Origin of the sequence: Xenorhabdus stockiae, from assembly GCF_002632825.1 — a bacterium.
Classification (GTDB): Bacteria; Pseudomonadota; Gammaproteobacteria; order Enterobacterales; family Enterobacteriaceae; genus Xenorhabdus; species Xenorhabdus stockiae.
This window is the reverse complement of the sequence record NZ_NJAJ01000008.1, coordinates 1-57,671: the sequence shown is the minus strand read 5'-3', so window position 1 is coordinate 57,671 and position 57,671 is coordinate 1. Positions and strand designations below refer to the sequence as shown.

At 44.0% G+C, this 57,671-nt stretch carries 52 protein-coding genes, 2 pseudogenes and 1 riboswitch (1 of these 55 running past the window's edge); of the genes and pseudogenes, 21 read left to right on the top strand and 33 right to left on the bottom strand.

Going from position 1 to position 57,671, the window contains the following annotated elements; translation table 11 throughout:
- The 4 genes from xni to Xsto_RS05345 all read right to left on the bottom strand — a co-directional run.
- Positions 1-651 carry the 5' portion of a flap endonuclease Xni gene (gene xni, locus Xsto_RS05360; protein WP_099108927.1) on the bottom strand. It extends 108 nt beyond the left edge of the window, so only the first 651 of its 759 coding nucleotides appear in the window; the start codon lies at positions 649-651; its stop codon lies off the left edge, out of view.
- Between the two features lie 76 nt (positions 652-727).
- Positions 728-2,095, bottom strand: a complete 1,368-nt coding sequence (gene ppnN / locus Xsto_RS05355) for a nucleotide 5'-monophosphate nucleosidase PpnN (RefSeq protein WP_099124314.1) — start codon at positions 2,093-2,095, stop codon at positions 728-730.
- 272 nt (positions 2,096-2,367) lie between these two features.
- Positions 2,368-3,213 (bottom strand): NADPH-dependent 7-cyano-7-deazaguanine reductase QueF, encoded by an 846-nt coding sequence (gene queF / locus Xsto_RS05350; RefSeq protein ID WP_099108925.1) that lies wholly within the window; start codon positions 3,211-3,213, stop codon positions 2,368-2,370.
- Between the two features lie 229 nt (positions 3,214-3,442).
- Entirely contained in the window at positions 3,443-5,131 is a 1,689-nt protein-coding gene (locus tag Xsto_RS05345; protein ID WP_099124313.1) for a cholesterol oxidase substrate-binding domain-containing protein, read from the bottom strand.
- A gap of 467 nt (positions 5,132-5,598) precedes the next feature.
- Between Xsto_RS05345 and syd the strand changes: the two genes are divergently transcribed.
- From syd to Xsto_RS05325, 4 genes are all read left to right on the top strand, one after another.
- Positions 5,599-6,150 (top strand): SecY-interacting protein, encoded by a 552-nt coding sequence (gene syd / locus Xsto_RS05340; RefSeq protein WP_099124312.1) that lies wholly within the window; start codon positions 5,599-5,601, stop codon positions 6,148-6,150.
- A gap of 563 nt (positions 6,151-6,713) precedes the next feature.
- Complete coding sequence (locus tag Xsto_RS05335; protein WP_099124311.1) at positions 6,714-7,055, top strand: YqcC family protein; 342 nt, start codon at positions 6,714-6,716, stop codon at positions 7,053-7,055.
- Between the two features lie 2 nt (positions 7,056-7,057).
- A complete protein-coding gene (truC, locus tag Xsto_RS05330) occupies positions 7,058-7,831 on the top strand; it encodes a tRNA pseudouridine(65) synthase TruC (protein WP_099124310.1) in 774 nt (257 codons plus the stop codon).
- 64 nt (positions 7,832-7,895) lie between these two features.
- A complete protein-coding gene (locus Xsto_RS05325) occupies positions 7,896-8,342 on the top strand; it encodes a flavodoxin (protein WP_099108920.1) in 447 nt (148 codons plus the stop codon).
- A gap of 94 nt (positions 8,343-8,436) precedes the next feature.
- Here Xsto_RS05325 and Xsto_RS05320 read toward each other — a convergent pair whose 3' ends face one another.
- The 9 genes and pseudogenes from Xsto_RS05320 to nudF form a co-directional block, all read right to left on the bottom strand.
- On the bottom strand, positions 8,437-8,823 hold the full coding sequence (locus tag Xsto_RS05320; protein ID WP_099108919.1) for a DUF3461 family protein: 387 nt from the start codon (positions 8,821-8,823) through the stop codon (positions 8,437-8,439).
- A 234-nt stretch (positions 8,824-9,057) separates the two neighbouring features.
- A pseudogene (locus Xsto_RS05315) lies at positions 9,058-9,565 on the bottom strand (IS1 family transposase); the annotation flags it as partial.
- A 239-nt stretch (positions 9,566-9,804) separates the two neighbouring features.
- Positions 9,805-11,229 carry a cell division protein FtsP gene (gene ftsP, locus Xsto_RS05310; protein ID WP_099124309.1) on the bottom strand — a complete coding sequence of 475 codons (1,425 nt, stop codon included), beginning with the start codon at positions 11,227-11,229 and terminating at the stop codon, positions 9,805-9,807.
- Positions 11,230-11,559: 330 nt separating this feature from the next.
- Positions 11,560-12,291 carry a 1-acylglycerol-3-phosphate O-acyltransferase gene (locus Xsto_RS05305; protein WP_099124308.1) on the bottom strand — a complete coding sequence of 244 codons (732 nt, stop codon included), beginning with the start codon at positions 12,289-12,291 and terminating at the stop codon, positions 11,560-11,562.
- Between the two features lie 79 nt (positions 12,292-12,370).
- Positions 12,371-14,623 (bottom strand): DNA topoisomerase IV subunit A, encoded by a 2,253-nt coding sequence (gene parC, locus Xsto_RS05300; RefSeq protein ID WP_099124307.1) that lies wholly within the window; start codon positions 14,621-14,623, stop codon positions 12,371-12,373.
- Positions 14,624-14,721: 98 nt separating this feature from the next.
- The gene (parE, locus tag Xsto_RS05295) at positions 14,722-16,617 is read right to left on the bottom strand and encodes a DNA topoisomerase IV subunit B (protein ID WP_099108977.1); all 1,896 of its coding nucleotides are present in this window, start codon (positions 16,615-16,617) and stop codon (positions 14,722-14,724) included.
- A 131-nt stretch (positions 16,618-16,748) separates the two neighbouring features.
- Positions 16,749-17,357 (bottom strand): esterase YqiA, encoded by a 609-nt coding sequence (yqiA, locus tag Xsto_RS05290; protein WP_099108978.1) that lies wholly within the window; start codon positions 17,355-17,357, stop codon positions 16,749-16,751.
- Positions 17,357-18,196, bottom strand: coding sequence for a 3',5'-cyclic-AMP phosphodiesterase (gene cpdA, locus Xsto_RS05285; RefSeq protein ID WP_099108979.1), 840 nt, complete (start codon positions 18,194-18,196; stop codon positions 17,357-17,359). The genes yqiA and cpdA overlap by 1 nt, the downstream gene beginning before the upstream one ends.
- 106 nt (positions 18,197-18,302) lie before the next feature.
- Entirely contained in the window at positions 18,303-18,974 is a 672-nt protein-coding gene (gene nudF, locus Xsto_RS05280; RefSeq protein WP_099124306.1) for an ADP-ribose diphosphatase, read from the bottom strand.
- Positions 18,975-19,192: 218 nt separating this feature from the next.
- Here nudF and tolC point away from each other — a divergent pair, with 218 nt between their 5' ends.
- From tolC to Xsto_RS05265, 3 genes are all read left to right on the top strand, one after another.
- A complete protein-coding gene (tolC, locus tag Xsto_RS05275; RefSeq protein ID WP_099124305.1) occupies positions 19,193-20,566 on the top strand; it encodes an outer membrane channel protein TolC in 1,374 nt (457 codons plus the stop codon).
- A 181-nt stretch (positions 20,567-20,747) separates the two neighbouring features.
- The gene (locus Xsto_RS05270) at positions 20,748-21,422 is read left to right on the top strand and encodes a DUF1190 family protein (RefSeq protein ID WP_193756882.1); all 675 of its coding nucleotides are present in this window, start codon (positions 20,748-20,750) and stop codon (positions 21,420-21,422) included.
- 23 nt (positions 21,423-21,445) lie between these two features.
- Positions 21,446-22,606 carry a glutathionylspermidine synthase family protein gene (locus Xsto_RS05265; RefSeq protein ID WP_099124304.1) on the top strand — a complete coding sequence of 387 codons (1,161 nt, stop codon included), beginning with the start codon at positions 21,446-21,448 and terminating at the stop codon, positions 22,604-22,606.
- A 133-nt stretch (positions 22,607-22,739) separates the two neighbouring features.
- On the opposite strand, the gene ygiD is transcribed toward Xsto_RS05265, so the two are convergent.
- Together ygiD and ribB are read right to left on the bottom strand one after the other, a co-directional pair.
- Positions 22,740-23,516, bottom strand: a complete 777-nt coding sequence (ygiD, locus tag Xsto_RS05260; RefSeq protein WP_099108984.1) for a 4,5-DOPA-extradiol-dioxygenase — start codon at positions 23,514-23,516, stop codon at positions 22,740-22,742.
- A 331-nt stretch (positions 23,517-23,847) separates the two neighbouring features.
- On the bottom strand, positions 23,848-24,501 hold the full coding sequence (ribB, locus tag Xsto_RS05255; RefSeq protein ID WP_099108985.1) for a 3,4-dihydroxy-2-butanone-4-phosphate synthase: 654 nt from the start codon (positions 24,499-24,501) through the stop codon (positions 23,848-23,850).
- 119 nt (positions 24,502-24,620) lie between these two features.
- Positions 24,621-24,822, bottom strand: a riboswitch (FMN riboswitch).
- Positions 24,823-25,117: 295 nt separating this feature from the next.
- On the opposite strand from ribB, the gene ubiK reads away from it, so the two are divergent.
- The gene (gene ubiK / locus Xsto_RS05250) at positions 25,118-25,417 is read left to right on the top strand and encodes a ubiquinone biosynthesis accessory factor UbiK (RefSeq protein ID WP_099108986.1); all 300 of its coding nucleotides are present in this window, start codon (positions 25,118-25,120) and stop codon (positions 25,415-25,417) included.
- Between the two features lie 112 nt (positions 25,418-25,529).
- On the opposite strand, the gene hldE is transcribed toward ubiK, so the two are convergent.
- From hldE to Xsto_RS05235, 3 genes are all read right to left on the bottom strand, one after another.
- Positions 25,530-26,954 carry a bifunctional D-glycero-beta-D-manno-heptose-7-phosphate kinase/D-glycero-beta-D-manno-heptose 1-phosphate adenylyltransferase HldE gene (gene hldE / locus Xsto_RS05245; RefSeq protein ID WP_099108987.1) on the bottom strand — a complete coding sequence of 475 codons (1,425 nt, stop codon included), beginning with the start codon at positions 26,952-26,954 and terminating at the stop codon, positions 25,530-25,532.
- An 87-nt stretch (positions 26,955-27,041) separates the two neighbouring features.
- The gene (gene glnE / locus Xsto_RS05240) at positions 27,042-29,915 is read right to left on the bottom strand and encodes a bifunctional [glutamate--ammonia ligase]-adenylyl-L-tyrosine phosphorylase/[glutamate--ammonia-ligase] adenylyltransferase (protein ID WP_099124303.1); all 2,874 of its coding nucleotides are present in this window, start codon (positions 29,913-29,915) and stop codon (positions 27,042-27,044) included.
- A gap of 16 nt (positions 29,916-29,931) precedes the next feature.
- The gene (locus tag Xsto_RS05235) at positions 29,932-30,891 is read right to left on the bottom strand and encodes a CYTH domain-containing protein (protein WP_211284289.1); all 960 of its coding nucleotides are present in this window, start codon (positions 30,889-30,891) and stop codon (positions 29,932-29,934) included.
- 311 nt (positions 30,892-31,202) lie between these two features.
- Between Xsto_RS05235 and Xsto_RS05230 the strand changes: the two genes are divergently transcribed.
- Both Xsto_RS05230 and Xsto_RS05225 read left to right on the top strand, forming a co-directional pair.
- Entirely contained in the window at positions 31,203-31,823 is a 621-nt protein-coding gene (locus tag Xsto_RS05230; RefSeq protein ID WP_099108990.1) for a TIGR04211 family SH3 domain-containing protein, read from the top strand.
- Between the two features lie 88 nt (positions 31,824-31,911).
- The gene (locus Xsto_RS05225) at positions 31,912-33,078 is read left to right on the top strand and encodes a multifunctional CCA addition/repair protein (protein WP_099124301.1); all 1,167 of its coding nucleotides are present in this window, start codon (positions 31,912-31,914) and stop codon (positions 33,076-33,078) included.
- Here Xsto_RS05225 and folB read toward each other — a convergent pair.
- Positions 33,075-33,428, bottom strand: a complete 354-nt coding sequence (folB, locus tag Xsto_RS05220; RefSeq protein WP_099108992.1) for a bifunctional dihydroneopterin aldolase/7,8-dihydroneopterin epimerase — start codon at positions 33,426-33,428, stop codon at positions 33,075-33,077. The two genes, Xsto_RS05225 and folB, sit on opposite strands and share 4 nt — an antisense overlap.
- Positions 33,429-33,543: 115 nt before the next feature.
- Between folB and plsY the strand changes: the two genes are divergently transcribed.
- The 3 genes from plsY to Xsto_RS05205 are packed head-to-tail and all read left to right on the top strand — an operon-like array spanning position 33,544 to position 35,923.
- The gene (gene plsY, locus Xsto_RS05215) at positions 33,544-34,203 is read left to right on the top strand and encodes a glycerol-3-phosphate 1-O-acyltransferase PlsY (RefSeq protein ID WP_099108993.1); all 660 of its coding nucleotides are present in this window, start codon (positions 33,544-33,546) and stop codon (positions 34,201-34,203) included.
- A gap of 58 nt (positions 34,204-34,261) precedes the next feature.
- Positions 34,262-34,849, top strand: coding sequence for a GrpB family protein (locus tag Xsto_RS05210; RefSeq protein WP_099124300.1), 588 nt, complete (start codon positions 34,262-34,264; stop codon positions 34,847-34,849).
- Between the two features lie 36 nt (positions 34,850-34,885).
- Positions 34,886-35,923, top strand: coding sequence for a zinc-dependent alcohol dehydrogenase family protein (locus Xsto_RS05205; protein ID WP_099108995.1), 1,038 nt, complete (start codon positions 34,886-34,888; stop codon positions 35,921-35,923).
- A gap of 105 nt (positions 35,924-36,028) precedes the next feature.
- Here Xsto_RS05205 and Xsto_RS05200 read toward each other — a convergent pair whose 3' ends face one another.
- From Xsto_RS05200 to Xsto_RS05185, 4 genes are all read right to left on the bottom strand, one after another.
- A complete protein-coding gene (locus tag Xsto_RS05200) occupies positions 36,029-37,171 on the bottom strand; it encodes a DUF4056 domain-containing protein (RefSeq protein ID WP_244590343.1) in 1,143 nt (380 codons plus the stop codon).
- Complete coding sequence (locus tag Xsto_RS05195) at positions 37,165-38,316, bottom strand: BamA/TamA family outer membrane protein (protein ID WP_099124299.1); 1,152 nt, start codon at positions 38,314-38,316, stop codon at positions 37,165-37,167. The genes Xsto_RS05200 and Xsto_RS05195 overlap by 7 nt, the downstream gene beginning before the upstream one ends.
- The gene (locus tag Xsto_RS05190) at positions 38,316-39,320 is read right to left on the bottom strand and encodes a hypothetical protein (RefSeq protein WP_099124298.1); all 1,005 of its coding nucleotides are present in this window, start codon (positions 39,318-39,320) and stop codon (positions 38,316-38,318) included. Before Xsto_RS05190 ends, Xsto_RS05195 begins: the two co-directional genes overlap by 1 nt.
- 138 nt (positions 39,321-39,458) lie before the next feature.
- Positions 39,459-39,887: a bleomycin resistance protein gene (locus tag Xsto_RS05185; RefSeq protein ID WP_099124297.1), complete on the bottom strand. Its 429-nt coding sequence runs from the start codon at positions 39,885-39,887 to the stop codon at positions 39,459-39,461.
- 188 nt (positions 39,888-40,075) lie between these two features.
- Between Xsto_RS05185 and gntR the strand changes: the two genes are divergently transcribed.
- The 3 genes from gntR to gntU all read left to right on the top strand — a co-directional run bounded on the left by gntR (position 40,076) and on the right by gntU (position 43,166).
- Positions 40,076-41,071, top strand: a complete 996-nt coding sequence (gene gntR, locus Xsto_RS05180; RefSeq protein ID WP_099124296.1) for a gluconate operon transcriptional repressor GntR — start codon at positions 40,076-40,078, stop codon at positions 41,069-41,071.
- Positions 41,072-41,292: 221 nt separating this feature from the next.
- The gene (gntK, locus tag Xsto_RS05175; RefSeq protein ID WP_099124295.1) at positions 41,293-41,832 is read left to right on the top strand and encodes a gluconokinase; all 540 of its coding nucleotides are present in this window, start codon (positions 41,293-41,295) and stop codon (positions 41,830-41,832) included.
- Positions 41,829-43,166: a gluconate transporter gene (gene gntU / locus Xsto_RS05170; protein WP_099124294.1), complete on the top strand. Its 1,338-nt coding sequence runs from the start codon at positions 41,829-41,831 to the stop codon at positions 43,164-43,166. Before gntK ends, gntU begins: the two co-directional genes overlap by 4 nt.
- A 55-nt stretch (positions 43,167-43,221) precedes the next feature.
- Here the strand turns inward: gntU and Xsto_RS22120 are convergent, their stop codons facing one another.
- From Xsto_RS22120 to Xsto_RS05130, 7 genes are all read right to left on the bottom strand, one after another.
- Positions 43,222-43,695 (bottom strand): helix-turn-helix domain-containing protein, encoded by a 474-nt coding sequence (locus Xsto_RS22120; RefSeq protein ID WP_141554492.1) that lies wholly within the window; start codon positions 43,693-43,695, stop codon positions 43,222-43,224.
- Positions 43,696-44,058 (bottom strand): type II toxin-antitoxin system HigB family toxin, encoded by a 363-nt coding sequence (locus Xsto_RS05160; RefSeq protein WP_211284288.1) that lies wholly within the window; start codon positions 44,056-44,058, stop codon positions 43,696-43,698.
- 195 nt (positions 44,059-44,253) lie between these two features.
- Complete coding sequence (locus tag Xsto_RS05155; protein WP_099124292.1) at positions 44,254-45,471, bottom strand: SGNH/GDSL hydrolase family protein; 1,218 nt, start codon at positions 45,469-45,471, stop codon at positions 44,254-44,256.
- On the bottom strand, positions 45,446-46,594 hold the full coding sequence (locus tag Xsto_RS05150) for an SGNH/GDSL hydrolase family protein (RefSeq protein ID WP_099124358.1): 1,149 nt from the start codon (positions 46,592-46,594) through the stop codon (positions 45,446-45,448). The genes Xsto_RS05155 and Xsto_RS05150 overlap by 26 nt, the downstream gene beginning before the upstream one ends.
- The gene (locus Xsto_RS05145) at positions 46,581-48,002 is read right to left on the bottom strand and encodes an MBOAT family O-acyltransferase (protein ID WP_099124291.1); all 1,422 of its coding nucleotides are present in this window, start codon (positions 48,000-48,002) and stop codon (positions 46,581-46,583) included. The genes Xsto_RS05150 and Xsto_RS05145 overlap by 14 nt, the downstream gene beginning before the upstream one ends.
- Before the next feature lie 237 nt (positions 48,003-48,239).
- The gene (locus Xsto_RS05135) at positions 48,240-49,019 is read right to left on the bottom strand and encodes a protein bax (RefSeq protein ID WP_099109008.1); all 780 of its coding nucleotides are present in this window, start codon (positions 49,017-49,019) and stop codon (positions 48,240-48,242) included.
- A 666-nt stretch (positions 49,020-49,685) separates the two neighbouring features.
- Positions 49,686-50,000: a DUF3761 domain-containing protein gene (locus Xsto_RS05130; RefSeq protein WP_099109009.1), complete on the bottom strand. Its 315-nt coding sequence runs from the start codon at positions 49,998-50,000 to the stop codon at positions 49,686-49,688.
- Positions 50,001-50,522: 522 nt separating this feature from the next.
- Here Xsto_RS05130 and Xsto_RS05125 point away from each other — a divergent pair.
- On the top strand, positions 50,523-51,626 hold the full coding sequence (locus Xsto_RS05125) for a toxic anion resistance protein (protein ID WP_099124290.1): 1,104 nt from the start codon (positions 50,523-50,525) through the stop codon (positions 51,624-51,626).
- 89 nt (positions 51,627-51,715) lie between these two features.
- Positions 51,716-52,702: a hypothetical protein gene (locus tag Xsto_RS05120; protein ID WP_141554491.1), complete on the top strand. Its 987-nt coding sequence runs from the start codon at positions 51,716-51,718 to the stop codon at positions 52,700-52,702.
- Between the two features lie 60 nt (positions 52,703-52,762).
- Here the strand turns inward: Xsto_RS05120 and Xsto_RS05115 are convergent, their stop codons facing one another.
- Complete coding sequence (locus Xsto_RS05115; protein ID WP_244590340.1) at positions 52,763-54,070, bottom strand: RtcB family protein; 1,308 nt, start codon at positions 54,068-54,070, stop codon at positions 52,763-52,765.
- A gap of 262 nt (positions 54,071-54,332) precedes the next feature.
- Positions 54,333-54,527, bottom strand: a complete 195-nt coding sequence (locus tag Xsto_RS21855) for an AbrB/MazE/SpoVT family DNA-binding domain-containing protein (RefSeq protein ID WP_193756876.1) — start codon at positions 54,525-54,527, stop codon at positions 54,333-54,335.
- Between the two features lie 16 nt (positions 54,528-54,543).
- On the opposite strand from Xsto_RS21855, the gene Xsto_RS05110 reads away from it, so the two are divergent.
- On the top strand, positions 54,544-55,416 hold the full coding sequence (locus Xsto_RS05110; protein WP_099124288.1) for a phosphorothioated DNA-binding restriction endonuclease: 873 nt from the start codon (positions 54,544-54,546) through the stop codon (positions 55,414-55,416).
- A gap of 58 nt (positions 55,417-55,474) precedes the next feature.
- Here Xsto_RS05110 and potD read toward each other — a convergent pair whose 3' ends face one another.
- Entirely contained in the window at positions 55,475-56,527 is a 1,053-nt protein-coding gene (gene potD / locus Xsto_RS05105; RefSeq protein WP_099124287.1) for a spermidine/putrescine ABC transporter substrate-binding protein PotD, read from the bottom strand.
- A 223-nt stretch (positions 56,528-56,750) separates the two neighbouring features.
- Here potD and Xsto_RS05095 point away from each other — a divergent pair, with 223 nt between their 5' ends.
- Positions 56,751-56,972, top strand: coding sequence for a type II toxin-antitoxin system Phd/YefM family antitoxin (locus Xsto_RS05095; RefSeq protein ID WP_099124286.1), 222 nt, complete (start codon positions 56,751-56,753; stop codon positions 56,970-56,972).
- A 134-nt stretch (positions 56,973-57,106) separates the two neighbouring features.
- Positions 57,107-57,583, top strand: a pseudogene (locus Xsto_RS05090) (transposase); the annotation flags it as partial.
- Positions 57,584-57,671 lie beyond the last annotated feature (88 nt).

The following is a 57,671-nucleotide window of genomic DNA, read 5'->3' as shown; positions in this document are numbered from 1 at the left end:
TTTATTACGCCATTTCTCCGGTTGAGCTTCCAAATCCCGGAAGAGGTTATCTAACGAACCCGCCTGTTGCAGCAAAGTAACGGCTGTTTTGGGACCAATGCCCTGAACTCCCGGAATTTTGCTGCTGCTGATCCCCGCCAGCCCCCAGTAATCGGGTAACTGAGCAGGAGAAACTCCAAACTCCTGCTGTACAAAAGGTAAATCCAGCCAGCGTTTCTGGAAGTAATCACGGATTTGGATATTCGGAGAAAGTAGCTGGCAATAGCCTTTATCTGTCGAAACAATGGTAACCCGATGCCCTGTAGCGGCAACTTTGGTTGCCAGCGTTGCCGCTAAATCATCTGCTTCATGCCCTTCAGCATGCCAACTGGCCACCCCCAACGCATTGAATGCCTGTTTAATTTGCGGCATTTCCTGTTGTAAATCTTCCGGCATCGCCGAGCGCCCCGCTTTGTAATTGGGAAGCAACTGATGGCGCCAGCTATGGTAGCGATCATCTTCGTCAAATACGGCTACGGCATGGGTTGGAGAAGAGTGAGAGATTAGTTGCTTCAACGCATGTTCACAGGCGGCAACGCAAGGCGTTCCCTGCACAGCATGAATACGTCGGATCAAATTCAGGGCATCTACAATCAAAAGGTGTATCATAATTTCTTATTCCATCCGTGGACTTATTCCCTGGCGACTGCCTCACTGGGTTTTGATGAGGCAGGTAATCTGCCGTTATTTATCTGATGATTTTATAACATGGCTCATAAGCTGTGCCACCCGGAAGTTTCATGCGATTCTGCTTCACAAAATCTTCCAGCAGACTATCCATCCGGCGCATAATTTCAGCATCACCGTGAATCTCGAACACCCCGTGCTTTTCGATAGCCTGAATGCCGAACTCTTTCACATTGCCCGCCACGATACCAGAAAATACCCGTCTAAGTGCCGCTGCCAGTTTTTCCGTTGACTGATCCAGATGTAAATCCAGATTCGCCATGTTTTCATGGTTAGGGTCAAAAGGATGCTGCAAATCATGAGGGATTTTCATTGCCCAGTTAAAACTGTAAGCATCACCGGTTGAACGGCGATTTTCCTTGACCAGTGGCATCGCAGTTTTCATCACTCTGGCCACTTCTAATGGGTCATCCACAATAATCTGGTAGTGACGGCGAGCCTGTTCACCCAGAGTGTTGACAATAAATTCATCCAGAACATGAAAATAATCGGCACTCTCTTTTGGCCCGGTTAAGACCAGAGGTAATACCTGATTTTCATTTTCCGGGTGCATCAGGATCCCCAGCAGATAAAGCAGCTCTTCTGCTGTTCCCACACCTCCGGGGAAGATGATAATACCGTGAGCAATACGAACGAAGGCTTCCAGCCTCTTTTCGATATCTGGCATGATGACCAGTTCATTAACCAGTGGGTTGGGCGGCTCAGCAGCAATAATGGAAGGTTCTGTAATACCAATAAAACGGCTATTTTTATAGCGCTGTTGCGCATGACCGACCGCAGCACCTTTCATCGGTGCTTCCATTGCACCCGCTCCACAGCCGGTACAAATATTCAGCTCCCGTAAGCCAAGCTCATTACCGACTTTACGGGCATACAGATATTCTTGTTCATTGATAGAATGCCCGCCCCAGCAGACGATCATATTCGGGTTTTCAGCAAGATGCAGTGCTTTGGCATTGCGCAGGATAGAGAAAACGGTATTGGTAATATGCATACCATTTTTCAGATTCAGCGAGTCGGCTTTTTGGGCATCGGTAATCTGCGCATGAACAAACAGAATATCCCGCAATACCGCGAATAAATTTGCCCGCAGAGAACGGATAATTTTGCCATCAACAAATGCTTCTTCCGGTGGATTGACCAGCTCCAGTTTAACTCCCCGCTCTCTACGCAGGACGTTAATATCAAAATCTTTATGTTTTGATAGTAGTTCTTTGCTGTTATCAGTCTGGCTACCAGAGTTGAGCACGGCGAGTGAGCAATTGCGGAAAAGGCGGTACAGATCACTGCTTGCTGTGCGTTTAAGGGTATCCACCTCAAGCTGAGAGAGTAAATCCATTGACCCTAACGGGCTGACATGTGTAATCAAGAATGGCTCCTTTATACCCCAATAGGGGGTTCTCAATAATGGTTCTACCTGAAATTTGTAGGGACTATACACTTCGTCTTTCAAGTTGCCTCTTTGTTGGCCGCGCTCGTTCACCCCAGTCACATAGTTATCTATGCTCCCGGGGATTTACTCGCTTGCCGCCGTGACTCATCTTGAAATCCATTGTGTATAATTGAATGTATCTGGTTTAAGTCAGCCCGTTAGGTTACCGGATGGCATACAGATGTATGCCATCGGTGTGGATTCAGTGATTACTGACGGGCTAGCCTGCCGGTTGGCGGCACAAATGAGTCATTACTGCGCCACGGATTGATATCCAACCCACCCCGGCGGGTATAACGCGCATAAACAGTGAGTTTTTCCGGCGCACATAACTGCATTAAATCGTTGAAAATACGTTCAACACACTGTTCATGGAACTCGTTGTGATGACGGAAGGAAACCAGATAACGCAATAATTTTTCCTGATCGATTTTCGGGCCTTTATAGCGAATTTGTACTGAACCCCAATCAGGCTGGTTTGTGATCAGACAATTTGATTTTAATAGATGGCTGACCAAAACTTCATCAACAACAGGCCCTGTCGCTGCCCCATTAAGATAATCGCGATTGAATTGATAATCATCAATTTCAATATCCTGATTATCAATACATTTACCTTCAAAATCGGCAATTGGCTGTTGATTGAAATCATGCAGAGGATATAAAACAACGTCAATCTCACCGTTGGCACAGGCAGACAAGTCCCGTTGCAGCGTTTGCTGGACGGTCTCCCAATCCGCGAAGCGGGTTTGGTTAAAGCTATTCAGATAGAGCTTGAAACTTTTTGACTCGATAAGATTTTCACTGGCAGCGTTCAGACTGACATGCCCGATGGCAACCTGAGGAACACCCCGCGAATTGAGCCATGACAGTTCGTACATTGTCCAGATGTCTGCGCCGTAAAACGGCAGATTATCAGGATACAATCCAAGTGGCTCACGGTTCATACTGCGGGGAACGGCCTGTAGTAATGCAGGTTCATAGGTATCACAGTAGGAAGTTGGTTTGCCGAGAGTAAGTTGGGAGAGTGCCTGATTATCTTGATACAAAGACATAAGATTCCTCAAAGGTAATATACCCTGCATTTAAGAGCGATAGGGCGGAGGTTATTGTTTTGAATACAAGCAGTAGTGTATCAAGGAATATTGATAATTCGTATTTTTATTGCGCATTTTCAAGAAACTCAGCCCGATAATTGCCATCTAAATCAGAACAGATTCTTAAACGGGCTGAATTATTCATCCCGTGGGATATAATTAGATAACTAATATAGAGTATTCGCTTTTATTTGGAAGAAATTAACTTCTCTAATAATGGCGATCTGAACAGATTGTGCGGATCAAATTTCTGTAAGGTATTAATTGCCGAATGCCAATTATTATCAGCGGGTAATCCATCCGTAAATGAGGCCGGGATTTTTTTGGTCAGTATATACTCATTAGCCCATGCACCCTCTTTGCTGTATCCCCAGCCTTTACTCCATTCAACACGAATAGACGCGTAAGTGTCATCAAATTCTTTAAACATCCATGCTTCAAGCCTGTTATAAAATTCAGCAGAATAATGGGTATCTGGATGGGTTAACACATCGAGCCAAATAGCGACATCCCACTCTGGACGATCCTGACGTGGGCGAATAGCCGATAGACTCGGTACTACAGCATTTTCCTGCACCACTTCAGAAGGTTCATCCAGTGTTGTAACCCGGATCTCAATGGGTCCGTTGACAGGGAATTTACCCTGATTCTGGTATTCCTGCATTAAGGATTGCCATTGGGAATAAAAGAGATGGAGAACTTTTTGAATATTGCTGCGGCTGGTTAATATGGCATAACCATTTGCAGTAACACGTAATGTTGTTGGTTTAACATATAACAGTAAATTTTTGCTCCAGCCCCAGATATCATTTCCAGTAGCTAAAAAATAACCTAGCATGACTGCGTACTGAAGATGGGAAAATATAGGAGTGAGGTTCGGATTATCATGGGTTATCTGTTTAATGAGTTGAGATATTTGAACAGGGATATTATCAGAAAATGGATAGTTGTACGGTTGGGTCACTTCAATACTGGAAGTAGGCTTTTTCGGTGCAATACTCCATACTTTTAACCAAGGGTTAGCAGTGAATGGGAATAAAATAGCTTCAGCACGCCCACTTTTATCCAGAAAGTGACTAAAAGTTTTTTTATTTTTTTTATCTTGAGAAAGTGCAAATAGTTCTGTCGCCGGAATATCAGTAATACTTTCACACCGAAGACGCTGGTTTTTACCAGCCTGAAGCTCAGCATATAAAATCAGGGAACAGCCTAAATTCACAAGAAGAGGAGCGCACTCAGGGTCATTGCGCTTAAAGTTCCTGATAATATATTGTTCGCTTTTTTCATCCCAAACGACGGCAGACAGAGATAGGACAGAGTTACTGATTGAGCCATAGTTATGGCCGGGTTGCGTTTCTTCATTCAGCGCTTTAACACTTGTTCCATGCCCACCGATTGCCAGTACTCCGCCGAGAGTTAAATCACCGGGTGCCGGAGTTGCGGTAAAACCAACCCCTTGCTCTTCCATTTTTGTCATGAGTGTTTCCATTAATACACCAGCCTGCGCAGTGACAATGGCATAATCAGGAAGATGTTTAATGCTTACTTGATTAAAGTGCTGCCTAAGATCCATGAGCATGACTTGATGACTATTTTGTTCCTGAGCTGAAATAATCAAAGGCGACCAGTTATGTGACTCTCCCACCACTCTCAGTTTATAATTTTTTTTCCACGCCCAATTAACAATTAAAATAATTTCTTTGTCTGATTTAGGGATACAGCATGGAATATGATTCGAATAAATTTCTTCTGACCAGTTAATGAATTCTCTATATATCAATTTTACGTCTTTAGGGAAATCAGTTAATGTCAGGTTTGTTTTTTTATTCTTATTTTCTTTATTTAATTTATTTGGATTTTTATTTTTTATGTTCATTATGTTATTACCTTGTAGGATATAAATAAAATCACTATTTTGAATCCACATTTATAATGTGGATGGCAAGAGGTATTATTTTTTATATTAATGCTATTTTTGTTTTAACTTGTGACTTATTAGCGATGGTTTTATTCATCCCTTGGCTATAAATTCAGGCCAAGTACACGGCATAATATTACTTGAAGGGAGATGATTCTCTTTACTGTTATAAATAGTGTAGAGCCTGATACCATTATTTTATGGAAGTGATGACACTATTTTTATACACAATGGATTTCAAGATGCGTCGCGGCAGCAAGCGAGTAAATCCCCAGGAGCATAGATAACTATGTGACTGGGGTGAACGAGCGCAGCCAACAAAGAGGCAACTTGAAAGACGAAGTGTATAGTTGTTATTTTGCTTAAAACCGTATAGGAATACGCAGAATACGAGTAACAGACAGAAAAATGGAAGAAACAAACATATGACCTTCAATGTGACAGAAGCACTTGCTGATTTTACCCGACGCTATGTTGAATTGTGGCAGGAGGAAACCGGATTACCGCCAGCGAGTAGTGAATTATATGATGTACCGTCCCCCTGTATCGAACGTACAGGAGATGAGGTGGTGCACTGGCTTCCGAAGCCTTTTACTCCAGCGGATAAACTCAGTAAGGTAGAAAATGCACTGGATATCTGTTTGCAGAATTCTATCCACGATTATTATGTCACTCAGTTAGCGGGCGACATGTCTGCCAGTTTTGATGGATTGAGCTTCAGTTTGATTCAGGTATGGAGTGAGGATGATTTTGTCCGGCTACAGGAAAATTTGATAGGCCATCTTGTGACGCAAAAGCGCCTGAAACTCTCACCGACGGTATTTATTGGTACAACGGATTCTGACATGGGGCTGATTTCTGTATGTAATCTGACAGGTCAGGTCATACTTGAGCAATTTGGCAGTAAGGAACGAACCGTATTATCTGCTGATTTAGCCGCTTTCATTTCTGCTGCTACCCCTGTGGTATCTTCATAGGTGCAGATATCAGTTTACTTTTTTGTAAGACATATCTCACATGTGATGTGAGATATGTCTCTTAATCATCGTATCAATACCTCTGATAAATATTATTTTTATTTTATATCAATAATATGCAAATTATTATCAAGATATCTTTTTGGTGAAATGCTTTTTCTGACAATTCAGGTAGCTTGTTTCAAGCCACTGAATCGACGATTATTTTGTTGTTCCGCTAGGAATCACAGCGACAAAATTATTAAGGAATTATGTCATCAGGAAGGTGACTCAAGGATGATTCGGTTCGGGCAGGACTGCCAGATACTATCAATATAATGATCTTTTAAGGAATAACAGACAGGGAAGTACTTTGTCAGGGAATGCGCAGGAAGCGATCAATTTAGCCGGATTGCTATAATAATCAAATAAGAGGGGAGATTCTGTCTCCCCTCTTATTTTGTTTTGTGGCATTTTATGCTGCCACATATTTTTCGCTGAGATTGAACAGTGATACTCTTACGATTTAATGACACAATGGCCGTTCCTGCTATTGGGGTCACAGTCAGGATAAGATAATAATCATGAGTATCGAGAAACAAATCCTCCACAAATTACAGCTCATTGAAGCCACGATGAAAACCGCTGGCTTATGGCAGAGTTACCCGCCCAAACCAGAAGCTTTCGAAAGCACAGAACCTTTTTCTATTGATACGATGGCGGCGGAAGAATGGCTCCAATGGGTACTAATTCCCAGAATGAGTGCACTGATTGAGCAAAAAGCCAGCTTACCAACATCATTTGCAATCGCTCCCTACTTTGAAGAAGTCTATAAAGAAGAGACTGAGCGCTATTTACCGTTACTTGAGCATTTGCGTGAACTGGACAACCTGTTTACACCGGATGATCTGAAGGGGAATAGTTGATAATGCTGGATATTATCTATCAGGATGAACACATTGTTGCAGTAAATAAGCCGGCGGGCTGGTTGGTTCATCGTAGTTGGCTGGCGCGTCATGAAACCGTTTTTGTTATGCAGACACTGCGTGACCAGATTGGTCAGCATGTTTTTCCTGTTCATCGGCTGGACAGGCCAACATCCGGCGTTTTGCTGATGGGGCTGTCAAGCGATGTGGCCCGAACACTCTCCCAGCAATTCGAATATCAGCAGGTGCAAAAAACGTATCATGCAGTTGTGCGTGGTTATGTCGAAGGAGAGGAGATTATCGACTACGCATTAATGGAAGAGTTGGATAAAATTGCGGATAAATTCGCTGATACGGACAGGGAAGCGCAATCCGCCATTACTCATTACCGCGCACTGGCAAAAATTGAGTGTCCGGTTGAAATAGGGCGTTATCCGACATCACGTTTCAGCCTATTGGAACTAAAACCCAAAACCGGGCGTAAGCACCAGCTACGACGACATATGTCACATATCCGTCATCCCATTATTGGGGATACCACACACGGGGATTTGCGTCAGAATCGAGGAGTTGCTAAATATTATCAGACAGGCAGATTAATGCTGCATGCAAGCCACCTTCAACTCAGGCATCCGGTAACAGGCCAGGAGTTGTTATTGACCGCCCGTTGGGATTCTTCATGGCAGCATTTGCTTGAACAATTTGGCTGGCAAGGCCTTGTACCGGAACTGGAATGTTCACATCCGGTTGCTTGTGAATTACAGCCGACAGAATAGCCGCCTGAAAAAATAAAGGTTCAACGACTAAAGCAGTATCAAACAGAATGAAGGGATCATATCTATGGCAAAGATTGGTATTTTCGTTGGTACAGTTTATGGCAATGCATTGGCTGTTGCCGAAGAAGCTCAGCAAATTCTTGAGCAGCAGGGGCATGAGGCTGAAGTATTTGAAGAGGCAACTCTGGAGCAATGGCAGGAATACTTACAGCAGGTAGTACTGGTTGTGACATCTACAACCGGACAGGGGGATTTGCCTGATAATATCCAGCCGCTTTATGCTGAATTGAATGATCAACTGGGTTATCAGCCTGATTTACGTTACGGCCTTATTGCGCTGGGCGACAGTAGTTATGACACTTTCTGTGGAGGAGGTCATATCTTTGATGCGCTGTTACAAGAGCAAGGCGCTAAGCGGATCGGTGAAATTCTGCAGATTGATGCTCTTGAGGTAGTTGAGCCGGAAGTTTTTGCTCAGGGCTGGGTTGAGGAGTGGGGAAATTTATTATAGACGCTCCCGCTCATACCGTTGATTATACCGCTTATACCCTTTATCTCTTTGCTGCCAGAAAAGGGATAAGCGGTGTATGACACTACTGATATCATTACTTGCGGGTCAGTTTTTCTAAATCTGCTTCTATTTCTGCGATCTTATTGGCAACGACATGCTCAAGGTGACGTAAGTCGTCGAGGATTTTGTGTTTCAAATCCACTTCTGCCTGTTCACGTTTACAAATCTGATCCAATTCTTCCAGCACATAACGCAGGTTGGTGTTGATCTCTTTAACTTCTTTGTAACCTTGCCCTGTATTATCGTCAGAGACAGTTTTGAGCTGGCGTGGGTATTTGAATTTAACGCTTTTGGCAAAAAATTCACCCCTATCTTTGCGAAAATAAATCTTAAGAATGTCGTTATTCGCTTCCTGACGGAGGCTATAGCGATCAATATCTTCAGGGTGAGTAATCCCTAAACTCTTCAAGTTATCGTACATAGCGCGTCACCTAGTCACCTAAATGAAATGGAAAATATCAAGAAAACAGCGGATTTATTATCCATTTCGAGTTTGTCGAAAGTCAATCAATAGTGACTATTAAGAAAATATAAAGTTTATGCAATAAGGAAATAGTTTTTAATTTCAATGGATTATGTGTTTTTCTTTTGTGGCAGATAAATTTAACTACATGTATGGTATTTTTTGGTCATGTATTCAAGGCGTTGACCTCCCTCAAACATAATATTTACGTTCAATGAAAGTGCCAATGATTTTGTCATGCATTTTAGGTGACTTTGAATAACCCAATGTTTTACGGTTCAGGTGCTTAATTCTGTTACGTAACGTTAAATTTTCACGTTCGATACGTTGAGTAAAATATTTTCCAACCAGATGGTTGGCTGAAGGCAGTAATTATAGGCACGATAATTATCCGTACACCAAAAGGCCACCTTGCATTTAGACAGTTTTTTCAATAAATTTTTCAGCGTGTTCTTGTTTCGTCTACCAAAAGCATGCGCAATGATACGTTTTAGGCGAGGCTCCCAAGCATACCATAACCAACGCTGGCACTTTTTATTCCCGACGCATGACTCCATTTCGTCAACTTCACAGATAAATTCAATTTCAACTTCCCCCAGAGGTGAAGTTGTTACACATCGTGGCTGGAGTTTTTTAAAACGCGTACGACAGCATTAATGCTGATATGCAGGGCTCTGGCTGTATTACGGATGCCGGCATTATAGATGAAGAACAACGCCTTAAATACATGACCTAGTGCATGGGGGCTGGCTAAAGCTAATACCCTGACTCTTCAATTAAATATAGGTGGAACTCTAACTGAATTGTTTGGTTTTTATGATAACCAGATATTTATTTAAAATAATATAAATCCTCCATGCAGCCTGCAAAAGCAGGCTTTTCTCTGCCAATCTTGTAAAAAAATTGGCTCATCACACAGAAGAACAAACAGAAAATCCCTTACATCCCCGCCGGAGTCACTACCAATTGCCCTGCCACGCCACGATCGGCCCATTCTAATATCTGGCTGTAATACATAAACGGGTAGTGTTCATAGGATGGCTGCATCATATTGACCAACAGCTCAGTTCTGCCATCCACCCAAACGGTATCTTTCCAGCCATAATCCTGCGGCTCCGGTTGTACCCCGTTGTGGTTGATAACTTTGAATCTGGCACCTTCGATATGAAAAGGCTGTGGAATCGAGGTTGTCACTATCCAGCGTTCCCATGCTCCCTGATGGCTGGTAATGTCGGTTCGGTTGGGATTCAGTAATACTCCATTGATACCCTGTGTTTCATCCCCTAAAACAATTTGTCGGTTGCGAATTGAGGAATCAATGCCAGTCGTATCAGTCACAAGCTGGGAAGGCAGCTCTTCTGTGACCAGAGGTAGCAACCCACCTGATTTAATCGTCAGAACATTTGTTGAACGCAATTTATTGGATGGTTCAAACAGCCCTTTCAGTCGATCAATCATGCCGGCAGATTCTCCTGCTGTGATAACAACACTGTCTGCTTTCGACATATCAATCAGCACTTCACGACGTTCTCCCGGTGCCAGTGAAAGCGTCTGAACCGCCACCGGCGCTGGCAATAACCCCTGATCAGTCGCAATCATATAGAAAGGCCGGCCATCACTGAGCTGTAACTGGAAACGGCGGGCATTGGCGGCATTTAACAGACGCAGCCTGATCCACCCTTTGGCAACTTCGATAAACGGGTTTTCCACCCCGTTAATAACCAGTGTATCCCCAAGGAATCCCTGACTGGCAGAAGCCTTGTCATAGCGTGGCGTACCAAAATTATCCAATCGTTTGTCCTGCAAAATAACCGGAAAATCATCGACGCCATAATGTCTGGGTAAAGGCAAGCGATGGGTATTTTCGTCTTCCACCAGCCACATTCCTGCTAACCCTGCATAAACCTGTTCCGCCATTCGGTGTGGTGTATTGGCGTGATACCAACATGTTGCTGCTGGCTGATCAATCGGAATGACCGGAGACCAGTTCCCATGAGCAGGGATCAGGCGTGATGCACCCCCCATCAGTGTTCCGGGTACCTGTAACCCGCTTACAGTCATTGAAACCGGCTCTGACAGGCGATTACTGTATATCAGTTTAACGTTATCCCCTTTACGGACACGAATAGTCGGCCCCAGATAGAGACCATTGATACCCGACACTGACGCCTTATTTTCCCCGTCAAAAGACCAGTTGGCTCTCTGAAGAGCTAAAAACAGGGGCTGGCCACCGCGAGATTCCAGTAAGGGGGGAACAGGTAATGCTATTTGTTGGTCTTTATCTGCCTGAACAGCAAAGGGGAGCGCTCCTAAACATACTGCTAAACCAGATGCCTGAATAAATTGGCGCCGACTCAGTGACATATTTTCTCCACGGCAGGAATGAGCGCCACGAAAAGAAAGAATAGCTTCCCAAATTGAGTGCTTATTCATATCTAATTGATTTCAAATTATATCGCGGCGGTACTACCCTTCGTCTTCCACATCATGTCTTTGCTGGACACGCGTTGAAATCCACTGGGTATAGGTATATATCTTATCGATTGCGTTTAATAAAAAACGTTAATTTATCAAGAAGCAATCATATCGCGAACAGGGGATAAATTCTAAAACTATCTTAAATTTATAGTCAGAATTCATCCCCATATCAGAAAGGAGTACTGCGTAAAAATAGCGTAAGTTATTTTAATTCAATTAACTGCGCTTGTTAAGCTCCTCAACTTCTTTATCCAGCGCTTCAATCTTGGCCTTCATCACCTGATGACAATGTTCAGCCAATTCACGAACCCGCTCTTTTGTATATTTTGTTGTATCAATCGGCGGCAGCATTTCAACAATAACCGTGCCATTATTCCAACGATTAAGCTTGATCTTGCCATGTGTTGAAGAAACACAAACCGGTACAATCGGCACTCCGGCCGCAATGGCTGCATGGAAAGCCCCCGTTTTAAACGGCATTAAACCACGACCACGACTGCGGGTACCCTCCGGAAACATCCAGACAGAAACACGGTTCTTTTTAATCTGCTCAACAACCTGTGAAATCGTCCCGTGTGCTTTTGTCCGGTTTTGTCTGTCAATCAGGATATTGCCTGTCAGCCAGTACAACTGACCAAAGAAAGGAATAAAAACCAGACTTTTTTTACCAACAGTCACCGTACGGGGCTGTACAGCGTTTGACATGGTTATCATGTCGAAATTGTTCTGGTGATTACCGATATAGATGCTTGGGCCAACTTGTGGCGCATCTTCAGGAATACGTTCAATCAGTTTGATACCGAATATTGTGTGCAGCTTGCCAAATGCACGGCCAAAGGTCATCACATGACGCGGATCCCGGGGGCTGAATAAACAGTAAATACCGCCGAATATACAGACTAGAAAGGTAAACAGAATAACAATGATCCCACGAATAATGGTTAGCATAGTTTCCTCTTGCAAGGCAGGCCAGTGTTGTACTGGCCTGCTGTCAGGGTTATTTAATTATATAAAAATGAAGTTATATTCAGTTCAATTTTGTTTCTATTTCTACACGCTCAACACGCTGTAAGCCACGCGGCAGAGCGGTTCCTTTACGGCCTCTTTCTGCCCGGAATTTCTGCAATTCCTCTGGCTGAAGCTGTAATTTTCGCTTACCGAAATAAAGCGTGATTGAAGATTTTGGCGGCAATACCAGCAACCAGCTCAATATATCTTCTCCAGAAGCCGCCTGCGCCGAGGTAATGGAAACTATTTTATTGCCCTTACCTTTTGACAGCTGTGGGAGATCAGCGACAGGAAACATCAACATGCGTCCCTCTTTGGTGATCGCCAGTAACATATCATCCTGTTCATTGCCGATCGCCAATGGTGACATGACCTTAGCGTTTTGTGGCAATGTAATCAGGGCCTTCCCTGCCCGATTCTTGGCAATTAAGTCACTAAAGGTACAGATGAAGCCATAACCCGCATCCGATGCCATCAGGAGTTTCTGATCTTCTTTCTCCATCAGCAGATGCTCAACGGATGCTCCGGCCGGTAATGCCAGTTTGCCGGTCAAAGGCTCTCCCTGTCCTCTGGCTGAAGGTAAATCCAGAGGATCAATAGAATAACTACGCCCGGTACTGTCAATAAAGACTACCGGCTGATTACTCTTACCACGCACAGCATCGCGATAACTGTCACCAGATTTGTAATTTAAACCAGTAGGATCAATATCATGCCCTTTCGCACTACGAACCCAGCCCATTTGAGACATCACAACCGTAATCGGCTCTGATGGCAGAATATCATGATCGCTCATTGCCTTCGCTTCTGAGCGCTCTTTCAGCGGAGAACGACGCTTATCACCATAGTTTTCCGCATCGGCAATAATCTCTTTTTTCAGCAGCGTGTTCAGCTTGCGCTCAGAGCCAAGGATAGCCTGAAGTTTGTCCCGCTCTTTTGCCAGTTCATCCTGCTCACCCCGGATTTTGACTTCTTCCAGTTTTGCCAGATGACGTAGTTTCAGTTCCAGAATCGCTTCTGCCTGTGTTTCTGTTAAACCAAAACGCTGCATCAACACTGGCTTTGGCTCATCTTCACTACGGATAAGATGGATCACTTCATCAATGTTGAGATAGGCTGCCAGCAAACCTTCCAGAATATGCAGTCGCTTGAGCACTTTTTCCAGACGGTGGTTAAGGCGGTTACGTACCGTTTCACGACGGAATACCAGCCATTCACTGAGAATTTCAACCAGACCTTTAACACTCGGGCGATTGTCGAGACCAATCATGTTGAGGTTAACACGATAGCTCTTTTCCAGATCGGTTGTGACAAACAGGTGGTTCATAACCTGCTCGACATCCACACGGTTAGTCCGGGGCACAATCACCAGACGCGTCGGGTTCTCGTGATCGGATTCATCCCGCAGATCATCCACCATCGGCAACTTCTTCGAACGCATCTGGCTGGCGATCTGTTCTAATACTTTCGCACCAGATACCTGATGTGGCAGAGCGGTAATGACAACGTTACCCTCTTCTTTTGACCACACGGCACGCATGCGTATCGAGCCACGACCATTTTTGTAGATCTTACGGATATCTTCTTTAGAAGTGATGATTTCCGCATCTGTCGGGTAATCCGGGCCTTTAACGTGCTCCATAACTTCATCAAGTGAAGACTCTGGTTTATCCAGTATGGAAATCAGCGCATTGGCCACTTCACGTGAGTTATGAGGCGGTATATCCGTTGCCATACCAACAGCAATACCTGTTGTGCCGTTCAGCAGGATATTAGGCAGACGCGCAGGCAGCATTTTCGGCTCCTGCAATGTACCATCAAAGTTTGGCAACCAGTCTACTGTCCCGTGCCCCAGTTCACTCAGCAGCAACTCTGCATACTTAGACAGGCGGGATTCGGTATAACGCATTGCCGCAAAAGATTTCGGATCATCCGGAGCACCCCAGTTTCCCTGACCGTCCACAAGTGGATAACGGTAAGAGAAAGGCTGTGCCATCAGCACCATCGCTTCGTAACAGGCACTATCACCATGTGGATGATATTTACCCAGTACATCACCGACAGTACGGGCAGATTTTTTGAATTTTGCACTGCTACTCAGCCCAAGCTCTGACATCGCGTAGACGATACGACGCTGCACGGGTTTTAATCCATCACCGATAAAAGGCAGCGCCCTGTCCATGATGACGTACATGGAATAATTCAGATAGGCGTTTTCAGTGAATGTGTGGAGCGGCTGACGTTCCACTCCATCGTGAGTTATTTCACTCATGTTAATAATTTCCTCAAAACCCGTCATCTTTCAAGTTACCGCTTTAGTTGGCCGCGATGCATCTTGAAATCTATCGGGTTTAAATTTCAATTCAATTGCTATACTTCAATATCAATGGAATCACCCTTTTCTTGCAGCCAGTTACGGCGGTCTTCCGAGCGTTTCTTCGCCAGAAGCATATCCATAACGGAAAGGGTTTCCTGATAATTTTCATCATTGATAGTCAATTGCACCAGACGGCGAGTATTGGGATCTAGCGTAGTTTCACGCAACTGCATCGGGTTCATTTCACCCAATCCTTTGAAGCGCTGAACATTTGGCTTACCACGCTTACGGCTCAGGCGGTCAAGTACCGCACTCTTTTCACCTTCATCCAGTGCATAGTGAACTTCTTTGCCAAGGTCGATACGATACAGTGGTGGCATCGCCATATAAACGTGACCGCGTTTGACCAGCGTCGGGAAATGGCGGACAAATAAGGCGCACAGCAGCGTTGCAATGTGCAGGCCATCGGAATCTGCATCGGCCAGAATACAGATTTTACCGTAACGCAGCTGGCTGAGATCTTCACTGTCAGGATCGATACCGATTGCGACCGAAATATCATGAACTTCCTGCGAAGCCAATACCTCATCTGAAGAGACTTCCCATGTATTCAGTATCTTACCGCGAAGAGGCATAATAGCCTGAAATTCACGATCACGGGCCTGTTTGGCAGAGCCACCAGCAGAATCCCCTTCCACCAGAAACAGTTCAGTGACATTCAGATCCTGTGAGGTACAGTCAGCCAGTTTCCCCGGCAATGCCGGGCCGTTGGTCAGCTTCTTACGTACCACTTTTTTGGCCGCGCGCATGCGGCGTTGAGCGCTGGCAATGGCCATTTCAGCTAATTGCTCTGCTTCCTGAATATGCTGGTTCAGCCACAGGCTGAATGCATCTTTGACAACACCGGAAACGAAAGCCGCAGACTGGCGCGATGACAGACGTTCTTTAGTCTGCCCGGCAAATTGTGGATCCTGCATTTTGAGGGATAATACATAAGCACAGCGATCCCAGATATCGTCAGCAGAAAGTTTGACGCCACGAGGCAAAATGTTGCGGAATTCACAGAACTCACGCATGGCATCCAGCAACCCCTGACGCAAGCCATTGACGTGGGTACCGCCCTGTATTGTCGGGATCAGGTTAACATAGCTTTCCGCCAGTAACTCACCTCCTTCCGGCAGCCAGAGCAGCGCCCAGTCCACTGCTTCAGTTTCGCCACTGAGTGCACCGACAAACGGGGCCTGAGGTAATGTCACCAGCCCATTAACCGCTTCCAGCAAATAGTCAGTCAGCCCATCGGCATAACACCATTTTTGCTCGGTTCCGGCCAGTTTATCCTTAAAGATAATTTCAACGCCGGGGCACAGAACTGCTTTTGCTTTCAGCAAATGAGCCAGGCGTGAAGTCGAAAAACGGGGAGTATCGAAATAGCTTTCATCCGGCCAGAAATGCACACTGGTACCGGTATTACGTTTTCCACAACTACCTATAACAGCCAGTTCCTGTACTTTATCGCCATTTTCGAAGGCGATCTGATGAACCTGACTGTCGCGACGAACGGTCACTTCGACCCGTTTGGACAGAGCATTAACGACCGAAATACCAACCCCGTGCAAGCCACCGGAGAACTGGTAGTTTTTATTGGAAAATTTACCACCTGCATGCAGACGGGTCAGGATCAATTCAACTGCTGATACTTTTTCTTCAGGATGGATATCAACCGGCATACCACGGCCATCATCTATCACTTCCAGAGACTGATCGCTGTGGAGAATCACTTGAATATGCTTTGCGTGACCAGCTAGCGCTTCGTCCACACTATTATCGATCACTTCCTGTGCCAGATGGTTCGGGCGGGCGGTGTCGGTATACATTCCTGGGCGGCGACGAACTGGCTCCAGGCCACTGAGGACTTCAATGGCCTCTGCGTTATAACTAGATTGAGTCATGTTGTAATTCTGTCGGTTGCTTCATGATTAAAGGGCCAATCAGTATTGATTACCCTACGTATTCCGGAACGCCATCAGAACGGCGTTAACCCGGAATCCATTGGATAGATACTGTTGATAATACCAGTCGCTTACCTATTTTTGGCAATTTTTTTACTATTGCCGCTGGCTAGCCCCAAGAAGTCAATGATTTGAGGAAAATAGTATTCGAAACCAATAAATGCATGATTTCCACCAGATTCGACGGTTTGTCTGCACTGCATCAGGTAGGCAACCGCCTGACGGTAGTCCAGCACTTCGTCCCCGGTTTGCTGCAATAACCAGATAAGATCCGGTGATTCCAACGGGTCAATATGCATTACTTTGAGGTCATGAATGTGGCTTTCTTCAAGAGTATACCGCTCTTCGGTATAAGGATTCACGTTTTCCCCAAGATAATCCTGAAGAAGATCGAATGGACGAACCGCAGGGTTGACGACTACGGCTGGCAGGCCAAAGCATTGTGAAAGCCAGATGGCCAGATAACCTCCTAATGAGGAACCAACCAAACCGATGTGTTCCCCTGAGCGGCTCATCACTATTTCTTCCAGTAAAGCTGCCGTATCTTCGGGGTAAGGAGGCAATTGTGGCACCAGCATCTCTATTTCAGGGTGCTGCTGGTGCAACCATGTTTTCAGCGCAGTTGCTTTTGCTGATTGGGATGAACTGTTAAAACCATGTAGGTAAAGTAACGTTGACATTAATACCCGTCCGAATCTAAATCCGGGCAAAATTCATTACTCTTGAGCCTATAAAGCTGCGTTTGCAGTTCTGCTTCTCCGCCACCAGTTACAGGCAATTCAAGGTAACGCCAACCCGGAGCCACTGTATCAAGCATAAAATTAGTACAATGTGGCTTAAATTGCACACAGGTTGATGGTGTTGCTATCACACGAATACCATTCCACATTACATCCAGCTCTTGATGGATGTGCCCGCACAGTATTGTTTTCACCTGCGATTTACCCTTCAGGCATTCTGCCAGTGCAGGAGCATTGCGCAGACTGTGCTGATCCAGCCATGTACAGCCGGATGGTACAGGATGATGATGAAGCATGACAATCGCCTGACGATCACTGTGTTCATCCAGACATTTACTCATCCATTCCAGCTGGTATTCCGTCAATTCGCCGTGGGGAACACCCTGCACCTGACTATCCAGCATGATAAGCTGCCAGTGCTGGCCGATGAATATTTGCTTGGAAGGTGAAATTCCCGCCGCCGCCAGTACATCAACCATAGCAGGCTGATAATCGTGATTACCGGGTAACCAGACACAAGGGGCGGGCAAACGGGCAATGCCTTCAACAAAATTCTGATAGGCACCGGGAGTCTGATCCTGAACTAAATCGCCGGTCGCAACGACCAAATCAATATCAATATTCTGCTCAAGGATCGCATCCAACACAGCATGATAACTGCGGTAGGTATTGATACCCAGCAGTGAGCCACCTTTATTGGCAAAAAGGTGCATGTCAGTGATTTGCAATATTCTTGCTGTGGCACCTTTCGCCACAGGTATTTCAAGCAGGCTTTCCAAATGGTTTCCTTTTCCTGTCGGTCATAGAGGGTCATTCTAACGTGTCTTTATGCATAAGATCTGCTGACTGGGGCACACTTCACGTTTCCCAACACAAAATTGCCGTTTATATTTCCAGCCACTCTTTTTTCAGTTTTTCATGGTGCAATGCCAGCCACTGTATTGCAATCACTGAAGCTGAATTATCAATAATTCCCTCTTCAACCCATTGATAAGCCTGCTCTCTGCTGACAACCAGTACCCGGATATCTTCATTTTCCCCTTCCAGACCATGGATACCTGAAGCAGTAGAAGAGTTGACTTCTCCTACAAAAATACTCATGCGCTCTGTTGTTCCTCCGGGGCTTGCAAGGTAACTCAGTGCCGGCTGGCAACGTTTAACTTCAATACCTGCTTCTTCTATCGCTTCACGGCGGACAACCTGCTCAGCATCTTCCCCTTCTTCAATCATGCCGGCAATCACTTCCAGCAACCATGGCGTCTGGCTGGTTTCTATCGCCGGAATGCGGATCTGTTCAATCAGGACAACTTCATCACGCACCGGATCATAAGGCAACAAAACACCGGCATGACCCCGTTCAAATACTTCACGCTTAATATTTTCGCTCCATCCTCCACGAAACAGACGGTGTCTGAATTGATACTCCGTCATTTTGAAAAAACCGTGATAGAGTGTTTTTCGGGAAATGACTTCAACATCTTGTTTCGAAAACGTAAATGGTTTTTCTGAATCTATCGATTTTGTAGAAATAAGCGGTGAGGTAAGATCTTCGCGCATAAAAGCTCCTGTTTGTTATCTTTTAATTCTCTACTATTAAAATGTATTTTTTCACATTGTTCTAAATAAATTGATTTTGAAGATACAAACACTCTAGAAAATAAGGCAATATGGCACAAACAGCCACCTTATACTGCAAGTATTCTCTGCTAGAATCTGTGATATTGTTTTTATGCAGAGGCAACTTAAGCAAAATAGCTGCACAACAAGGAACGCAAATGAAAAAATTGCTATCTCTTTTTATCGCTATGAATCTGGTAGGTTTCAGTACTTCAGGCCACGCAGAAGACCTGTTACAAATTTATAAACAGGCGAAAGAAACTAACCCTGAGTTGCTTAAGGCGCTGGCTGATCGCAATTCGGTTTTTGAAGGGATTAATTTAGCCCGCAGTCCTTTGTTACCTCAACTAGGTTTGGGTGCAAAAACTGGTTATGAAAAGAATTTTCGCAACAGTAAGCAAGAGACTCGGAATACCAGCGCTGGATTAACGCTGGAGCAGACCATTTTCGATATGTCCAAATGGAACAAACTGAATCAGGCTGAAAAGAAAGCAGGGATTGCCGATATTAGTTATCAAGCAGCCCAGCAGAAATTAATTCTGGATACCGCCAACGCTTATTTTGATGTCCTGAGCAAAATTGATGCTCTGACCTATAGCGAAGCTCAGAAATCCTCACTCTACCGGCAACTGGATCAGACAACCCAGCGCTTCAATGTGGGGCTGGCCGCCATTACTGACGTCCAGAACGCCCGGGCCCAGTATGATTCTATTCTGGCACAGGAAGTTTATGACCGTAATGAGCTGGATAACTCACTGGAAAAATTGCGCCTGATTACCGGTGTTTATTACCCACAGCTGGCTTCATTGAACATTGACCACTTCAAGACAAGTAAGCCAAAACCAGCTGAAGACTTGCTGAAAGAAGCCGAAACCCGCAATCTCAACCTGTTATCTGCACGCTTGATGCAAGATTTGAAACGTGAGCAGATCAAAGATGCTCAGACTGGTTATATGCCAACTCTCGGGTTGTCAGCCAGTACAGGGGTCCAAAATACTCATACGCGCCGTAACAATAACGGTAATCCAAGCACCAATCAATATGGTGGTAGCAATTCTGTCAGTGTCTCATTCAGCATGCCACTTTACAGCGGTGGTGCAACCAGCTCTCAGGTAGAACAGGCTAAATATGATTTCCTCTCCAGTAGTCAGGATTTGGAAAATACTTACCGTAAGGTGATTCAGGATGTTCGTTCTTCCTCCAATGATATTGGAGCGTCTATCAGTAGCATTGAAGCGAACAAACAAGCCGTGCTCTCCGCAGAAAGTTCACTGCACTCAATGGAAGCCGGTTATCAGGTAGGAACCCGTACTATTGTTGACGTGCTGGATTCAACCACCAAACTGTATCAAGCCAAAAAGAATCTGTCTCAGGCGCGCTATAAGTATCTGATAAGTCTACTGGTTAATCAGCAATCCCGTGGTACTTTGAACGAAGACGATCTGGCGGCACTGAATAATATACTGGGAACACAGGTTTCAACCTCTGCCAGCAATATTATTAAAGAGATGAAAACACCATCAATTCGCTGAATTAATGCGCTATCGTTTTAGATTAAAAAACGTTATATTAAACGCGCTATACTCAATAAACAGCCCGCCGTTGTGTGGGCTATTTTTTAATAGATCCTAATGAGCCATCCCATTGTGAATTACTGGTGGGATTAGCTCTTAATCTAATCTGATACCTTTAAGATGGATGCTCCCTATGACAATGAAACGGACAAAAGAGATTAACCGCGATAGTTTCCGCAAAGCGTGGAAACAATATCGTCTGGCACCTGTAGCACTCGCTGTCAGTGCTGTTTTCATGCTTTCTGCCTGTGAACAGAACGATGAAACGGTATCGCTTTATACCAATGCCGATGAGTGTTCCAAGGCAAATCCTTCTCAAAGTGAACAATGTACCATTGCTTATAACAACGCCCTGAAAGAAGCAGAGAAAACTGCACCAAAATATGCGACCCGTGAAGACTGTGTGGCCGAATTTGGTGAACAGCAATGTACTCAGGCTCCTGCACAGGCAGGTGTCGGTAGTCAGGCTGAGGCACAAAGCAGTGGCGGAAGCTTCTGGATGCCTTTGATGGCGGGTTATATGATGGGGCAACTGATGGGTAACAGATCTGCGCCTTCGCAACCGCTGTTCTCATCAAAATCAGCCAGCAGCCCGGCTAATGGTAAATTTGTTGACGCTACAGGTAAAAGTTATGGCCCGGCTACCGCTGGCGGCCGCAGCATGTCTGTACCAAAGACCGCAATGGCACCAAAACCGGCAACCACAACGACAATTACCCGTGGCGGGTTCGGTGATTCGGTGGCAAAACAATCCAGTATGCAGCGTTCATCTGCTGGCTCAAGTTCCAGTTCTTCCCGTTCAATGGGTGGCTAAGTCAAAGTGAGTATTAAGTAAAGATGAAACGCATTAGTATTACTGAGCGCCCGGACTGGCGCGAAAAAGCAACAGAATATGGCTTTAATTTCCATACCATGTATGACCAGCCTTACTGGAGTGAAGAGGCCTATTATCAGTTCAGTCTGAGTCAGATTGAAGAAATTGAAGATGCTACCGCAGAGCTGCATCAGATGTGTTTGCAGGTTGTGGAAAAAGTCGTCAATAGTGAAGAGCTGCTGACAAAATTCCAGATCCCGAAGCATTGCTGGGAGTTTGTCCGCTCTTCATGGGTAACCAGCCAGCCTTCACTCTATTCCCGTCTGGATTTTGCCTACGATGGTCAGAATCCACCAAAACTGCTGGAAAATAATGCCGATACCCCGACATCCCTGTATGAGTCGGCATTCTTCCAGTGGATCTGGCTGGAAGATCAGGTCAATGCTGGCCATCTGCCGTCGAATGCAGACCAATTCAACAGCCTACAGGAAAAGCTGATCGAGCGTTTTGCGCAATTACGCGAAAAACACGGGTTTGGTCTGCTGCATATGGCATGTTGTCAGGATAGTGAAGAAGACCGTGGCACAATCCAGTATTTGCAGGATTGTGCTTCAGAAGCCGGTATTCCGACAGAATTCCTGTTTATTGAAGATATCGGTCTAGGTGAAAAGGGGCAGTTTACGGATTTACAGGATCAGGTGATCGGTAATCTGTTTAAGCTGTATCCGTGGGAATTCATGCTGCGTGAAATCTTCTCGACCAAACTGGCTGATGCCGGAGTCCGTTGGCTCGAACCAGCATGGAAAAGTATTATTTCCAACAAAGCATTATTGCCGATGCTATGGAAAATGTTCCCGAATCACCCTAATCTGTTGCCTGCTTACTTTGCTGATGAACGTCCGGCAAACATGGACAGCTACGTGATTAAACCTTTATTTTCACGTGAAGGGGCCAATATCCGTATTATCGAGAATGGCCGGGAGATAGCCAGTGCAGATGGCCCTTATGGTGAAGAAGGCATGATTGTTCAGCAGTTCCATGCCCTGCCTAAATTCGGCGATAACCATGCGCTGGTAGGAAGCTGGTTAGTGAACGATCAGGCTGCGGGTATCTGTATCCGCGAAGACCGTGAATTAATCACACAAGATCTGTCCCGCTTCTATCCGCATATCATTCTGGATTAATTCAGTCATATCCAATCGATTTTGAATTGCATAGCATCAGCGAACAGGTAGTAACCCCCAGGAACATAGATAACTATGTGACTGGGGTGGACGAACATAGCCAATAAAGTGCCCGTTCGAAAGATGAAGGGAATTACCCTAACTGGATTGTCAGCATACTTAAGGAGCCATCTTCAATCCCTTCAACGGGCGTTGAAATTGGCTCTTCTTTATCCCATGTTCCCAGTACATAAAAAAGTGGCATAAAGTGTTCAGGTGTCGGGTGGGATAATTTACCGTCTTCCCTGTCTAAGGACTGAAGTAACGGGTGTGGCTCTTCAATACTCGTCAGGTTTTCACGTACAAACTGCTCAAAAGAGAGTGCCCACGGGTAAGGTTCTGCACCCAACTCTTCGGCTGGCAGGTTATGCACAACATTCCCGCTGCCGATGATCATAACGCCTTCATCCCGTAGCATAGATAGTTTTCTACCTATATCATAATAGAAAGCAGTCGACTGATTACGATCTATGCTCAGCTGTACCACCGGAATATCCGCATCAGGGTACATTTTAGCTAATATTCCCCAGGAACCATGATCCAATCCCCATTCGTCAAAATCAGTTTCGACCTCAATCGGCTCAAGAATATCCTGTACCAAAACAGCCAGTTCAGGAAAACCTTTCACTGGATACTGTTTTTCATGCAACTCACGGGGGAAATTACCAAAATCGTGGATAGTTCTGGGCTGAGACATTGCCGTCACAGCAGTACCATCTATATACCAATGCGCAGAAATTACCAGAATGGCTCTTGGTCTGGGCAGTTTTTGTCCTAACTCAAACCAGGCTCGTGAATAACAATTATCTTCAATGGCATTCATTGGGCTACCGTGACCAATGAACAAGGCGGGCATTCTCAGGAGACTCATTCTCGTCCCTCATACAGCAAATCAAACATGGTGGATTATGGATAGCGACAAAAAAATTATGGCAAGATTATGATGTTTCTTCCCTGAATATGGCCAATCAAAAAATGATGGGGTACTTTAAAAATACTGAAAGGCCACAGGGTGTGGACTGCGGCCTTATAAGCGTACATGCGATAAGAACTGATATATTCTATCCTGTTCGGCCTTTTATTCCGAACTTTTTTTACCCATCATGGCTCAGAATTTAGTTCTATCAGCTACAAATTAAGAACCATGAAATATTCCATGCTAATGGAGGACGATACCAGCAGAAGAAAACCATCGTGCTGAATCAGCTGACAGCTTTTTCCATTTTAATGCGATACTCAACCAAATCTTCAATTGTGACCACTGGCATATCGTGCTGTTGAGCAAATTCAATCACCTCAGGTGCTCTGGCCATGGAGCCATCATCATTCGTTAGCTCACACAACACACCCGCTGGTTTAAAGCCTGCCAGTTTGACCAAATCAATCGTTGCTTCTGTATGACCACGGCGGGTCAAAACCCCCCCGTTCTGCGCCCGTAGAGGAAAAACATGTCCTGGACGATTCAGATCATCAGGTTGTGCACCATCTGCAATAGCCGCACGAATGGTTGTAATACGATCTGCGGCAGATACGCCTGTTGTCACTCCCTGTGCAGCTTCAATCGTGATAGTAAAAGCCGTCTGATACTGGCTTGAATTGTTTTCCACCATCATAGGCAACTGTAATTGCCGACGGCGCTCATCTGTCATGCAAAGACACACAATGCCGCTGCCATGACGGATGGTTAATGCCATTTGTTCTACAGTCATGGTTTCGGCAACGAAAATCATATCACCTTCATTTTCACGATTTTCATCATCCAATACCATTACCCCACCGCCTGCACGTAAAGCCGCGATCGCGCGTTCAACACGTTGGAATGGGGTGCCATAGGAAGAAAGTAGCGTCTGATTCATGGTAAAAAAACCTCTTTTAAGTATATGGGTTACCAGAATCAGGGCGATTTTGAGGAGTTGATATTGCTTAAAAATGAAGCAACAAAAACAACAGACGAGCGCAAGCGCCCGATTGATGCTGTTATTCTCTCCCATCCGGACTATAACCGTCGGCTCCAGAGTCACACTGGATCTGCTGACCTCTATTTATACTCCGGTTGTTTTTATTGTTAACAACAACGGAATAACGACAAATAGAGCGCTCGCGGGCTTCATAAAATCACCAGAAGATGATTTCACTTTACCGCCGGTAGGGACTTTCACCCTGCCCTGAGATAAACCATTCGACTATAACGTTAATGCTTCATCAGGGCAATTAGTAAAAACCAAATATAAAACCTGTCTCTCAATCATTTGTGCTTTCGCCAACAGGTATTAAAATAGCGACAACATTATTTTTATTAATAACAGCCCGGTGACTATACACAATGGATTTCAAGCTGCATCGCGGCGGCAAGGGAGTAAACCCCTAGGAGCATAGATAACTATGTGACTAGGGTGAGCGAACGCAGCCAACAAAGAGGCAGCTTGAAAGACGACGTGTATAAACGATGCTGTCAGTAAAAGGATACCCATTATGCTCGATCCCAAAAAAATTGAACAAATTGCCCGCCAAATCCACAATGCGATGCCGAAAGGTGTAAAAGAGTTTGGTGATGATATAGAGAAAAAATTGCGCACTGTATTGCAATCTCAGTTGAGCAAGCTGGATCTCGTCAACCGTGAGGAATTTGATGTTCAGACTCAGGTGTTACTGCGTACCCGTGAAAAACTGATCAGTATGGAACAGCGCCTGAACGAACTGGAAGCTCGTTTCGAAACCCCAAAAACAGCGATTGATGCCGAAGAGAGTCATGGCGAAAAGAAAGCTGATTAATACATAAGGAGAATTGCAACAAAATACAATTCTCCCAATCATTCAGGCTATGCCGTTGATGTCACCCGTTAAATTACGCAAAAAACATAACGGCATTATGGCTCAGATCAAATTACTGACTTTTTATCGCCTTAATAATATTAGTCGTTGAGATTCCGTCTTCAAAATTCAGCACCTGCACTTCACCACCAGCGGCCCAGACTTCCTCACTGCCAGCAATCTCTTCGGGCTTATAATCCCCGCCCTTGACCAGAATATCAGGCAAAATGCCCGCAATTAGGCGCTGCGGTGTATCTTCTTCAAATGCAACAACCCAGTCCACTGACTCCAGTGCAGACAGTACAATCATTCGCTGTTCCAGCGGATTAACTGGTCGCGTTTCACCTTTCAGGCGTCTGGTTGAGGCATCACTGTTAACCGCCACAATTAGGCGATCGCCCAGTTTACGGGCATTGGACAAATAAGAAACGTGCCCGGCATGGAGAATATCGAAACAGCCGTTCGTCATTACGATACGTTCACCACGCTGACGCGCCTGCTCAACGACTTCTTTCAGGCGTGATTCATTCATCACACCAAAGCCTGTTTCTGCACGCCCACGCACGGCATTTTCCAATTCCACCGGGGAAACAGTGGAAGTTCCCAGCTTACCGACTACCACTCCCGCCGCCGCATTAGCCAGATAACAGGCTTCAGCCAGTGGTTTACCGGCTGCAATAGCCGTTGCCAGCACGCCAATCACTGTGTCACCGGCGCCCGTTACATCAAAAACCTCCTGCGCCTGAGTGGGCAGATGTAAAGGAGGCTGCCCGACACGCAGCAGACTCATGCCACGCTCTGAACGGGTGATTAACAGCGCTTTCAGTTCCAGATCCTGTACCAACTGCGTACCTTTACGCACCAGTTCATCATCATCTTTGCAATGACCAACCACAGCTTCAAATTCTGACATATTCGGAGTCAGCAGTGTTGCGCCACGATAACGCTCAAAGTCGTGGCCTTTAGGATCGATCAGAACAGGAACACCAGCAGCATTTGCCAGCTTAATCATTGCCTGAACCTGACTCAGCGCGCCTTTTGCGTAATCGGACAATACCAGTGCGCCGATATTTGGCAGAGATTGCTGAATTTTCTCCAGCATTGGCTGAGCATCTACGTTCTGAAAACCTTCTTCAAAATCCAGACGGATCAGTTGCTGATTACGCGAAAGAATGCGTAATTTCGTAATAGTCGGATGGGTTGAAACGGAAACAAAGTCACACCGGACTTTCACGCTGCTCAGTTTTTCGCTTAATGCACGGGCAGCATCATCAATACCCGTTAACCCGACTAAATGTGAATTAGCGCCCAATGATGCGATATTCATAGCAACGTTAGCTGCTCCGCCCGGACGCTCTTCGATGGTGTCAACTTTAACAACAGGAACCGGCGCTTCCGGTGAAATGCGGCTGGTTGGGCCGTACCAATAGCGATCTAACATGACATCGCCAACAACCAAAACACCTGCACGGTGAAAATCAGGGAGTGCTACGTTCATCCCATGCTCCAAATATCAGAATAAATTGTGGCGGATATTACCATAACCAGCCAAAATGCCAGAAAGAACCCTCAGAAAAAGCCAAACTCACTGTGCTTTATCTCCAAGCCATTTCTGCCAACTATTGTGTACGAGTGCTTTCTGTTGGATGAACCGTTCAGCAGGTACATGACTGGATAGTGCCTGTAAAGCAAGCTGGTGCAGTTCATTGCGCAGAGTGATATAAGCCTGTGTCAATGCACTTGCTTCCTCCTCGCCCATAATATTGTATTCAGCCATTAACTCAAAAATACGGACATTATCAGACCAGCGCACCAGTTTGGCATTTTCTGGCGCGTAACGCAGTACCTGATATTGGGCGATAAATTCAATGTCGGTGATCCCTCCGGGATCAGCTTTAATATCAAACTGACCATGTTGGTGGCTTCCCAGATGCCGATACATTTTTTCGCGCATTTCACGTACTTGTTGGCGCAACAGTTCAGGCTCCCGTGGCATACATAGCGTTTCACCGCGAATACGCTCAAAATCGCTCCGCATTTTTTCATCACCAAATACCATCCGGGCACGAATCAAAGCCTGATGTTCCCACGTCCATGCCTCTTTTTTCTGATATTCATCAAAGGCTTCAAGAGTACTGACCAACATGCCTGACTCGCCGGACGGCCGTAGTCGGGCATCCACCTCATACAACACCCCTGACGCGGTTCGGGTACTGAACAAATGAAGTATCCGCTGGGCCAGACGCAAATAGAACTGACGGGCATCAATGGAGCGATCACCATCAGTCATTACCCCAATCGGGCAATCCAGTAAAAACACCAGATCCAAATCAGAACCATAACCCAGTTCCCATCCACCTAATTTGCCATAGCCAAGAATGGCAAAACCAAGCCCCTGACGTTGCGATAAATGAGTTGGTGTGCCGAAACGTTTTACCATCTGGTTCCATGCCAGATGCACAACCGCACCGATAATCGCTTCAGCCAGATAAGTCAGATGATCACTGACTTTCATAACCGACAGGGCACCCGCGATATCTTCTGCGGCTATCCGCAATAGTTGTGCCTGTTTGAACTGCCTCAGAGCTTCCAGTAACTGCTCTTCATCATCTTCAGGAATACGCAATAAGTATTGATACAGCTCATCCCGATATGCATCCAACGGTAATGGCTTATACAAGGAAGTCGGATCGAGTAATTCATCCAGTAATAGAGGGTGATGGCTAAGCTGGCAAGCAATCATCGGAGAAGCGGCACACAAACGAATAACGTGGGTCATCACCTGTTCTGATTCCAGAATCAGCTCCAGATAGGTTGTCCGGCTGACGATACTCAGTAATAAGGGAATAACCCGCTCCAATACGGTATTGGTATCTTCTCTTGCCACAATTTTTGCCAGCAGACGTGGCATCAGATGATCCAGCACGTCACGCCCCCGTGGGCCAATGGTACGCTTACTGATATCATTACGTAGCGACACCATCGTCTCGAGCATTTTTTGGGCTTCAGGTTCACTGAGATGAGGAACAAGTGCCATCAGTTCGTCTCTGTTCAGGTACTCCAGCCATAAGCTCTTAAACGGCACATGAGCGGAGACTTCACCATTACCCTCAGTTTCATCACCGATCAGCTGCTGAAAAATATCCCGCACAACCAGCATATTTTTTTCTGTTTCTGCTGTTAAATGATCCCAGTCAGAAAATCCCATTCCCCAGCATAAACGGGCACGATCCAGCTCACTCTCCGGTAACGTCTGGGTTTGTTGATCACGAATGGATTGCAGCAAATTCTCAAGCCGACGTAAGAACAGGTAACTTTCTTTGAGTTGTCTGACCTGCTCCTGAGTTAATAATGCCAATGTTTCGATGGCTTCCAGTGCCCGTAATAATGAACGGGATTGCAGGATGGGTTCTCTGCCTCCGCGGATCAACTGAAATACCTGTGTGATAAATTCAATTTCCCGAATTCCACCGGCACCCAATTTAATGTTGTCTTTTAAACCCCGCCGACGAACTTCCCGCTCAATCATATTCTTCATGTTGCGTAACGACTGGATCACACTGAAATCAATATAGCGGCGATAGACAAATGGCCTCAACATCTGGCGTAATTCGTTACAGTAAGCCTGATCATCATGCCCCAGAATCCGCGCCTTGATTAACGCGTAACGCTCCCAATCCCGTCCCTGTTCCTGATAATAATCCTCCAGTGCCGGGAAGCTGAATACCAACGGCCCACTATCACCAAACGGACGTAATCGCATATCAACACGATAAACAAAACCATCGATCGTCTGCTGATCCAATACCTTGATCAGTTTTTGCCCCAGTCGGGTAAAAAACTGCGCGTTATCCATTTCACGGCGACCACCTCGTGTCACACCGTTTTCCGGATAGGCAAAAATCAGATCAATGTCAGAAGAAAAATTAAGTTCTCCTCCTCCCAGTTTACCCATACCGAGGATCAATAGTGGCTGTGCAACACCAGCCTGATCCGTGGGAGTTCCCCAACTCTGACAGCAATGACGGTACAACCAGTCACGGGCAGCAATAATCAGTGTTTCTGCCAGTACACTCAATTGTTGCAGTGTCTGCTCTGTTGTACTGCTGCGCAGAGCCTGTGACCATGCAATTCTCACCAACATTCTGTTACGGAAAAGGCGTAAAGACCGCATTAGTCCATTTTCGTCATTGGCTGAAGACAAAGCCTGATTCAGCCATTCAGCCAACCATGTAGAATAGTATTTCCACTCATCAGGCTGCGGAGGATCCTGGCGGATCTCATCCAGCCATTCAGCGCGAGTCAGCAAATTTTCTGCTACAAAGTCACTTATCGCCAACACCGCCTGTTCATGAGGTGCAAAGTTGTCTGCGATTACCTCTGATTGCCGGAATGATGGCTGAAAGTGCATCACCGTGTGCTTCAATTGATGAGTTAAAACGGATGAAAGTGGCAGCATAGTCAGGTTCCATTGTTTATGGTAATTGGGTCATCAACCACTGAGTCAGTGCCAGTTTACATTGCAACCATTTCGCGCTGTAACACATGTTTTCTGCACCAGCCTCTGCATCGGCTATAGAAAGGCTCTCTTCTAATTCAGACAATAAACCCAGTGCCGGAGCTGTTCCGCCTTGCTTTTCAACCAGTAGTCCTGCCCGTTTTAAAACTTTCTCTAAGCCTGCTTTTCCTGCATTGATCCCTGCCAGCCATCCTTCCTCTTGTTCCTGCCACTGTTGCAGGATATCTGTCAAAAGAACAGATAACGGTTGCTGCCATTCCGGCGTTTCAGAGATCTCCGCTTCCATACTGACCAAGTTAATGGACGAGGCTTCTCTGACAAGCGCATAACCCCGTGCCGCTTTGCTACTGTTTGCCAGCCGCAATCCCCCCTGAACCGCCAGCTCCTCAGCTAGTGACAATACATCAGACACCTGTCCGGTTTTCAGCTCCAGTTCAAATTCACAAATAGGCGAGGCTTTCTCTCCGGCACGGATTTCTCCCTGATCCAGAACCACTTCGATTTCACTCTGTCCATAGTTCACCAGCCATTTTTCACGGGAAAAATCCGTGCTGAACAGATCCGCCAACGCAGACTGCAATTGAGTAATATCGGTATTTTCAGGCCAGATATCAGCAGGAAACAGGGCTAAATTCAGTTTTGGCTGATGAAGAGGAACGTTGAACTCTGGTCTCTGATGCAAGCCACCAATAACCCGTCCGGCTGTTTTAATCGTCATTTCATACTGTTGGTCAAAGCCACGAATACGCAGCCCCATATCCCAGCGACGCAGCTGGTTATCCGATGTTTCAAAGTAAATATTGGTCAAATGTTGTGGTGAGGTGTAATGATTAGGAAGCTGGAATAATCGGTCGCGTACTGTCGATATCGTTTCGGGTTTTACTGACAGTTTCAACTCTACTTCTACAGAACGCATATCTATCTCTCTCTCGGTTCATACTGCGCGGTTCGTTTTTCATCCTGACCACGGTTTTTTCAGGGAAATTCTTCAGAGAAGTTTTTCAGAATATGAAAAATAAACCACAATAGCCTGTTCTCTCAACAATGATTGTGCTACTCCATCAAAAAAACCCTAACAATATCGATATTCGGTCAGTTGATTGAACATTCATTCTGGTTTACTGATTGCACCCACAAACTTAACTCTTTACTATCAGCCTGAGTAGTTTGAAAAATTGGATAGCTTGAATCACGTTAATCACATACACCAAAACAGTTGACAACAGAATGCAGAAACTACATCGATTACTTATTTTATTACTTGGTTTTACACTTCCGTTATCCGTGCATGCTGAAGAAAAACGTTATGTTTCCGATGAACTATCAGCCTACATTCGTAGCGGCCCAAGTAATCAGAACCGCATCATGGGCTCATTGAATGCCGGTTCAGAAGTCATTCTGGTGAATCCTAAATCAGAGAATGGCTACTCGCAGATAAAGGACAGCAAAGGGCGTACAAGTTGGATCTTATCCAGTGAACTCAGCGCTATTCCCAGTGTGCACGAGCGTATTCCCGCTATGGAGCAGAAAATTAAAACGCTGACTGAGCAATTGGCTAATATTGATAATAGCTGGAATGAGCGTACTGCTGAAATGCAGGACAAAGTCGCTGCCAGCGATAGAATCATCAATGACTTAAAAGCCGAGAATACCAAACTCCATAACAAGCTGACTGTAGCGGAGAAAAAAGTAGAAATTGCTAACCTACAGCTCGATGATAAACAAAGAGAAATCATTTTGCAGTGGTTCATGTATGGCGGTGCTGTCGCTGGTATCGGCCTGCTGTTGGGGCTTGTTCTGCCACATATCATTCCGCGTCGGAAACGCAAAGATCGCTGGATGAGCTGATTTTAAAACACCGGTTTTAAGGATGCAGGGTTCATGAATATCGATTCAAGAACAGAGTCTTAAGGATATAGCTTTAAAGGACACAAGCGTGAAAGTTTACTTGGTTGGCGGAGCTGTTCGTGATCAACTGTTGAATCTGCCGGTTACAGAAAGAGACTGGGTTGTTGTTGGCGGCAACCCTGAAGAACTCCTGTCACAGGGATATCAACAGGTCGGGAAAGATTTTCCCGTCTTCCTGCATCCTCAAACCCATGAAGAATATGCTCTTGCACGTACAGAGCGAAAATCCGGTCAGGGATATACCGGATTTACCTGTTATGCCGCTCCTGATGTCACACTAGAAGAAGATCTTTTGCGTCGGGATCTGACTATTAATGCCATCGCACAAACGGCCGAAGGTGAATTGATCGACCCATATCAGGGCGTTGAAGATCTGAAAAACCGCATCCTTCGTCATGTTTCAGCAGCATTTGCAGAAGACCCGCTGCGGGTATTACGACTGGCTCGCTTTGCAGCCCGGTTTGCACATTTAGATTTTTCCATTGCAACGGAAACGCAGGCGCTGATCACTGAAATGACAACGAGTGGTGAATTGTCATCCCTAACCCCTGAGCGAGTCTGGCGGGAAACTGAAAAAGCACTCGCATCTCAATCCCCACAGGTTTATTTTCAGGTTTTACGCAATTGTGGCGCTCTGGCTGTTCTTTTTCCGGAACTCAATACCCTGTTTGATGCCCCTCTCAAGCACACAGATACCGATATAAATATGGGCGTTCATTCTCTAAACGTCCTGAAAATGTCTACTTACCTGAGCACAGATACTGATATTCGGTTTGCTTCACTATGCACTCACATCGAAAGTGAACAGATTAAACAATTGTGTGAACGGTTACGTATTCCTAATTCTGCACGGGATCTTGCCGGTATCGTGGCTCAATATTCCGGTTGGGTACATACGGCTCAACAACTACCGCCAGAAAAAGTGCTGGCGCTGTTCAATGCCATCGATGTATGGCGCAAACCGCAGCGTCTTGAGCAGTTAATTGTCTGTAGTAAAGCCGATATCTGTGCCTCTACCTGCTCGAAAACACCACTCTATCCCTCTGAAAACTATTTACGCGGCGCTTTTACTGTAGCTGCTCAAGTCAGTGTTCAGCAAATCATTGCCCGTGGTTTTCAGGGAGCAGAGATTCGCGCAGAATTAGAGCGGCAACGCCGGCTTGCCATCGCTGACTGGGAACAAAGCCAGCACTAGCTAGCCTTACGTTCAATCACGACACCCACACTGGTTGCCTGTGCCACAGCGCCGGGCTTGCTGACTTTAATTCTGACCCACGGCGAGTGAAACTGATTCAGTAAAATATCCGCCACTTCTTCAGCCACTCGTTCAACCAGAGCAAAGCGCTGGTTTTCTACATGCCGGATCACCGTTTCACTAACCTGAGAATAATCCAGACAGTGCTCAACATTATCACTGGAAGCTGCGCGTTTATTGTCCCAGCCCATTTCGATATCGAACACCAGTTTTTGCTTAATCGTCTGTTCCCAGTCATATACGCCAATCGTAGTAATAACGGTTAATTCTTTAATAAATACGATATCCATCACGCTGTTTCCCCGTTTTTTAGTTCACCGGATACCACTTCCGACTAAATGTGCGTATTATCCATTGTTATAGTAAAGAAAACGACCCTTATTCATTGGACATTGGAGATATCTTATGAGTGCTATCGCGCTTGGTATGATCATCTTCGCGTATCTATGTGGCTCTATATCCAGCGCGATATTGATCTGTCGTCTGGCAGGATTACCCGATCCTCGCCAGCATGGTTCCGGTAATCCGGGAGCAACAAATGTACTGCGTATCGGCGGAAAAAGTGCCGCATTCGCAGTACTGATCTGCGATGTACTGAAAGGCATGATCCCTGTCTGGCTGGCATATAAGCTCAACATTCAACCCTTTTATTTAGGCATTATCGCTATCGCAGCCTGTTTAGGGCATATTTACCCGGTTTTCTTCCATTTCAAAGGTGGTAAGGGCGTTGCCACTGCATTCGGTGCCATCGCTGCCATTGGCTGGGATCTTATGGGGTTAATTGCCGGCACTTGGCTGCTGACCGTATTATTGAGCGGTTACTCCTCATTGGGCGCGATTATCGGTGCGCTGGTTGCACCTTTCTACGTCTGGTGGTTTAAACCTGAATTTACCTTTCCCGTCGCCATGCTTTCATGCCTGATACTTATGCGCCATCACGATAATATTCAGCGTCTCTGGCGAGGACAGGAAAGCCGTATCTGGCATAAACTGAAAAAGAAAAAAGAAATGACTGAAAAAGAAAAAGTTCAGGCAGAGAAGGAACAGCAACAACAGGACGATTAACACGAATGTCCCCGCGAGGGGGCTATTCCCTCTTTCCAAATAGCATGGAGAGACATAATTGATTGCCCCAAAAGAGATTACTTTTTTCCCGCCGCCAGATCCCCATGAAAATCCGTGGGTGCATGGAAAACCTATCGAAGAAGTTATCGAAGTCGTGGATTATGACCCTGAATGGGTCACTCAGTGGCAACAACTTTCTACTGATATAAAATCTGTACTGGGCAGCACAGTCCTCCGGCTGGAACATGTTGGCTCAACGGCTGTGCCTTATCTTGCCGCCAAGCCAATCATCGATATCGATCTTATTGTGGAAGATCCCATACAGGAAAAAAAGTATTTGCCAGCACTGGAAACGCTAGGTTACTACTTAACCGTACGTGAACCCAGCTTTTATCAGCATCGCTGTTTTCGTCTGGCAAAGCCAAGAGCCAACCTCCACGTATTTGGCCCTGCCTGCCCTGAACATATCCGCCATATTTTATTCCGCGACTGGCTCAGAAAACATCCTGAAGATCGGGAACGCTATATCTCTGCTAAACTTCAGGCAGCGGATAATGTAACTCACGTTATGGATTACAATCAGAGAAAACATGCGGTTGTGCATGAAATATACATGAAGATATTCAAGCACCAAGGCTTACTGTAGTTCTTAACATTGTAAAACCATTGTGAAGGGGGTTATATGAAAGCACTTGTTTATCACGGAGCCGGAAAAAAACTTTGGGAAGAGAAAGCGCCACCCCAACTCATTGAGCCCACGGATGCTATTGTTCGCATTGTCAAAACCACCATTTGTGGGACAGACCTGCACATCCTCAAAGGAGACGTTCCTACTGTTGAGCAGGGCCGGACACTGGGCCATGAAGGTATTGGTATTGTTGAGTCAATCGGCGATTCTGTCCGTAACCTCAAAGTCGGTGATAAAGTTATCATCTCCTGTATTACCGTCTGTGGTAGCTGTCCCTATTGTAAGCGCCAGCTTTATGCGCATTGCAAAGATGGGGGCTGGATCCTGGGGCATAAAATCGACGGTACGCAGGCAGAAAAAGTACGTATTCCCCACGCTGATAATAGTCTTCATCGTTTGCCGGAAGGTGTTGATGAAGAAGCCGCCTTAATGCTCAGCGATATTCTGCCGACCGGGCTTGAAATTGGTGTTATCAATGGCAGGGTTCAGCCGGGTCATACCATCGCCTTAATTGGTGCAGGGCCTGTCGGACTTTCTGCGCTACTGGCATCCCAGTTTTACTCTCCGGCACATATCATCATGATAGATACCGATGATAATCGCCTCAGCGTTGCTCAGCGGTTTGGTGCCAACACAATTATCAACCCGACACGGCAAAACGTGGTTGAAACCATCCACAAATTGACTGATGGCATTGGTGTTGACGTTGCTATTGAGTGTGTAGGGATCCCTGCGACTTTCCAGATATGTCAGGATATCATTGCCGCAGGCGGGTTTATTGCTAATGTTGGTGTTCATGGCAAACCCGTCGATTTACATCTGGAAAATCTCTGGATCAAAAATATCACCATCACCACTGGGCTGGTCAATACAAGCAGCACTCCCATGCTGTTGAAAAGCGTTCAATCCGGTAAGATTTCACCGGAAAAATTGGTCACTCACCACTATTCATTGAGTGAAATAGAGACCGCTTATGACATATTTGGGAATGCCGCCAAAGAGAAAGCATTGAAAATCGTCCTGTCAGCATAAATTGATGTAGCAGAAAAAGTTGTCATTCCGCAACTTTTCCTGCTACATGCTGAAACCCGCTGAAAAACAGCAGGTAAAACACGATACGACTGAGTGTCACAAAAACTATTTGCCATTCAACTGTTGTTGATACCTGTCTTGTTTTTCAGCATTTTCCGCCAACATTGAAAAATCTTTTACTGACCAGTAATGTTGCGGGGAAGGTAAGTCGTTCATGCTCTTTGTTGGCCATAACTGAAATTCAGCCAGTTTATCCAATGAAAAATCCCGATAGGAATCCGGTAACGAAAGGCGTAAAGCAAACTTTTCCTTGCCGAAAGGCATTAATGGATAACGATCATCTTGGGTTTCATAATTCCTGCGTAATACCAGAAACTTTTGTGGAATACGCTGGTAACTGTTCCACCATAAACCATCAACCTTATCAAACATCCTCTTTGTGCCTGACCTGTCGTAAGCGCCCAGCTCATTTAAGGCCATTGGCAGGATATTCGCAATCGCAACAGAAAAGTGACTCACAGAAGATGCCTGACCTTGCAGAATAAGCGTCAGCGCGAGTCTCGCGCCCAATAAGTTGGAGTAGAGATCTTCCGGGGAAAAGGCTGAAATCGCCTCTGAAAAACCGGGAATAGACTGATAACCGTACCATTGAGCAATCTCATGCCAAGCGGCTAACTGAAATGCCAGCTTTGCAGCCAGATACGCGCTCAGGGTATAGCGTTCTGCGGGATCTGTTGGCGGGGTAAATGCAAAAAAGCGAATCTTACGTGCTGCCAGCTCATCATCCAAAGACAATGTCCATTCCTGGCCAAGGCGCGCATAAATCTGGCTAAAAAGATAAAGCGTATAGTCCGCAGTATCCCTGACATGGGAAATATCAATGAATCCACCTTTCTCGGTATAGAGCAGGCCGATTTTTTCATTGCTGACACCCAATAACGCCGCGCTTGCACCAAGAAAGCTATCGTTATAGTGATGTTCTCCCAATTTATTGGCTTCAACAATATTATCAATATGATAGAGAGGCACAGAAAGCCCTAATGTATTCACTTTAAGGTCATAACCGAAAGCACAACATGCTCTTAGACCTTCAGGAGGTTGAACAGGAGGCAGGGCTAGCCAATCCGTTTTTGCCTGTTCATGTGTCGTACTTTTGAGCATCGGATCAATAGTTGTAACCGGTGCTGATTTGTTTTGGCAGGCTGTCAGCAGAAAACTTAACAATAGTGTGACCAAATACTTCAAAATGCTTCTCCAACCTGAAAATAAAACCCGGTACTGCCTTTTCCAATACCAAAATCTAACCTGACATTCATACGTGGCTTAAACTCAAAACGATAACCTACACCAATTGAAGGAAGCCAGTGTCGTTCTCCCAACGTTGACGGAGTATCACTTAACGTTCCCATTCCAACCCAACCGACAACGCCGTGACGCCAGTCCAGCTTATGCCTCAACTCCAACTGAGTTGTGAAAATATTTTTGTCGCGGTAACGCCCTTCATAATAGCCGCGCATACGCAGACTATTCCCTAGCAAAGATAGCTGGTTCCACGGTACTTCACCGGCACTAAAACGCGCATAGTTATCAAAAGCGAGTACCGTTTTTTCAGATAACTGGTGATAAGTCGAGAACTGTAACTGTGTCGTAGAGAAACGATAGTCTGCTCCTAATTCAGGAGAGAAATAGGTGTAAATCAGCTCAATCGCCTGACCATACTGCGGGTTGGGAAGGAAATCCCGGCTATCATAACTAAAGTATGCACTTACACCTGAACTGATAACCGAAGCCCCGCCAACAGACTGTTCAAAATATTTTTTTGCCTGAGCATCGGTATCACCGGCATTAACGGAGGAGAAATTCACTCCCAGCCCCATATAAGTGGCATCAGCAACGCGGTAAAGCACTCGGGGACGAATATCAAATTCACGCGAACGATAACTTTGTTTATTACTGTTATCTTTTCCCGCTCTGTAACCTTTCCCCCAATAATAGGTAGGTATGTTATTGAGGGTACCAGAAACAAATAACCGCCACTGGTCACTGGCAAGAAAGTTATAATTGGTGAAATTGAGGCCAAAAGCGCCGGTAGATGAGCCAAACCCACTGAGACCCAGTGAAGAGTTCTGGCTAGTATCGTCGTGACTGTCAGGGCGATAAAGTCCGACTACAGCTACACCAAGCCCCACTCCCATTTCCGGTGTATAAAAAGGGCCGGGCAATACACCCCAGTCAATTTTCTTGCTGGCGTCGAACTGATTATCGCCACCTAGCTCACTGAGCCAGCCGTCAATTTTTTTGCGGTCAGGCAGGATATCTGCATGAGCAGATGAGGTAGTCAAAATAAGAAGGCTGGACATCACCAGCCTTTTGATAATCGTAAAGCGCAACATTAAAAACGAAACTCACCGGAAATATAGAAGCTGTTTCGGTTACCAAAACCAACTTCTGATAATAGATTGAAATTACGGGTGACCTCAAAACGAGCACCAACTGTACTATTCCATTTATGAGCAAGATGTTGTTTGACGTCGAATCCCATATCGGGGTCATACTTAGTAAATCCACTAACAAACTTTCCTAAATCTCCAGTTAGATTTAGGTTCGCAATTTTACCTTTGAAACGCTGAGTAATATTCTGATACATAGCACCAGTCCAAATTTGGATTTTTGAATTACCTTGTCCTTCAAGTAATGGTGTAAAAATGAACTCATAACCAACTCGAGGAGTCACTACATAAGCAGTAATATCTCCATCCAAGATATCCAGATTTGTTCGTGTATAATTCGCATCTAGTGTTGCAAAAAATTGGTTATAGCCGCCAGCTAATGTTAGACCTCCGCCAAAAGTGTTACCTTTAAAATCTAGTGTGAAAGGCACATTTTTTACTACTGAGAAAGGCGGATAGCCAGGAACGCCAAAATCAAATAACACGTTCTCTATATTAGTTGAAGATGAACCTTTTGTTTTTCCATATACACCATAAATATTCAAAAATGGTAATGCCCAAGCATCCAGTTTAAGCATATGTGACTCACTACGACTACGAGTATTTCCTGCAATCACTGTTATGGCATCAGGAGTTTCAGGATTTTCAGGCATAATAAACCCAATTTTATCTACAATCACATTCTGGCGCAGGTTCATATAACCATAACTGACCCCGAATGGTTCAGGAAGATCATAGCCTTTGGCTCGGGCTTCATCCCCCCAAATCGGCAAAATGCGGGACTCTGATTTAGCGGAATGGGATAAACTACCATCGCTATTAGTTTGCTGTACACCAGACTCAGTCATCGTCAATGAAAAAAGTGGGCGCTCACTGTCTGCATAACTATATGAAGTTACAAGGCAGAATGCAGTTGCTAACAATTTGCTATAGTTAGTTAAGGTCATAATAAACTCAAAGGAAAAATGGAGGACTCGGCAGACTAGCATAACCTCTGCCACTTAAAGTTAACCTAAAATGCTTAAAAATGAATAACTAACATGAAATAAATCATTTAAAGTTGATTGTTTTTCATCCTAATTATTTCATATACTCTCGATAAACTGACTAAATCGGAGCAAATAACCATCAGGATCCTGCACGAGAAACTCGCGCTGACATACCGAAGTCTCGCCGATGCAATAATGATTATCTGTTACTGATCGATACAATTTAATACCGTTATCCTTCAGACTAACCAGTAAAGAAGTAACATTATCCACTTCAATTTGGAGATTAATCCCACACCCCAGTGGCTTACTCAACTCTCCGGTATTCCAGCCACTATCATGAAATGCTTCCAGCATGAGTTGTGCTTCCCCTAAACTCAGATAAGCAAAATCGGGATCTTCCCTTCTTATCAAAACGTTAAAACCCAATATGCGCTGATAAAAATCAAAAGAAAGCGAAAAATCCGTAACCGTCAGCTCAGGAACCATTCGGTTCCAATAGGTTATATCAGTCGTTGTATTCATATCTATCCGGTTTATTCTGATTTCCTATCTACAAAAACATTATGGCAGCTTATGAATAAATAGAGCATCTATGGAATGTGAGTTAGCCAGAGTTTTTTGCTAAAAATCGTATTATCATGATGTCCAAATATGTTAAAAACACACTTTATTAGTTTGTCCCCCCCAATATTGGTTACACCGCATTGAAAATGAAGAAAAAACGCCCTGTTTTACAAGATGTTGCAGATCTCGTCGGTGTCACAAAGATGACAGTCAGCCGTTTCTTACGCAATCCCAACCAAGTTTCTGAACCTCTGGGAAAACGGATTGCGGCAGCTCTGGATCAACTGGGGTACATTCCTAATCGTGTGCCGGATATTCTCTCCAACTCCACCAGCCGAACAATCGGTGTTTTACTGCCTTCACTGACTAATCAGGTATTTGCTGAAGTAATCCGCGGTATTGAATATATGACTGACCGTCATGGCTATCAGACTATGCTTGCTCATTACGGTTACTCTGCACAGAAAGAAGAAGAACGTCTGCTTTCCCTGCTTTCCTATAATATTGACGGTCTGATACTGGCTGAACGAACGCATACTCCTAAGACACTAAAATTACTGGAAACTACCGGTATTCCCGTCGTCGAATTAATGGACAGTGTCTCACCCTGCCTTGATGTCGCTGTCGGTATTGATAATTTTGAAGCTGCACGTCAGATGACGGAATCCATGCTCGGACGTGGATGCCGGAGTATCGTCTATCTCGGTGCCCGACAGGATGAAAGGACACTGATACGTCTACAGGGCTATGAAGTGGCAATGCGCAGCGCTGGCCTACAACCAAAGAAAATGATGACGACGGCGAGTTCATCCTACTCATTAGGCGCCCAGCTCTTACAGGAAACCTGCCTGAAATACCCTGATGTCGATGGACTATTTTGTACCAATGACGATATCGCGATTGGTGCTATTTTTGAATGTCAGCGTCAGGGGATCAACGTACCGAAAGATATCTCTGTTGCCGGTTTTCACGGGCATGATGTTGGTCAGGTAATGACACCAAAACTTGCCAGTGTATTGACTCCTCGTGACCAAATGGGGCGCAAGGCGGCAGAAGCATTACTCGCTCGCCTGAAAGGTGAAAAACTGGAACAAACCCTTATTGATGTTGGGTTTACACTTTCATTAGGCGAAAGTGTTTAATTTTTGTAGCTTAATATGATGCTTTCCCACCTTCAATTGCGATAAGCCTCACATTTTCCTTTTTTGCCAATCTTGATTGATTGCTCACCATCCTTTGCTACTGATAATGTTGCCGATAGATAGTTACCGGTAACATTACACGGGTAATATTTCACAGAGAAAATTTTGCAGATCAGTCACAAGGATAGCCAAGTGGCAAAATCTGCATAAAGGAGTTTTATATGAGCGATACCCAGCGACCAAACCACGTTTTTATATTGATGGGGGTATCCGGCAGCGGTAAATCTGCCGTTGCCAATGGTGTTGCCCGTGAACTGGGTGCCGCTTTTTTAGATGGTGATTTTCTTCATCCCCGCGCCAATATTCAGAAAATGGCTGAAGGCCATGCCCTAAATGATGATGATCGCCAACCGTGGCTGGAAGCTCTCAACGATGCCATTTTTGCCATGCAACGTACTAATAGCGTTTCTTTGCTGGTGTGTTCAGCCCTGAAAAAACACTATCGGGATATCCTGCGTAACGGCAATAAAAATCTGTCATTTTTGTATATGCAGGGGAATTTTGAATTAATTGAAAGCCGCCTGAAAGCTCGTAAAGGGCACTTTTTCAAACCGCAAATGCTTATCTCACAATTTGAGACACTGGAAGAGCCGACAATTGATGAAAAAGATGTTCATTTCATTGATATCAAACCGAGTCTTGATGAAGTAATTAACAATACAATTACAACAATTGAACGTATTACTGAGGGACATTCATGAGTACATTAACGTTGGTGCTGACAGCTGTCGGCTCTGTTCTTCTGTTACTGTTTTTAGTGATGAAGGCCAGAATGCACGCCTTTATCGCCTTAATGCTGGTTTCAATGGGAGCCGGTATGTTTTCCGGTATGCCATTAGAAAAAATTACCCAAACGATGCAAAACGGCATGTCCGGCACACTGGGCTTCCTTGCTGTCGTTGTTGCGCTCGGTGCAATGTTTGGAAAAATCCTGCATGAAACGGGCGCATTGGATCAGATTGCTGTGAAATTACTGGGTAGTTTCGGTGAAAAAAGGGCTAATTATGCACTGGGTGTTGCGGGGCTTATCTGTGCATTACCCTTGTTTTTTGATGTGGCAGTCGTATTGTTGATAGGTGTGGTTTTTGCTGTTGCGCGCCGGACTGGCGGTAATGTCGTAAAACTGGCGATCCCTCTGTTTGCCGGTGTTGCAGCGGCGGCGGCATTTTTGGTACCGGGGCCGACGCCAATGATGTTGGCTTCCCAAATGGGTGCGGATTTTGGCTGGATGATCCTGATTGGCCTGAGTGCAGCAATTCCCGGCATGTTACTGGCTGGCCCGATATACGGTAATTTCATCAGTAAACATGTCACACTGGATTTACCCAACGATCTGAGTACCCCAAGCATCGGTAAGAGCCAGATGCCTTCCTTTGCTTTAAGTCTGGCATTGGTACTGTTCCCTCTGGTATTAGTCGGTTTGAAAACTATCGCCGCCCGTTTTGTTGATCAACAATCAACCCTGTATCAGTGGCTGGAATTTATCGGACATCCGTTTACTGCGATTTTAATTGCCTGCCTGGTGGCTATTTATGGTCTGGCAATCCGTCGTGGTATGAGCAAAGAAAAAGTGATGGAAGTGTGCTCTGCGGCACTCCAGCCAGCTGGAATTATCCTATTGGTGACTGGTGCGGGCGGAGTCTTCAAACAGGTGCTGGTTGATTCCGGTGTAGGCCCAGCATTAGGTAACGCATTGGTTGGGGCTGGTCTGCCAATCGCTCTGGCCTGTTTTATTCTGGCGGGAGCTGTGCGTGTGATTCAGGGTTCTGCCACTGTTGCCTGCCTGACCACTGTCGGCTTAGTGTTGCCTGTTATCGGTGAATTAGGTTATTCCGGTGCACAAATGGCAGCACTATCCGTCTGTATCGCAGGGGGTTCACTGATCCTCAGCCATGTCAACGACTCCGGTTTCTGGTTGTTCGGCAAATTTACCGGAGCAACTGAAGGACAGACCTTAAAAACCTGGACGATCATGGAAACGATTTTAGGCACCACCGGGGCCATTATCGGTATGATCTATTTCGCCCTGCTGTAATAAGCTTAAAAAATTAACGGCACGTTATCTGATGGATAAGGTGCCGTTTTTCATTTCAAAGTATTCCCATAAAGGTCTCAACTGGAACGTTGAAGAATTTAGAAAACCCTTTTACCTGTTCGAGTGTCATCGCTCTTTTTCCATGAATAATCTCTGAAATAACACTCTGAGTCGCAATCTCACGTAAATCTATCTGCTTTAATTTTCTCTCTTTGATAAAAAATGAGAGGGCTTCTGCCGGGCTTACATGCGGAACTTTAACGTTCTGCTTTTCATACTCATACACCCGATCAGTTATCAATTCAGCCAATTGAGCTGAAATATCTTTGACATCATTAGAGTACGAGTACAACTCATCGATAATCTCCATTCTTGCTTTAAGATCTTCATCATTTTCGATAGGCTCCATACAAGCAGAGAATAATAAAGAAACGGAACTAAGTTGATCAGATATTGCCCGTAATATAACAGGTAAATTTTTAAGGAGTTCCTCAGTTCCTGCTGAATTGAGTAATACTTTTCTCATCATTCACCTTTTCGATTTAGTCTGGTTTTTCCACCACTTATCGTACTCAGCGTGTGAACAAACATCTTTGACGTACAGAGAGCCAGAATGAGGGTTAAGCCATGCAATAATGCGACATTTATTTTTATGTATATCAAAGACATAAATATCAAGAGGCCCCTTCTTACTCCCTTTCTCCAATAATTCATGTGGTATACGGTCAACATTCCATCCAGAAGAATTTTTCCAGACATTCAAAATCTGACTGTATGATTCAAAACGTAAAGATGATTTGTCAAACACATCCAGCCACAGTTTTAAACCGACTTTCCACTGAGCATGTTTTAACATTGCATCCGTTATGGTTTTAACCGAGATCACTCGCATGCCTGATTCTCATGATATCGCAATATGCGATATTTGCCAAAAACCCATCGCAAATAGAATGACATTTGCTCACATCATGTTGCAATATGAAGAGTTTTTGAGGATACCACTCAAGGTAAGCAGAAAATATATTGGTTCAATTAAGTCACAATAAAGCAGGCAAGTCATTCCAACCGTCCTGCCCTCACCACCGATTTACTCCCCAATTAAATCAATAAACTGCTTATAAAGCCCTTCCGCACTACGTTCATAACCCGCAGCAGAAAGGTGGATATAATCAGGACGTGCAAGACCCTGTTGCTCCCAGATGCGAATTGAGCATGTTCCTCCCATAAATGCCTGCCAGTTCCAGAACAAAGTATGTTGTTTGCTGGCGACTTCCTGCTGAATCCGAATAACATCTCTAAGCAAGGCAGGTTGCTGCTCTTCACAACCTATCGCATGTTTGTTTTTCAAAGAATCATTCGGGCCAATCAGCAGGATCACCGCGTCGGGTATCACACTGCGGATCTTCTGTATTTTCGCGGTCAGTTCCTGACGATAGCCATCAAGGTCTAAAGCATCATTAAAAGCCTCATTCGTGCCATAGGCGAGAATAACTAAATCCGGCTTCAATTGTGCCAGAGTATTAATCCATTCCGGCTGCCATTTATTCAGCATATTAATGGTCGCGCCATTAATCCCGAGTGCAGATAACAGAACCCCGCTATTCTGGCGACTTATCAGCCAGCCACCAATTTTTAACTGAGCATCGTGTGCGGAGAGCTTAAGCGGAAAAAAAACAGGGTGATCCGGTGAAAAATGCCATTCACTTTGTGTCGCAGGTAATCGCCATAAAAGAGAGGATTGCGGCTTCAAATAAGTTTCATCATGAGACTGATAAAGAACACGCATTCGATACTTGTGATTATCAGGCGGAGATAAATTTATTGTTATTGTGCTTCCAGCACGTTCAGGCATAGCGATAAACCCACCCAGAGGAAAATCAGCCCTGTCCTCTTTTCGGCTGGAAGAAAGCCACCAGCCCGTCTTATCACCGGAGAATTTAACTCTCGCATTGCGCTGGCCCGCAATTGTCATCGGGCTGACAAAACCTGGCCCCGCATCGCCATAGCGTTGCTGAAATAAATCCCGTAGCTTACCTGTGAAAAAATCAGCAGCAGTATGGGAGTCTCCTAATTGTACGATATGCAGCGTCTGGGAATGGCTGTGGCGCAATTTATCAGCCAACAATGCGAGATTAGGCTCAGAAAAGTCCACTAGCTGCTTCTGATAATTTATCTGCGTTACCTGAGATTCCGATGGAGGTAGAGGCTTTTTCTCATGGCATGATAATAAGCCCATAGAAAGCAAGAGGATTAAACCTGCACCCATTAACCGGTAAAACCTATGGAACTGTCTGAATGGTTGCATTTTCCTCAACTGGCTCCTGAATAGCGGTGATTAATGAAAAGATAGAGTCAGCAATGACTTTCTGCCCACTCAAACTAAAGTGAATACCATCACCACTTCTGAGTTTGATTGTACTGCTGCCATCACCAATATAATCTGAGTAATTTTCTGACTGATATTTGAACATATCATTGACGGAAACATAAATCTCACCCATTTTTGCCACCTCCGCCTGATACAATTTACTGAGGTAAGCCATATTGCCGGAAAGCTTTTTCTGACGCATATTAGGCGGCCCGATCCAGATAACATCAACATTATGCTCACGGGCATCATTAAGGATAACTTCAATCCTCTGGCGATAAACACTTTCCCAACTTTCACTCGCAAATTTCAGGTAACTTTCTCCGGGCTTGGCAGGAATACCCCACGGATCATTCGGCCCTAAAAATACGATAACCAACCTGATATCCGGATCCTGATTTAACGCATTGCGGATCGCTTTCGGCCAGTCAAAGAAACCAGAATAGGTCAGTCCGGTATTTTGTCTGCTCAAATTGATGCCGGAAATACCATATTCCTGATAAAGACGGCGCTTCAGATGTGGAGCCACTCCTTGCATCATCGAATCTCCGGCAAAAAGTACCTTATCCCTGTTTCCTAACCTGACCTCCGTTTTCTGAATAATCTCAACGGAACGATTGATCTTTTGATTATTGACCAATAAAGGTGATAATGGGATTTTAATATCCTTCCTTAATAAATCAGGAAACTTTAAATAACGACTCTCTACCGGATAAATATAGCCCTGCAAAAAATGTAACCCAACCTGAAATTCAGGTAATAACGCGGAGGAAAATCCGCCATTATCACGAGCTTGCTGTGATTTCTCCTGATGATGACCGCCTGCATGTGCTATAAACGTCTCACCAGCCGCAACAACCCCTTTCTGTATATTATTCCCCAAATCCCATAGCGGCTCACCTTTCAGAACAGTCCACGGGCTATTACGGTGATATTTCTGCTGCCAAAAATTATCCAGTGAACTTTGATTCAGCCAGATTAACAGTAGTGTGGTCAAAAAAACGATGAAAATAACCCGTCCGACATTCTTAAATGTAGATGTAAATTCAGAAGTTAGCATAGATAAACCCAGGCATTCCGGAAGGTGACAATATAAATACCAATGTGAGAACCAGTGCCAGAGGAACCGGATAATATAGCCATGAAATATGCCGGAAATTTCTTTCCATTGAATTTCTGATCTTCGCCAGTAATGGATAAGCAATAAACAGCCCCCAAAAGGTGGCTAGCAAAGCACTACTGGAAAGCAAAGATGCCAAGATATCACCGGAGAAAAGCTGACCCAATACCGTCAAAGCATCATTCAGTGTTGGGCTTCGGAAAAACACCCATGCCAGACAAACAAAATGGAATGTCATCACACGGGATAAAAATAACAAAACAGGGTTGTTAGCTGATATTTCATGACGTTTTCCTGATGAAGAGAACAGGAAGCGCTTTATATTGTGGAAGATTAGCCCCAGACCGTGAATAGCGCCCCAAAGAATAAAATTTATTCCCACACCATGCCACAATCCAGAGATAACCATCGCAGCAAACAGATTCAAATTTTTGCGGATAGCGCCCTTTTTATTTCCTCCCAGAGGAATATAAACATAGTCACGGATAAAGGTGGACAGGCTAATATGCCAGCGACGCCAAAACACCTGCAGGTTCTCTGCCAGATAAGGGGCATTAAAATTCTGCGGTACTCTGAAGCCGAGTAATAACGCTATCCCTGTTACCAAATCGGTATAACCGGAAAAATTAAAATAGATATTCCATGCATAAGCATAAATCGCTACCAAAACCTGACCTGCATGATAACCAGCCGGATCCTCAAATACCGGATTAACGAAATTTTCGGTCAGTGTTGCACTGAGCAGAAATAGCTTTCCAACAGCCAGCGCAATCAAAAGCAAGGCTTTCAAGGGTTCCAGAATGATTCTGGATGATGCCTGAATCTGTGGTAGAAAATCTTTGGCCCGATTGATCGGGCCTGCTACAAGGCTTGGAAAAAAGCAAAGATATAGGATAACGTCAGGTAATGAGGCGGGTGAAAGTTCTTTCTTACAGACAGAAACTACATAACTGACTGAGTGAAAAACATAAAATGACAAACCTAACGGTAATAACAGTTCAAGAACCGGTAGCTCTACATTAAGACCTATACTACCTAATGCCTGTTGTATTGCCTCCTGAAAGAAAGAATAGTATTTAAATGCAGTAAAACAGCTAAGGATACCCAATGTCAGTAAAGTAAATATAATTTTATGAGATAAATACCGACTGAGAATATTGGCTAAAAAGTAAATAAACAGAGTGTAGATGAATAGAACATAAACAAAATTTGCTGAAAAAGAGAATATAAATAAATAACTAACTAAAATTAACAATCCATTTTGTAGCCTGGGGGCTTTCTGTAACAGCCAGTAAACAAAGAGCAGAATAACAAATGCTCCAAGAAACTCAAAAGAAAAGAAGTTCATATTAGGCTCTAGCTAACCATTTATCATTGTAGGAAAAACACAATCCCGATCCCCTCTATGTTATGGAATTTGTTTATATTTACAATAGATAATATATCGATTGCTTTTTTATTAGCTATATACCGTTTCCTCTGGCATGTACTCCCAAATCTATTAACTGAAGATGTCGTAATAAAAATAATCCGCAGCGTAATTAATACGGTGCGGATTATTTGATGAATTACCATATTACTTGCCTTATTGGCTATAACTATCGTATTCCAGTACCTGTGAAATCAATTCCTTATTTCCATCAAATACCCGGTGTAAATAACGATTATAGACAGCACCTAATTCAGAATAACCATGCAAATTATCGATAAGTTTGCTGGTATTCAGCGGCTTCTGCTCTGTTCGTTGCCTGGCGCGTGAAATACGCAGTGACTCATAAGCACGGTGCGTATTCATATTTTTCATATAAGCAATGACCGAATCTTCAATCGTATCATAGACGGAATAGCCTTTGACTTTCCCTTTGGCATGACCACATGATCTACAGCGCATTCCAAACAGGTTATTGTTTTTCTGCGCAAGTTCTGATGTTCCCCAACCAGATTCTGCTGCGGCCTGAGTAGCAACAAAATGGGTTGGAATGATGTCAACTCTACTAATTAACTTCTGCCAATTGGTGCGTTGTGGTGAGGTACAAGTCATTTTGTAATCAGAACAGATCCTTTGCAACCTCCTGATATCCTGTGCAGACCATTTAGAAGTATGATGGTGTGACAGAACCCACTTACGGTCTCGCATAATCTGTTGATTATGCTTATCAATTACAGGGACAACAAGGTTCAAAAACGCTTTCTTTCTGGGTACGCCAGAAGGGTATTTTCGCAAATCAGGCAAATGATGTTTGATGCCACTGTGAGAATACTCTTCCATTTTTGAGCTATTTTTTGAAGCACTGCTCAAACCAGTAAAGATTAAAGAGAGAAAGAAAGCGAAGACCGCAGTTGTCCTCATCATTCGAGAGGGCATTTGCTTCTCCTCGTTTTATTACTCTGGTTGAAAACACACGAATATTAACAAAGCAATTAACCTATAGCTATCTTTATTCGTGATTCGCACAAACTATTTACGTAACGAATATTAGCACGTTACTGATAATAATCTATATTTTTCACTCAACATAGTAAATAAGTGTAATAATTATTGGATTTTTATCCCGAAATAACACCTATTAACATATTAATTTACCACCTAAAAATAGAAAACTCATGTTCAGAAAAACATTATCAACCCATTTATTTTAAATAAAAAAATCACCATCCACCCACGTTTACTCGATTGATAAAACATTAGTGATACTACATCAATTATCAGATATGATTTTATCTATTTCTCATTATCTATTTTGCTGGTTAGTTATATTTAAACAATAAAGTTAAATAAGTAATAGGGTCATTTTAAATCAATTGATTTAATATAACCTCATCCACACTTATCCTATCAATAAAAATTGAATCTCATCTTTCATTATAATTAAATACATTCTCAAATAAAAAACACATTACTAATATCGGTAAAATTCTATTTTCTACGGTAGTCGATATATTCTTTTGAACCAATTAAAACGATATCAATTGGAAAATAATTAGGGAGCCTAGGCTCCCTAATTGGATATGATAAGAAATCAACAGAAAACTACAACCACTTGGCAACCCCGCCATGGCGAGAGCATGCACCTTTACGTGATTTGCTCTTACTATATGTTCCGTCTTTACAAAGCGCGGTATTCACCGCTTTTGTTGGAGTCGCTTTCCTTTTCTTTGTTGATTTCTTACTGTTCTTCTGCACTTGTTTTTCTAATGAACCGGTTTTATTTTTTACCGATTTTATACTTTTTTCGACGGGTATCACAGGTTTAGAAACAGGCTCTGTTGGTACTGCTGGCGCTGCAAGTACTGCACTTGAAAACAACACCAGTAATGCCGCAACTGATAACTTCAAGTTCTTCATATATAAATCCTCTGGTTAGAAGTACTTTAACCCGAAATCAACTCTTGCAGTTTGGAGTATAGCTTTGAATGATGCGATTACAAACTTAACATAAATAATGGTTATAACTTAATAGACTATGAAAACATTTATTCAACGTAAGGGGAAAATAAAAAATCAAGTTTAATTATATAGTAATCCAATACCTGTTTCTGACTGGAAAAGAAAAGGGGATTGATTCATTGACTTATAAAAAATCAATGGCTATTGAATGTTTATTAAAACCAGATAAATTCATTTGTTTTCTGAAAACAATAAAAAAATAAAATAACCATGAATTCACAATTTCATATGAAATGTGTTCTTCAATTAATTATTAAAAACAATGAAAGGTTAATTTACAATCAGATTTTTATTTAAATGGGTACATACCGTAGATCTTTCCTTCATTCATGATTTAACTTGTTTTAAATATATAATGAAGAACGTATAATATTCTTTATATTACATTAGGCTACATTATTTTCACAATTGGATCACCTTATGAATACAGAATCTATGCTTGTACCATCGTTCGAACACCAAAACAGTTCGACACAGTTAATCGATCAAATTGCTCAAGAGAAAGTAAATGCATTAGTTGATAAAATTGATATTTTTCAACCAACTTCTGTAATTAGCTATGGTGCTAAACCAATGGGAGAAATTGCTCGTTTTGCTGACTCTTTATTGGAAAATGTCCGCTCAAAAGATACAGGAGCTATTGGTAATAAGTTATCAGACTTGGTCATGTTTGTTCGAGAGAATGGTGCTTTAACTAATGAAGAAAAAACAAGCAGTTTTTTCAGAAATCTACCGTTGATTGGAGGATTGTTCAAAAAAGCCGAGCGTTCAATTATTGATAGCAAAACGTTAACACAACAGGTTGATGCTATTACCTCCCATCTTGATAACTCAATGACTACTCTAATTCGAGATATCAATATATTAGAACAACTCTATGCCCGTAATTTAAGTTTTTATAAAGAAATAACCCTTTACGTAGAAGCGGGTAAACAAAAACTGGAGCTAGTGAGAAACGAACTTCTGCCGGAGCTGCACATGAAAGCTGAAGCATCCAAAGATATGATGGATGCACAAAGCGTCAGAGATCTAATAGAGAATATCACCCGATTTGAGCGCCGTATTCATGATTTGGAACTATCGAAAGCGGTAGCTGTTCAAACAGCTCCACAAATCCGTATTGTACAGAGTAATAATCAGCAGTTGGCAGAAAAAATTCAGAGCAGCATTATGACTACTCTGCCAATCTGGAAAAGCCAGTTAGTATTGCAACTATCCCTTAATGCGCAAGGTAAAGCAGCCAAATTACAGAAAGAAGTCAGCGATACTACAAATGAATTATTGCGCAGAAACGCAGAAATCCTACAACAAAACAGTATTGCCGTAGCGACAGAAGTTGAACGTTCCATTATTGACGCAGAAACTTTACGCGAAGTGCAAGATCGTCTGGTTAACACCATCGAAGAAACCATGCACATAGCTTCCGAAGCAAAAACAAAACGCGCTCAGGTGGAACTAGAGCTCACCAATATGGAAGAAAATCTGCGTCAACGTTTAAATGCTGCAGTGAAAAAATATCAATAATTAGCTCGTTCAAAAAAGAATTGTTAATTTTTTAGACAAGGGCCTTCCTTATAATATTATGGGAGGTTTTAAAAGGATGATTTTATATTGTGGATACATTAAAAAAATTCACGTTTCGCTTACTGGTTCATTTTATAGGACTGATGACTGGCTCTATAGCCATATATCTAACAACGAAGTTGAAACTCTGGGAAGGGAATTATAATTCATCTACTGAAGGATTTATTGCTCTATCTAACTACATTGGCCTAGTTGCTTTGTGGCCTCCCCATAGCGAGTGTAACTCTAACACTCGACAGTCAATTATTATTGTATTACTACTAATATTGTGTGCTGTTGCTAACTTATTACCTATATTCCTGCTATTTGCAGGGATGACTATGTTACTTATCAAATTCACAGGCAAGAACTTAGTAAAAGGTGAGCGATTTTTTCTATTGATAATTGGATATCTCATTTTCATATCAGGATTTATAAGCAATTTAAAATTATTCTCAATTTGGTTCTGTATTATATATGTAGTGCTAGTTGTTGTAGCCTGTAAATCCGAGCAGAAAAAAATTAATGAAGAAATGAAATGTATTGAGGATGAAATAAAAAAATCAGCAAGTGAGACAGCAAAAATAGTGGGCTCAAATAGCAATCAGAAAAATGAAAATATACTAGAGGCTTTCAAAGAATATCGTCACCAATTGGCGTTAGTCATGATGCATAAAACTAATGTGCCGAGCGAGATCGGTCCTTATCTTGATATAATTGAAGAAAAAACCTACGCCATCATCACATGTATGGAAGAAGATGAAAGAGATATACCACAAGGAACTGTATTCCTGAATCGTTATTTACCTATGATTAGGAGCACAGTTGAATCTTTAGCTACTCTTAAACAGCATCAGGCCAGCAGCTCCCAATTTCAGGAAGCTAACTTACTGGCCATACAGAGCCTGCAGGAAATGAGCATCGCGTTTAGTGAAATGCACCAAAATCTGTTGGATAACAATGTTGATGATCTGATGGCTGATTTGAAATCGATGAATCAGCTAGTACGCTCCCAAGGCTTTGAATTGAAAAAATAGCGGCTCAAAGTCATCAGGAAAATAAGGCTGGTCAAAACCAGCCTTAAATCTTCGCTAATATCAGGCTTTAAACGTAAGCCATGGCCTGACTCTTGCCACTGATTTAATTAATCCAGCTTGTTCCTGAACTTCAATGACAGATGTAATGGGTTTATAAGCCGAAGGTGCCTCTTCCCGTAAACGCTCACTTTTCAGAGTAATGCACTGCCACGGCAAACCGCGATTTTCTTGTGGTTTTAGAGCCTTACTACGCATCTCCTGACGGCGTACTGAACGACCGGCACCATGTGAGCATGACCATAACCAGTCTGAATGACCTTTTCCCATGACGAGATAAGAATAATCCCCCATTGAACCGGGAATTAATGCCAACTCCCCGGCTCGCGCCGGAGTTGCACCTTTACGGTGAAGGTTCATTCCCTGTTCAGGAAAAATAATATTATGCGAGAGATCGACAAGCAGACGGCTTTTATCCTGTTCGAATACCTTTTGCCATTGCGAACGCACTAATTCAGTCAGGACAATACGATTCGCCCACGCATAACGTGCAGCAACACCCATCGCCAATAAATATTCCTGAGCATGTTCCGCCGTCAGACCAAACAGACCGGAAGCCGGATATTTTTCTGCCGCAGGCCAAAGTGCCTTCGCTTTATCAGACCAACGCTGACCAACATAAAACCCAACATCCCGTGAGCCGGTATGGATCATTATCAAGATATCCCCCTCGCGCAGACCAGCAGCATAAGCGGCATGTCTGTCGAAAATAGTATCCACGATCTGCAACTCAACAAAGTGATTACCAGAGCCAACCGTTCCCAGGCTGGCTGGCCGGATAATTTCCCGCTGCTCAAAAAACGCTTCCGGAGCATATCGACTATGAGCTTTTACTGCATGTGTACTCAATACTGCGTTTAATTCAACATACATCCGGCTGAAATCAGCCTGCTGCCAAATTCCTTGTCGGGGTAATTCCTGCAACCACGCAGCCAATCCCTCATCAAATAAGGCGCTAAATGATCGGGGAGTAACAGGAACATTGCGTTGATCTAGTAGTAAGACGTTTTTTAGCTGCTGAACCAATGCTTCTTTCTGGCTGTTTGCTTCTTCATAGCTCAACCCGGTTGTCAGCAGACGCATACCACAATTAATATCCGTACCAATTGCAGCAGGGATCACTAAATCTTCTGTGGTTGCCACAACACTGCCTACAGGCGCTGTCGTGCCTGGATGAAAATCTGGTGTTGCACGAGCCTGACAAACTTTTGCATCACTGCCGGGAACCCGAACCGAAGCCAAATCAAGCAATTGCTGTACAGCTTTTTCTTCCAGTGGCAAAGATTCCGGTAACAGGACTTTGGCTTCCACCTGATTTTGATTGAAATGATAAGTATTGTTTTCGTAATAAGTTTCAATTCACTGACGGGACAGACGTTTTTGTAAACGATTTAATGTAGACATGTAAGCTACCTAGAAAAACAAAAAATCGCTTCTTCCGTTTTGAGGGGGAAGAAGTCTTGTTTTTCCTGCAGCAGCATAATTCAGGAAGATTTGAGCTGGGTATACTAGTTGTAGAAATTCAAGATGTAAAGAGGATTCATTAATCTAATTGTTAAATTTTAATCTTTGCTTAATTGAACTCTTCTCGGTTTTGCTCATCTGGCTGCGACCTATCAACCATAAAATCAGGCGTAGGATTTTCATCATCAAACCAACTGTCCCAATGAGCTTTATTTTGATATCTCAATTTATTGGATTCACATATTAAGCGCAACACCTTGCCCTCCGCTACTTTTGCGAGCATGATCGCAATACCTTTATCCATTAATCAGACAGCTTAAATGCCTACTATCAAAGAACTACAAGTCGCTATTTCAAACCTTTCTGTCTGGCGCAAAGGCGATCAACGTGCACCTCATAAGCCACTATTATTACTGTATGTACTCTCTCAGTACCAGAAAGGCCACGAAAGACTGTTTGATTATGGAAAAGAAATCCACCAGCCATTATTAAATCTTCTGGCTCATTTCGGGCCAAGACGTAAAAGCCACGAACCCCATTTACCATTCTGGCGGTTGCGGGGCGATGGTTTCTGGGAATTACAGAATACTGAACTATGCACACCACAAAAAGGCAGCAAACAGCCGCCAAAACGCGAACTGATTGAATTTGGTGTTAAAGGTGGTTTCGAGCCACAAAGCTACCAACTGTTACGTAGTAAACCCGCCTTAATCGATAAACTGGCACAACAGATACTTAGTGAGCATTTCCCTGATAGCATACAGGAGCTGATTGCCAATCAACTGGATTTCTCTTTGAGTGATATCCGCAAGATGCGAGATCCCCATTTTCGTCAGCAAATACTACGAGCCTATAACTATGAGTGTGCAATATGCGGTTATAACCTTCGGCATGATGATACCCCCGTCGGTCTGGAAGCGGCCCATATCAGATGGAAGCAATACGGTGGGCCATGTACGATAAATAACGGTCTCGCTCTCTGTTCATTGCACCATTCTGCATTCGATATGGGTTCCATCAGTATTGACGATAATATGAGATTATTGGTATCAGAGAGCATTAATGGCGGCCCGATGGTCAGGCAGTTATTCTGGAATTTCGCGAATCAGTCAATATTACTTCCCAAACAAAAAGATTATTATCCGTCAGAAAGCTTTGTTATCTGGCATCGCAATCAGGTCTTTAAGCAATAACGTGTAAATATTAAAAAAGGGAGTCAAATGCTCCCTTCTAGCTAAATTTAATACTGAATTACTGACCTGCTTTCAGTTTCTGGAAATAGTCTTCATACAGAACATTGGCATTACCAACATCGCTCTGCCATTCCCCTTTCTGGATCACTGATTCATCAGGATACAGTGACTTATCCCCTGATACAGAAGCTGGCAATAATTTTTTCGCAGACAGATTCGGTGTCGGATAACCGATGGTTTCTGCAACTTGGGCCGCAATCTCTGGACGCAGCAAGAAGTCAATCAGCTTCATCGCACCTTCGACATTTTTAGCATTTGCCGGAATAGCCAGACTATCCATCCAGAAAATTCCACCTTCTTTCGGCCAGATAATATCAATAGGCGTTCCCGCCTGACGGGCAACATAAGCAGAACCTGTCCACATCATGCCGACATCAACTTCACCTTCCATAAATGGATTAGCAGGGTTATCTGAATTGAACGCCAGTACATTTGGCATCAGCTTTCTCAGTTCCTGATACGCCGCTTCAATCTCCTTGGGATTTGTCGTATTGCCGGAATACCCCAGCTTCAGCAACGCCATCTGAAAGACTTCACGGGCATCATCCGTCAATACCAAACTGTTTTTGTACTCAGGCTTCCAGAACTCAGCCCAAGAAGTCAGCGTTTTTGGATCGATATTATCGCTGTTAACACCAATCGCTGTCGCACCCCAAATATAAGGAATGGAATATTCGTTTTTTGGGTCAAATGACTTATGCAGCAGATTAGGATCAAGATTATGGAAATTCTTGAGCTTACTGGTATCGATTTTTTGCAGCATCCCTTCTTTGCTCATCTTGGAGACAAAGTAAGTGGAGGGCACAACCAAATCATAAGCGCCGTCTTTATAAGTTTTCAGCTTGGTGTACATGCTCTCATTGGATTCATAGGTGGAATAAATCACCTTGATTCCGGTTTCTTTAGTGAACTGGTTGAGCAAGCCAGGCGGAACGTATTCAGTCCAGTTGTAAAAATAGAGTGTCTTGCCATCATTCTCGGCAGCAGCATTTACCGAACCAATGCTTAATGCCATCATCCCGGCGGCTAACAGATAGAACCACTTTTTCATGCTGTTTTTCATGTAGTGTTTCCCCGCAGTTGATGCGTTATTATCGCGTCATTCCCATATACAGCAGGCTCGATATAAACCTACCCCAAAAAACGGCTATTATAAAAGCGCCCTTACATGGGGTAAAGCCGCTTATCATGTGTAAGTCTGTGAATTGTACAATTAGGTGGATTCAGTTGTACAATGAACAAAAACCATACATATAAAGCTAAGAAGGAACATCATGGACACATTTACTATTTCACAAACTCGTGAAAACTTGGCTGCTGTTATCGATAAAGCTGTAGCTGGTCAACCAGTGGAGATCACTCGACGTGGCAGAGAATCAGCTGTAATTATTAGTAAAAAAGAATTTGAAGCACTTCAAAAAGCAAAATTGGATACCGAATTTGCTGATATCGTCGGGCTATTCGATAAATCAAACAGAGAATTAACAGATCGATGATTAGGCACGTCACTCCAGATGAAGTCATTGCTCTTCATAATTAACCTGAATTCTGGATAAGAAATTGACGAGAGGCCTGTTCCAGGAGCAAAGTTTTGGTGAAAGCCTAAAACGACTCCGGGGAGGAACAGGCCATGGACAAGTTAGTTGAAATTTTCTGCGATGTCGACGACTTTTGTCGTCTTTTCATCCCCCAGTGGGCGCAGTTTTGTCTCGATAACGGATACCGCCTGCGCCGCAGACAAGGCCGCATGTATCCCAGTGAAATCATGACAATTTTAATCCTCTTTCAGCGGTCGCATTACCGTGATTTTAAAAACTTTTATTTGGAGCATATCTGGCAATACCACCACCGCGACTTCCCCTCCTTGCTCAGTTATACCCGTTTTATCAGCGTTGCCCCGTCCGTTTTGGTCCCCTTATCCAGTTATCTGACTCAATTAAAAGGAAAACCGACAGGCATTGCTTTTATCGATTCCACGAGTTTGCGCGTTTGTCATAACATCCGTATTCCTCGTCATAAGGTCTTTCAGGGCATAGCGCAACGCGGAAAAACCTCAATGGGATGGTTCTATGGGTTCAAATTACACCTGATTATTAGGGGCTGTGGATGTTTTGTGAGGGGAATTGGAACGGCATGATGATCTGGTATCCTTGTTTTCGCCAAAAAACCGTTACCTTGAGAACATCATGCCAAGA

Coding starts and splice junctions, on each gene's coding strand:
- parC (WP_099124307.1), bottom strand. CDS start 14,623: ATGAGTGAAATAACTCACGATGGAGTGGAACGTCAGCCGCTCCACACA.
- glnE (WP_099124303.1), bottom strand. CDS start 29,915: ATGCTGCCACTTTCATCCGTTTTAACTCATCAATTGAAGCACACGGTG.
- Xsto_RS05265 (WP_099124304.1), top strand. CDS start 21,446: ATGAAACGCATTAGTATTACTGAGCGCCCGGACTGGCGCGAAAAAGCA.
- Xsto_RS05205 (WP_099108995.1), top strand. CDS start 34,886: ATGAAAGCACTTGTTTATCACGGAGCCGGAAAAAAACTTTGGGAAGAG.
- Xsto_RS05195 (WP_099124299.1), bottom strand. CDS start 38,316: ATGTTGCGCTTTACGATTATCAAAAGGCTGGTGATGTCCAGCCTTCTT.
- Xsto_RS05325 (WP_099108920.1), top strand. CDS start 7,896: ATGGCAAAGATTGGTATTTTCGTTGGTACAGTTTATGGCAATGCATTG.
- truC (WP_099124310.1), top strand. CDS start 7,058: ATGCTGGATATTATCTATCAGGATGAACACATTGTTGCAGTAAATAAG.
- Xsto_RS05135 (WP_099109008.1), bottom strand. CDS start 49,019: ATGCCCTCTCGAATGATGAGGACAACTGCGGTCTTCGCTTTCTTTCTC.
- Xsto_RS05230 (WP_099108990.1), top strand. CDS start 31,203: ATGCAGAAACTACATCGATTACTTATTTTATTACTTGGTTTTACACTT.
- Xsto_RS05305 (WP_099124308.1), bottom strand. CDS start 12,291: ATGCTAACCATTATTCGTGGGATCATTGTTATTCTGTTTACCTTTCTA.
- hldE (WP_099108987.1), bottom strand. CDS start 26,954: ATGAACGTAGCACTCCCTGATTTTCACCGTGCAGGTGTTTTGGTTGTT.
- tolC (WP_099124305.1), top strand. CDS start 19,193: ATGAAAAAATTGCTATCTCTTTTTATCGCTATGAATCTGGTAGGTTTC.
- ribB (WP_099108985.1), bottom strand. CDS start 24,501: ATGAATCAGACGCTACTTTCTTCCTATGGCACCCCATTCCAACGTGTT.
- gntK (WP_099124295.1), top strand. CDS start 41,293: ATGAGCGATACCCAGCGACCAAACCACGTTTTTATATTGATGGGGGTA.
- gntR (WP_099124296.1), top strand. CDS start 40,076: ATGAAGAAAAAACGCCCTGTTTTACAAGATGTTGCAGATCTCGTCGGT.
- syd (WP_099124312.1), top strand. CDS start 5,599: ATGACCTTCAATGTGACAGAAGCACTTGCTGATTTTACCCGACGCTAT.
- Xsto_RS05150 (WP_099124358.1), bottom strand. CDS start 46,594: ATGCTAACTTCTGAATTTACATCTACATTTAAGAATGTCGGACGGGTT.
- Xsto_RS05160 (WP_211284288.1), bottom strand. CDS start 44,058: ATGCGAGTGATCTCGGTTAAAACCATAACGGATGCAATGTTAAAACAT.
- Xsto_RS05320 (WP_099108919.1), bottom strand. CDS start 8,823: ATGTACGATAACTTGAAGAGTTTAGGGATTACTCACCCTGAAGATATT.
- ygiD (WP_099108984.1), bottom strand. CDS start 23,516: ATGAGTCTCCTGAGAATGCCCGCCTTGTTCATTGGTCACGGTAGCCCA.
- gntU (WP_099124294.1), top strand. CDS start 41,829: ATGAGTACATTAACGTTGGTGCTGACAGCTGTCGGCTCTGTTCTTCTG.
- ftsP (WP_099124309.1), bottom strand. CDS start 11,229: ATGTCACTGAGTCGGCGCCAATTTATTCAGGCATCTGGTTTAGCAGTA.
- Xsto_RS05185 (WP_099124297.1), bottom strand. CDS start 39,887: ATGAATACAACGACTGATATAACCTATTGGAACCGAATGGTTCCTGAG.
- queF (WP_099108925.1), bottom strand. CDS start 3,213: ATGTCTTTGTATCAAGATAATCAGGCACTCTCCCAACTTACTCTCGGC.
- yqiA (WP_099108978.1), bottom strand. CDS start 17,357: ATGTCAACGTTACTTTACCTACATGGTTTTAACAGTTCATCCCAATCA.
- nudF (WP_099124306.1), bottom strand. CDS start 18,974: ATGCGCGAAGATCTTACCTCACCGCTTATTTCTACAAAATCGATAGAT.
- Xsto_RS05335 (WP_099124311.1), top strand. CDS start 6,714: ATGAGTATCGAGAAACAAATCCTCCACAAATTACAGCTCATTGAAGCC.
- Xsto_RS05155 (WP_099124292.1), bottom strand. CDS start 45,471: ATGCAACCATTCAGACAGTTCCATAGGTTTTACCGGTTAATGGGTGCA.
- ubiK (WP_099108986.1), top strand. CDS start 25,118: ATGCTCGATCCCAAAAAAATTGAACAAATTGCCCGCCAAATCCACAAT.
- Xsto_RS05110 (WP_099124288.1), top strand. CDS start 54,544: ATGCCTACTATCAAAGAACTACAAGTCGCTATTTCAAACCTTTCTGTC.
- folB (WP_099108992.1), bottom strand. CDS start 33,428: ATGGATATCGTATTTATTAAAGAATTAACCGTTATTACTACGATTGGC.
- Xsto_RS05270 (WP_193756882.1), top strand. CDS start 20,748: ATGAAACGGACAAAAGAGATTAACCGCGATAGTTTCCGCAAAGCGTGG.
- Xsto_RS05145 (WP_099124291.1), bottom strand. CDS start 48,002: ATGAACTTCTTTTCTTTTGAGTTTCTTGGAGCATTTGTTATTCTGCTC.
- Xsto_RS21855 (WP_193756876.1), bottom strand. CDS start 54,527: ATGGATAAAGGTATTGCGATCATGCTCGCAAAAGTAGCGGAGGGCAAG.
- Xsto_RS05345 (WP_099124313.1), bottom strand. CDS start 5,131: ATGAACATAAAAAATAAAAATCCAAATAAATTAAATAAAGAAAATAAG.
- potD (WP_099124287.1), bottom strand. CDS start 56,527: ATGAAAAAGTGGTTCTATCTGTTAGCCGCCGGGATGATGGCATTAAGC.
- Xsto_RS05130 (WP_099109009.1), bottom strand. CDS start 50,000: ATGAAGAACTTGAAGTTATCAGTTGCGGCATTACTGGTGTTGTTTTCA.
- parE (WP_099108977.1), bottom strand. CDS start 16,617: ATGACTCAATCTAGTTATAACGCAGAGGCCATTGAAGTCCTCAGTGGC.
- Xsto_RS22120 (WP_141554492.1), bottom strand. CDS start 43,695: ATGATGAGAAAAGTATTACTCAATTCAGCAGGAACTGAGGAACTCCTT.
- plsY (WP_099108993.1), top strand. CDS start 33,544: ATGAGTGCTATCGCGCTTGGTATGATCATCTTCGCGTATCTATGTGGC.
- Xsto_RS05095 (WP_099124286.1), top strand. CDS start 56,751: ATGGACACATTTACTATTTCACAAACTCGTGAAAACTTGGCTGCTGTT.
- Xsto_RS05125 (WP_099124290.1), top strand. CDS start 50,523: ATGAATACAGAATCTATGCTTGTACCATCGTTCGAACACCAAAACAGT.
- Xsto_RS05190 (WP_099124298.1), bottom strand. CDS start 39,320: ATGACCTTAACTAACTATAGCAAATTGTTAGCAACTGCATTCTGCCTT.
- Xsto_RS05235 (WP_211284289.1), bottom strand. CDS start 30,891: ATGCGTTCTGTAGAAGTAGAGTTGAAACTGTCAGTAAAACCCGAAACG.